Below are 46,028 nucleotides of genomic sequence, written 5' to 3'. Positions count from 1 at the left end.
AGGTGGTTGCCCTTGCCGGACTGGTCGTAGAGGACGGTGATGACGCAGCTGGTACCGGCACAGAAGGAGTCCTGCGCGGCGGCGTCGGCGTATCCGCCGGCGCTCAGCAGGCCGATGTCCCTGGTCGCGTTGTCGGAGGCACGCCTGACCTGGTACAGCGGGCCGTTGTACGCGCCGTACAGGGCCCGGGTGGTGCTGTGCGCGGCGACGCACGGCGTGCCACCGGCGCGGTAGAGGTCGCACGGCCCCTGGGTGGCCGCCTGCGAGGTCCCGGCCGTGGCGGTGAGCAGGCCGGCGGCAAGCACGGTGGTGGTGCCGGCCGCCAGGAACGCCCGTCGGAGGCGGTGCATCCACGGTTTGATCATGAGGAACTCCTTCACTGGGTGGGGTGTGGAGTGAGCGGTCCGGTTCGGCTCCGTCCGTCGCCACCGGACCCGGCTCGGACTGCCGCCTGTCAGGTCCAGGGGCGGCGCCTGAGTTTTGTTAGCGCTAACAATCCCGGCCGGGAAGGGGCGCGCGTGATGACGGCACGGACACCTCCCGTGCCGCAACGGGCATCACTATGGCCAGCCGCCAGGACACCGTCAAGACATCGCGCATGGACGGACCCTCCAGGAAGGGGTCGAGGTCACGCGCCACGGCTCGGTGGCGCGTGACCTCGCGTCAGGGCCGGGCTCAGGCCGGGTAGGGCAGTTCGGCTTCCCGGGTGCCCGCGGGGCTGCCGTGCAGCGCACCGTCCGGGCCGCCGATCCGCAGCTGCCAGGGGTGCGGGCTGTCGGTGGCCACCCGGATCCGGTCGCCGGTGCGGCGCACGTCGAAGCGGGCGGTCTCGCCGGGGCCGTCGCTGCGCGGGATCACCACGGTGCGCTCGGCACCGTCCGCGAAGGCGTGGACCCGCAGTTCGACGCCGTCGGCCCAGGCGGAGACCGGGCGCTGGTCGTCCGCCCCGAACGGGATGACGGAATCGGGCCGGGCGAGCAGCGGCAGGGTGTGGAAGCCGTGCCGCTCCCGCACCCAGCGCGGGCCGGTGACCTGATCGCCCGTGAGGACGTTGGTCCACGTCCCCTCGGGCACGTAGTACTCGACCGCGCCGTCCTCGGTGAAGACGGGCGCGACGAGCAGGTCGTCGCCGAGCAGGTACTGCCGGTCGAGCGTGGCGGCGGCCGGGTCGTCCGGGAACTCCAGCACCATCGCCCGCATCACCGGGACGCCGGTGGCGTGGGCCTGCTGCGCCGCGCGCTGGAGGTACGGCGCGAGCCGGTGCTTGAGCAGGGTGAACTCGCGGGTGACCTCGACCGCCTCGTCACCGAACTCCCACGGCACCCGGTACGACTTGCTGCCGTGCAGCCGGCTGTGCGAGGAGAGCAGGCCGAACTGGGTCCAGCGCTTGAAGACGGCGGGAGTCGGGGTGCCCTCGAAGCCGCCGATGTCGTGGCTCCAGAAGCCGAAGCCGGACAGGCCGAGGGACAGGCCCCCGCGCAGCGACTCCGCCATGGCGTTGAAGTGCGACTCGCAGTCCCCGCCCCAGTGAACCGGGTACTGCTGCCCGCCCGCGGTGGCGGACCGGGCGAACAGCATCACCTCCCCCTCTCCGCGCTCCTCGCGGAGCAGCTCGAACACCGCCCGGTTGTAGAGGTGGGTGTAGTAGTTGTGCATCCGCTCGGGGTCGGAGCCGTCGTGCCACACCACGTCGGTGGGGATGCGCTCGCCGAAGTCGGTCTTGAAGCAGTCGACACCGACGTCCAGCAGGGCGCGTAGCTTGTCGGTGTACCAGGCGGTGGCGGCGGGGTTGGTGAAGTCCACCAGGGCCATGCCCGGCTGCCAGAGGTCCCACTGCCAGACGCTGCCGTCCGGGCGCCGCACCAGGTAGCCCTCGCGCATGCCCTCGGCGAACAGCTCCGACTTCTGCGCGATGTACGGGTTGATCCACAGGCAGATGCGCAGCCCCTGCTCCTTGAGCCTGGCGAGTATGCCGGCCGGGTCCGGGAAGGTGTCCGGGTCCCAGCGGAAGTCGCTCCACTGGTACCCGCGCATCCAGAAGCAGTCGAAGTGGAACACGCTCAGCGGGATGCCGCGCTGGGCCATGCCGCCGACGAAGCGGTTGACGGTGGCCTCGTCGTACTCGGTGGTGAAGGAGGTGGTCAGCCACAGGCCGAGCGCCCAGGCCGGGGGCAGGGCCGGGCGACCGGTGAGCGCGGTGTAGCGCTCCAGGATCGCCTTGGGGCTCGGGCCGTGGACGACGAAGTACTCCAGCGACTGGTCCTCGACGCTGAACTGCACCTGGCCGACTGACTCGGAGCCGACCTCGTAGCTGACCTTGCCGGGGTGGTTGACGAAGACGCCGTAGCCCCGGTTGGTCAGGTGGAACGGGACGTTCTTGTAGGCCTGTTCGCTGCTGGTGCCGCCGTCCGCCTGCCAGATGTCCACCACCTGGCCGTTGCGGACGAACGGGGTGAACCGCTCCCCCAGGCCGTAGACCAGTTCGCCGACGCCCAGGGCGAGTTGTCCGAGCAGGTGGTGGCGGCCGTCGGCGTCGGTGACGAAGCCGGTGCCACGCTCCCCCACCGTGGTCAGGACCCGCCCTCCGGCGGTGAACTCCAGCTGCCACGGCGTGGAGGTGTCCACCCGCAGCGTCAGTTCGCCGGCGCAGAGCTCCACGACGTCGCCGTCGCGGCGCACCTTCCCGGCGCCCGCCTCGGCCCCGGGCAGCGCGAACTCGGGCCCGCTGCGCACCGACCCCGCGTGGTGGGTGGTGCGCACGCCGATCACGCCCTCGGCGGGGGACCAGCACTCCACGGTCAGCAGCGGGCTGTTGAGCGTGTCACCACGGCCGCGCACGTGCTTCACGGGCGCGTAGAGGGTCATCCGGTCCTCGCCGGTGCGGACGTCGGCGACCTCGGTGGCGTAGCGCGCGGTGACGCCCGGGCGCATCAGCCAGTAGCCGTCGGTGAACTTCATCGTGCGCGTTCCTCCGTCCGCGCGCGGTGCGCGGTGATCAGGCCCCGGTACCAGTGGTAGCTGTCCTTGGGCGTGCGGGTCAGGGTTGCGTAGCCGACGTGGACCAGGCCGAAGCGCTGCGCGCAGCCGCGGGCCCACTCGAAGTTGTCCAGCAGGGACCAGCGGTAGTAGCCACGCACGTCGACCCCGGCCGCGACGGCGTCGGCGACGGCGGCGAGGTGGCCGGCCAGGTAGTCGATCCGTTCCGCGTCGTGCACCCGGCCGTCGGGGGCGACGCTGTCGGCTTCGGCGGAGCCGTTCTCGGTGATCCAGATCGGCGGGAGCCTCGGATAGCGGGCGTGCAGCCCGGTGAGCAGCTCGGTGAACGCGGACGGGATGACCGGCCGGCCCATGGTGGTGAGCCGGGTGCCGTACGGGTTCGGTTCGCTGACGCCGATGTCCGTGGCGGTGCGCCGTTCCGGGTCGGCCTCGCGGTGCGGGGCGGCCGCGATGGTGACCGGCCGGTAGAAGTTGATGCCGACGAAGTCCAGCGGCTCGCCGATCAGTTCGAGGTCGCCGGGCCGTCGCCACGGGCCGTCCGCGAGCCCCGGCCAGGTCTCGTCCTCGTGCTCGGGGTAGCGGCCGGTGAACAGCGGCGCGGTCCAGACCTCGTTGTGCAGGACCTCGGCGCCGCGCAGTGCGGCGAGGTCCTCGGACCGGCCGGAGGCGGGGTGGAGGCGGTCGAGGTCGACGCCGGAGGGCACGGTGCTCACAGCTCCGGCGCCAGCCCGCGCTCGCGCAGCCAGGCCAGCTGGACGGGCGGGTTGGAGCCGCAGCCGCCGGCGTGGTCGGCGAACGGCCACACCGTCATGGTGCGGTCCTCGCCCGCGTAGTGGTTGAAGGCGGCGTAAACCGTCCGGGGCGGGCAGACCGGGTCCATCAGGCCGATGCTGAACAGGGCCGGAGCGGTGGCCCGCTGGGCGAAGTGGACACCGTCGAAGTACGCGAGGGTGGCGAAGGTCGGCTGCACGCGCTCCCGGCTGTGCCAGCGCAGGTAGCTGACGAGCTCCTGGTACGGGCCGTCCAGAGAGGTCTGCGCGCCCTCGCGGTAGTGGCACAGGAAGGGGACGTCCGGCATCACGGCGGCCACCCGGTCCCCGCTGAGCCCGGCGACGGCGAGGGACAGGCCGCCGCCCTGGCTGCCGCCGGCCACGACGATCCGGTCGGCGTCGAGACCGGGCAGCTGCGCGACGGCGTCGACGGCGCGCACGCAGTCGGTCATCAGCCGCCGGTAGTAGTGGTTCTCGGGGGAGTCGATGCCCTTGGTCATGAAGCCCCCGACCCACTGGGTGCCGTCGCCCGTACCCCGGTCCGGGGTGTCGTGGCCCTGGCCCCGGCTGTCGACGACGAGCTGGGCGTAGCCGGCGGCGGACCAGAACAGGTGCTCGGTGGGCAGCCCGCGACCACCGCTGTACCCCTGGTAACCGACGACCACGGGCAGCGGCCCGTCCACGCCGCGCGGGCGCAGCAACCAGGCGGCCACCGGCTCGCCGTTCCAGCCGGGGAAGCGCACGTCGTCGACCTCGACGGTGCGCAGTCCGGACTGCGCGGTGACGCGTTCGGCCTTGACCGCACCGCCGTGCGAGCGGGCCTCGGCGAGGGTGCGCTGCCAGAACTCGTCGAAGTCCTGCGGGGCGATCGACTCGGGCCGGTAGCCGGCGAGTTCGTCGGCACCGAAGTCGGTGACGGGCATGGGGGATTCCTCCGGGTGCTGCGAGTTCGAGGTCACGTGGTGGGGTGTGAGCAGGGACATCCGGGCCGCCTCCGGGCGGCTGGTGACTGCGGGTCGGGGCCCGTGTGGCGGGCGGGATCGCCCGGGCGGTGAGTCGGGCTGGAACGGGTGGCGGCCAGTCTCCCCTCCGGACGGACCGCCGGTCGGTGGGGCGCCGACGTCAGCCGGCTGCGGCGAAGCGGAAGACGGAGAGCCGGAAGTCGCCGTGCAGGGTCAGGCTCACGTCCTGCACGCCGTCGAGTGGGGCGGCGAGTTCGGCGGTGGTGCTCGTCCAGGCGTAGCGGTCGCCGGTCACGGGCACGTCGATGTCGGCCAGCAGCCGCCCGCCGGCCCGGACCTCCAGTCGGGCAGCGCCGTTCGCGTCGTCCGCGCGGGCGGTCTCGACCTCGACCCGGACCGCCCCCGTCACAGCGGAGGCGCGGAACAGGAGCGCGGCGGGCTGCCGGGGGTCGGTGGGAGTGACGGCGTCGCCGTCGGCGCGGGTGGCGTCGACGATGGTGATGTCCGTGTGGTCGTCGAAGTCGACGGCCCGGACGGTCCGTCCGACGACGGCGCGGGCAGCGGGCGCCGCCCCGGTCACGGTGAGCGGCGTGACGAGGACCTCGTTCTCGGCCGACCGCGCCACGACGACCTCGTAGTCGCCGGGGTCGACGGCGAAGGCGCCCGTGGCGACGTCCCAATGGGCGAACCGCTCGGCCGGCAGCCGGAACGTCAGTGCGCGGGTCTCCCCCGGCTCCAGGCGGACCTTGCGGAAGTCGGCCAGGCGCAGCCGGGGCGCCGCGTGGCGGGCGTCCAGGGCCCGGACGTAGACCTGGACGACGTCGCCACCGGATCGCCGGCCGCGGTTCTCCACGGTGACGGTGAGGTCGACCGCGCCGTCCGGGCCGATCGACGGCTGCGACAGGCGCGGGTCGCGGTAGGCGATGTCGGTGTAGGACAGCCCGTGGCCGAAGGGGTAGAGGGCGGCGCCCTGGTGGTACTGGTAGGTCCAGCCGGCCTTGATGATGTCGTAGTCGAGCGGGGCGGGCAGCGGGTCGTCGCCCCGGTACCAGGTCTGCGGCAGCCGACCGGTGGGCTCGGCCTCGCCGAGCAGCACGGCGGCCAGCGCGTGTCCTGTTTCCTGCCCGCCGTGGGAGGTCCACACCACCGCGGGCAGGTGCTCGTCGGCCCAGTCGACGGCGTAGGGGTAGCTGCTCATCACGATCAGTGCCGTCTGCGGGCGGGCTTCGGCGACGGCGCGCAGCAGGTCCTCCTGGCCCTCGGGCAGGCGGATGTCGGCGCGGTCCTCGGTCTCGCGGCCGTTGATCATCGGGTGGTTGCCCAGGACGACGACGGCGGCGTCCGCCGTCGCGGCGGCCTCGCGCGCCTCGGCGCGGCCGTCGCGCAGCAGCTCGCGCTGCCAGCGCTCGGCGGTGTCCGGCGTCTCGGCGGTGACCGTCACCCGGCCGTCGGTCGGATCCACGGCGGCGTAGCGGCCGGTGAACACGTTGCGCAGCACCACGGTGTCCTCGCCGGCCGGTTCGAACCGGAAGGTCTCCTTGACGAACCAGGCCTTGATGACGTCCTGGTCGGCGGCCAGGCCCTCGTCGTCCTGGAGGGTCAGATAGCGGCCGGTGTCGACGGCGCGCAGCGTGGAGGCGCCGCCGCCCCAGTCGGTCACGTCCAAGGAGGTCTTGCCGAGCAGGTCACCGGTGGTGCGCGAGCGCAGGGCGATCCGGTCGCAGCCCTCCACCCGGACGATCTCGCCGCCGTGCGGGGCGAGGGCCGCGGCGAGGCCGGTGGCCAGGCCGACCCGGTACGGCATGGTGCCGCTATACCAGTCCTCGAGGAGCACGTCGGCGAGCGGGCCGATGACGGCGATCCGCGGCGTGTGGGCGGGGTCGAGCGGCAGCAGGCCGTCGTTCTTGAGCAGGACGGCCGACTGGGTCGCGGCCTGCCGGGCCAGCGCGCGGTGCTCGGCGCAGTCGATCACCTCCGGGCCGATGGCGGCGTACGGGTCCAGCTCGGGGTCGAACTCGCCGAGGCGGAAGCGCACTTCGAGCTGGCGGCGGACGGCGCGGTCCACGTCGGCTTCCTCGATCAGGCCGCGTTCCAGCGCCTCGCGCAGCCGGCCGACCACGGTCTCCGTGTCCTCGCCGTGGTCGGTGAAGCTGTCGATGCCGGCCTTGAGCGCGGCCGCGTGGGACTCGGCGTGGTCGTCGAAGTAGTGCTCCGGGTCGACCAGGTTGGAGGGGGCCTCGGCGTCGCTGACCACGAACAGCTCGTGCCCGGTCGGCCGGGCCCAGCGGCGCAGCTCCGCCTCGATCAGCGGACTCACGTGGCAGGGGCGGCCGTTGACCAGGTTGTAAGCGGCCATCGCGCCGGTCGCGGCGCCCGAGGCGATGACGGGCCGGAAGGCGGCGAGGTCGTACTCCTGGAGCACGCGCGGACGCAGGGCGGAGGAGGTGGTGCAGCGGTCGTCCTCGTTGTTGTAGGCGAGGAAGTGCTTGAGCACCGGGGCGGCCCGCAGGTAGTCCGGGTGATCGCCGGTCAGACCGCGGCAGAACGCCTCTCCGATGCGCGCGGTGTGCACCGGGTCCTCGGAGTAGCCCTCCTCGTTGCGCCCCCAGCGCGGGTCGCGCAGCAGGTTGAGCACCGGAGCCCAGGACTGCAAGGAGTTCGGCCCGCGCTCGGTGCTGCCGACGGCCGGCGGGCGGTGGTGGTGGAAGGCCCGCAGCTCGGTGGAGACCGCCTCGGCGACCCGGCGCACCAACTCCTCGTCCCAGCTGGCGCCCAGGCCGACGGCCTGCGGGAACACCGTCGCCACACCGAGCCACGAGACGCCGTGAAGGCCCTCGCTGCCGGTACGGAAGGGGCCGACGCCCAGTCGCGGCACCGCCGGCGCGTACTGGTGCAGCATCGCGAGCCGCTCGTCGGGCGTGAGCCGCCGGAGCAGGTCGTCGACACGCTCCCGCAGGGCGAGCGTGGGATTGCGGAAGCCGGGCAGGCCGGCAGCGGACACGGAACTCACGTGGAACACCCTTCGGGCGGGCTCGGCTCGGCGACCGGATGATCGAAGCGTTTCGACGCTGGCATGCTCCGACAGGACTGTCAACTCCCCAGAGAACAAACGATTTTGGATTTGTTCAGCCTCTTGCCCAACTGGTAACGCGTCGTTAGTCTCGCCGAAACATCCAAGCGCTTCGACGCTTCGGCGCTTTGATGCTTCAACGCTTCGACGGAGAGGGCCACGCCATCATGAGATCCGGGTTGAACCGCAGGAGCTTCCTCACCACCGCCGCCACGGTCGCGGGAGCCGCCGCGATGGCACCCCTGCTGTCCGCCTGCGGCGGCGGCTCGGACAAGAAGGCCGGGGCGAACACCAGGGAGGGCCTCAAGGCCGCCCTGCCGACCTACGTGCCCAACGCCAACGCGGTCAAGCCGGACATAGCCCCTGTGCAGGGCATGGGCGACGCCGCGACCGACCCGGCCTACCTCTCCTACCCGGCCTCCCCGCCCACCAGCGTCTCCGGCGTCCCGGGCAAGGGCGGCAGCTACACGGCGATCACCCCGCTGTGGGGCACGGCCCCACCGGTCGGCAACTCCTTCTACCAGGCGATGAACAAGGCACTCGGAGTCGACCTGACCGTCAAGCCGACGGACGGGATCAACTACAACACCATCATCCCGACGATGACCGCCGCCAAGAAGCTCCCGGACTGGATCAACCTGCCGGCCTGGATGAGCAGCAACTTCAACACCGGTGGGCTGGCCGGCACCCAGCTCGCGGACCTGACCCCCTACCTGTCCGGCGACAACATCAAGAAGTACCCCAACCTGGCCGCCCTGCCCACCGGCGCCTGGCAGCACGGCGTCTGGAGCGACAGGCTCTACGGGATCCCCTGCTTCTCCACCAGCTTCGGCATCCCCGGCGCCACCTTCTACCGCCGGGACATCCTGGAGGCCCGGGGCATCACCGCCGACCAGGTGAAGTCCGCCGACGACCTGATGAACCTCGGCAAGGAACTGACCGAGGCCAAACGGGGCGTGTGGGCCTTCGACGACGTGTGGACCTACCTCCAGTTCTCCTGGAACGTCCCCATGAACTGGCGGATCGACAACGGCAAGCTGGTCCACCCGTTCGAGACCCAGGAGTTCCTGGAGGCCATCGACTGGCACTACCGCCTGGCCACCTCGGGCTCGATGCACCCGGACGCGCTCGCCGGTGACGTCGCCAACAGCTCAACCCGCTTCTACAGCGGCAAGACGCTCATCGGGGGCGGCGGACTGGGCGCGTGGAACCTGGCCGACCACCAGTCCGGCACCGCCGCCGACCCGAACTACCGCCGCGGCGCCTTCAACGCCATCACCGCCGACGGCAAGGGCGCGCCGGTGATCTACATGGGTGCCGCCGCCAGCATGATCAGCTACCTCAACGCCCGTCTGAAGCCGGAGCAGATCCAGGAACTGCTCGCCGTCGCGAACTACCTCGCCGCCCCCTACGGCACCGCGGAGTACACCATGGTCAACTTCGGTGTCGAGGGCCTCCACCACACCCGGGTGGACGGCATGCCGACCTTCACGGAGGAGGGGAAGAAGGACGTCCAGGTGACGACCTACCAGTTCCTGGCCGCTTCCGGCTCCGTGCTCAGCAACCCGGGCGGCGAGCAGATCACCAAGGACTTCGCGAGCTGGTCTGCCGCCAACGTCAAGTACCTCACCAAGCCGCCCTTCTGGGGCATGAACCTCAGCATGCCGCAGGCCATCGCCTCGGCATCGGCCGCGCAGAACGTCAACGACACCCTCAAGGACTGCTACCACGGCAAGAAGAAGGTCTCCGAGTTGCAGGACGCCATCGCCAGCTGGCGCAACGGCCCCGGGGAGCGGCTCAAGCAGTGGATGACCGACAACGTCCTCGACAAGTACGGCACCGGCCAGTGAGCACCGCGGCCCCGAAGCAGCCTGCCGGCCCCGCGCGGCTCAACTGGCGGACCAGGCTGCGGCGCGACAAGTCCCTCCTGCTGATGACGGTGCCAGCGGTCGTCCTGCTCCTGGTGTTCAACTACGTCCCGCTGTTCGGCATCGTCACCGCCTTCCAGGAGTACGACCCGCTGGTCGGGGTCTGGCACAGCGAATGGGTGGGCTTCGACCAGTTCCAGCAGCTGTTCGGCGACCCGGCCTTCTGGGCCTCGCTGCAGAACACGCTGTACCTCAGCTTCGTCCAGCTGATCCTCTTCTTCCCGGTCCCCATCGCCCTGGCTCTGCTGCTCAACTCGGTGATCAGCGAGCGGGTCCGCAACTTCTTCCAGTCCGTCGTCTACCTGCCGCACTTCTTCTCGTGGGTGCTGGCGGTCACGATCTTCCAGCAGATGCTCGGCGGCGCCGGCGTGCTCAATCAGTTCCTGCGCCAGCACGACATCGGCACCTGGGACATCATGACCAACCCGCACACCTTCGCCCTGCTGGTCACCTCGCAGGCGATCTGGAAGGAGGCGGGCTGGGGCATCATCGTCTTCCTCGCTGCGCTGAGCGCGATCAACAGCGAGCTGTACGAGGCCGCGGCCGCCGACGGCGCCGGGCGGCTGCGGCGGATGTGGCACATCACGCTGCCGGGCCTGCGCGGGGTGATCGTGCTCATGCTGGTCCTGCGGCTCGGCAACGCCCTGTCCGTCGGGTTCGAGCAGTTCCTGGTCCAGCGCGACGCCGTCGGCCACGAGGCCGCGGACGTCCTGGACTCCTTCTCCTTCTACTACGGCATCGCCACCGGCGGTTACAGCTACGGCGCGGCGGCCGGGCTCTTCAAGAGCGTGGTCTCGCTGCTGCTCATCTGGGGTGCCAACAAGCTGGCGCACGCCTTCGGCGAGGACGGGCTGTACCGCAATTGACATCCTCCCCCTCGTGAACGAGGGGGATTCCCCTCAGCCTCGCGGCTGAGCCGCTGCGCGTGTGCGCTGCGGTGGGACGACTTCCTGCTTCACTGACGACTGCCCGCCCGGAGTGCTCCGTTGAGGTCTTACACCGTCTCCACAGGCTGTAACCGCCAGCCCGGCGGCCAGAATGTTGCGAGCTGCGTTGACGTCCCGGTCGTGGGCCGTCCCGCAGTCACACGTCCACTCGCGGACGTTGAGCGGCATCCTGCCGTGCAGGGTGCCGCAGGCCGAGCACAGCCCAGAGGAGGGGAACCACCGGTCAACGGTGATCACCTCGCGCCCGTACCAGTCTGCCTTGTACTCCAGCATCGACCGCATCTCGGACCAGCTCGCGTCGCTGATCGCGCGGGCCAGCTTGCGGTTCTTGAGCATGTTGCGGACCGTCAGATCCTCGATCACGACCGTTTGGTTTTCACGGACGAGTCGGGTGGTGAGCTTGTGCAGGAAGTCCCTGCGCCGGTCGGCAATCTTCGCGTGGACGCGGGCGACCTTCCTGCGGGCCTTCTCCCGGTTGGCCGAGCCCTTGGCCTTGCGGGCATGTTCCCGCTGGGCCCTGGCCAGGCGTTCCCGGTCGGCGCGCTCGTGCTTCGGAGTGGTGACCTTCTCCCCGGTGGAGAGCGTCACCAGGCTGGTGATCCCGGCGTCGATGCCCACCGCCGCATGGATGGGCGCCGGCATCGACGGCCGGTCATCGCACAGAAGGGAGACGAACCACCGGCCCGCGCTGTCCTGCGACACGGTCACCGTGGACGGCGACCGCCCCTCGGGGAGCGGCCGGGACCACACGATGTCCAGAGGCTCCGTCATCTTGGCCAGCGTGAGCCGACCATCCCGGTAGCGGAACGCACTGGTGGTGTACTCGGCGGACTTGCGGGACTTCTTCTTCGACTTGAACGCCGGATACTTCGCCCGCTTCAGCCAGAAGTTGGAGAACGCCCCTTGCAGATGCCGAAGGGCCTGCTGCAACGGAACGGAGGAGACCTCGGAGAGGAACGACAGTTCCTCGGTCTTCTTCCACTCGGTCAGCATGGCCGACGTGGCGTTGTAGTTCACCCGCTCCTGACGCATCGTCCACGCCTCGGACCGGGCGGCCAGCGCTTTGTTGTACACGAGCCTCACGCACCCGAACGTGCGCGACAGTTCGGCCGCCTGCGCATCGGTCGGATAGAAGCGGAACTTGAAAGCCCGCTTCACGTGAGCGGTCGTCACGTATCACACACTAACACCCATCCTTGTGACGACCTGTGGGCAGTTGGTGGACAACGGTCCGCCTTGACGGAGAATCGCCGACCCTGCCCCGCTGCGCGGGCGGCCCAATTCCTCCCCGGCCTGAAGGCCGGCGTTCCTTGGAGGCATCCGATGACGAACGCACTCACCATGGGTTCGCGGGGCGAGAAGCGCCGCACCGCCACAGCAGCCGCCCGCCGCCGGGCCCGCTCCACGCGCCCGCCCTGGGACGAGCCGCCCACCGCCGTCGGCCAGGCCGCCAAGGGCCTCACGCTCGGCGGGACGCTCGCCGTCATCCTGGTCCCGCTCTGGATCATCGTCCTGACCAGCTTCTCCACCCCCGGCGCCATCAACCGGGCCGGCGGCCTGGTGATCTGGCCGGACGGCCTGACCACTGAGACGTACCGCCAGATGCTCGGCGATCCGACGATCGTCACCGCGCTGGGCGTGAGCCTGGGCATCACCGTGGTCGGCACCGCCGTGTCCATGGCCGTCTCCATCCTGTGTGCCTACGGCCTCTCCCGGCCCCGGTCGTTCGGGCAGCGCTTCGTCCTGCTGCTGCTGCTCACCACGATGTTCGTCGGCGGCGGCCTGATCCCGAGCTTCCTGGTCGTCACCGGCCTCGGTGGCTACGGCCAGTGGTGGGCGCTGATCCTGCCGAGCGCGGTCTCCGTCTTCAACATCCTGGTGCTGCGCGCCTTCTACCAGGAGACCTCCTCCGAACTGATCGACGCGGCCCGGATGGACGGAGCCGGGCACTGGCGGATCCTGTGGTCCGTCGTGCTGCCCACCTCACGCGCCGTCACCGCCGTCACCGCGCTGTTCTACGCCGTCGGGTACTGGAACTCCTTCTTCAACGTGATGCTCTACATGCCGACGGACAGTGAGAAGTGGCCGCTCCAGTACGTGTTGCTCACCTACGTCAACCGGGCGAACGGCCTGCCCGGTTCGGTCAATTCGGGCTTCGGGAACACCAGTGTGCAAACCGCCCCGCTGTCGCTGCAGATGGCGGTCGTGGTCCTCACCCTGGTACCACTGGTGATCGTGTACCCGTTCGTGCAGAAGCACCTGCGCACCGGTGTCCTCACCGGAGCGATCAAGGGCTGAGCCGCCCGCACCGGTCCGGCACGCCCCGGCCGGACCGGGGACCGGACCGGGAACACGCCCTCAACGGAACCGACACGAAGGAAGCAGCGCGATGGTGACACTCGCCGATGTGGCCAGGCACGCCGGCGTCTCGTCGAGCACGGTCAGCTACGCCCTCAGCGGCAAGCGCCCGATCTCCGACGAGACCAGGACCCGCATCGAACGGGCCGTCACGGACCTCGGCTACCACCCCAACGCGGGCGCCCGGGCCCTGGCCGGCAAGCGCTCGCACATCATCGCCCTCGTCGTGCCGCTCAACCCCGAGGTGCACGTGCCCACGATGATGGAGATCGCCATCGCCGTCACCGTCGCGGCCCGCGAACACGGCTACGACGTCCTGCTGCTCACCAACGACGAAGGCCCCGAAGGCGTCCGCCGCGTCGCCGCCACCGGACTCGCCGACGGCGTCATCCTCATGGACGTCCGCCTCGACGACGACCGCATACCGGTGCTGCGCGCCCAGGACATCCCGGCCGCCCTCATCGGCCTGCCCGACGACCCCAGCGGACTCTCCTGCGTCGACCACGACTTCGCCACCGCCGGCGCCCTGTGCGCCGACCACCTCGCCGACCTCGGACACCGCGACGTCGCCTTCATCGGCTACAGCAGCGGCGTCTACCGGCGGCACGCCGGCTACGCCGAGCGCACCCTGAACGGCTTCCGCGCCCGCGCCGAGCGGCGCGGCCTGCGATTCCTCCACCGGCCCTGCGAGGGCACGTACGAGAGCACCGCCGGCACCCTGGCCCGCATACTCGCGGACCGGCCCGACACCACGGGGTTCGTCGTGCAGAACGAGGCGGCGATCGGCCCGCTGCTCAGCCTGCTGCGCGCCAGCGGACGGACCGTCCCGGAGGACGCCTCCGTCGTCGCCATCTGCCCCGACACGATGGCCGAGCAGCACGCCCCCCGGCTCACCTCGGTGACCGGACCGAGGAAGGACCTCGGGCAGGTCGCCGTCGACCAGGTCATGGCGAGGATCGCCGCCGCGGCCGCCGGCCGGGAGCCGGAGCACCGGCTCGTCCTGATGCCGCCGGACCTGGTGGTCCGCGAAAGCACCGCCCCGGCCCCGCGCCGCAGTTGACACCCCTACCCGAAGGACGGTTCCCCGATGGACATCCGCCGGCTCACCGACCGCCTCGGCGGCCTCGCCTACGGCGGGGACTACAACCCCGAACAGTGGGACGCCGAGGTGTGGAAGGAGGACGACGAGCTGATGCGCCGGGCGCGCGTCAACCTCGCCACCCTGGGCGTCTTCTCCTGGGCCCTGATGGAGCCCGAGGAGGGCCGTTACGACTTCGACTGGCTCGACGCCCACCTCGACCGGCTGCACGCGGCCGGCGTCGCCGTCGACCTGGCCACCCCCACCGCCTCCCCGCCGCCCTGGTTCTCCCTGGCCCACCCGGACGCCCTGCCCGTCGGCCCCGACGGCACCCGCCTGACCCACGGCAGCCGGGACACCTACTGCCTCACCTCCCCCGCCTACCGCCAGGCCGCCCGCCGCATCGCCACCGCCCTCGCCGAACGCTACGGCGACCACCCCGCACTCGCCCTGTGGCACGTCCACAACGAGTACGTCACCCTCTGTTTCTGCGACCACACCGCCGCCGCCTTCCGCGTCTGGCTGCGTACCCGCCACGGCTCCCTGGACGCCCTCAACGAGGCCTGGGGAACGGCCTTCTGGAGCCAGCACTACACCTCGTGGGAGCAGATCCTCCCGCCCCGCACCAGCCAGTGGCACCACAACCCCGGCCAAGTCCTGGACTACAAGCGCTTCTGGTCCGACGAGACCCTCGCCGCCTACCGCGAGCAGCGCGACGCGATCCGCGCCCACAGCGACCGGCCGGTGACGACCAACCTCATGGCGCCCGACTACCAGAACCTGGACCTGTGGGCGTTCGGCCGCGAGGTCGACCTGGTCTCCATCGACCACTACCCCGGCGCACCCGGCGTCGACGCCGCCGCCCACGCCGCCTTCGACGCCGACCGGGCCCGTTCGTTCGCCGGCGGCGCCCCCTGGCTGCTGATGGAATCGGGCACCAACACCGTCTACGCGGGCGACCGCATCCTCCCCAAGGAGCCGGGCGACATCCTTCGCCATTCGCTCGCCCACATCGCCCGCGGCTCGGAGGGTGCCCTGTTCTTCCAGTGGCGCCAGTCCCGGGCCGGCGCCGAAACGTGGCACTCGGCGATGGTCCCGCACGCCGGGCCCGACAGCCGGACCTTCCGCGAGGTCACGGCGACCGGCGAGGCCGTCGCCCGGCTCGGCGGACTCGCCGGCTCCACCGTCCGGGCCGACGTCGCCGTGCTGCACGACTCCGACGCCTGGTGGGCGATGACCGTCGACGGCCTCCCGTCCGCCGAGCTCGGCTACCACCCCGCGCTGCGCCGCGCCCACCGGGCGCTGTGGGACGCCGGGCTGACGGTCGACTTCGCCCACCCCGAGCACGACCTGAGCCGCTACCGGGTCGTCCTCGCCCCCTCCCTGTTCCTGCTCACCGACGCGGGCGCCGGGAACCTGCGCCGCCACGTCGCCGACGGCGGCACCCTGCTCGTCCAGCACTTCGGCGGCATCGTCGACGAGCGCCTGCACGCCCGGCTCGGCGGCTACCCGGCCGCACCGCTGCGCGAGGCCCTGGGCATCCGCGTCGAGGAGCACCGCCCGCTGCGGCAGGGCGAGGAGGTCACGCTCTCCGACGGCTCGACGGGCTCCTCCTGGAGCGAGTCCCTGCGCACCGAAGGCGCCGAGGCGCTCGCCGCCTACACCCACGGCATGCTCGCCGGCAGCCCGGCGCTCACCCGGCACGCCTTCGGCTCCGGCCACGGCTGGTACCTCTCCACCCGCCTCGACGACGCGGCCTACACCGCCCTGGTCGGCCGGCTGCTCACGGAGGCCGGGGTCGGCCCCGACCTGCCCGGCCTGCCGGCCGGCGTCGAAGCCGTCACCCGGCACGCCCCGGACGGCCGCGCCTGGCACGTCCTGATCAACCACCGCACCGAGCCCGTCCCGCTGTCGCGGCCCGGCCACGACCTGCTCACCGGCGGCACCGTGAGCCGGCTGCCCGCCGGCGGCTGCGCCGTCCTGCGCGCATTGTGAACGCTCACTAAGTCTCTCCGCCTCATCGAGGAAGGCCACCATGAGCGACCCGCACGAGACGATTCGCTGGGGCCACGACGCCCTGGAGCTGGAGATCGCCCTGGGCGAGCACGACACCCCGCGCCTGACCCGTGTCGGTGCCCCCGGCGAGAAGACCACCGCCCCCCGCCCCGCCGCACCGCTGCCGCTGGTGGAGGTGACGACCGCCGATCTCGGCCGCTACTGGTCGGGCCGGCACCTCGTCAACACGGTTCTCGGCGGGCGCCTGCGCCACCGCGCGCACCGGGCGACCCGGGGCGGCGACTGGCACGCGCTCACCGTCGAACTCCATGACCCGGAGACCGGCCTGACCGCCGAGGCGGTCTACCGCTCCCCGGCCGGCCTGCCCGTGCTGCGCAGCGAGGTGCTGCTGCGCAATGAAGGGACGGCGACGCTGCACCTGGAATCGGTCGCCTCGCTCGTGGCGGGCTGCCTCACCGGGGGCGACCCGGTGGATCTGGACAACGCCGACCTGCTGTGGGCGGAGAACGAGTGGTTCGCCGAATGCCGCTGGCAGCGCCAGCCGCTGCGCGTGTCCTCGCCCGAACGGGGCGGCCGCTTCCCCACCACCTCCGGCCGCAGCAACCGCGTCGTGGCCGGACAGGGCGTGTGGTCCGGCTGCGGCCACCTGCCGATGGGCGGGCTGACGGACCGGGAGTCCGGCCGCACCTGGCTGTGGCAGATCGAGCACAACGGCGGCGGCTGGCGCTGGGAGTGCGGGGTCCGCGACGACACCGCCTACGCGGCGCTGCACGGGCCGACCGACGCCGACCACGGCTGGCGCCACCCCCTGGAGCCGGGCGCCGAGTTCCGTACCGTGCCCGTGGCGCTCGCCCTGGCCCCGAGCGGCGGCCCCGACGTCGCCTTCGCCGGCCTCACCCGTTACCGCCGCGCCACCCGCCGCCCGCACCCCGACCACCGGCGGCTGCCGGTGATCTTCAACGACTACATGAACTGCCTGATGGGCGACCCGACCACCGCGAAGCTGCTGCCCCTGGTCGACGCCGCCGCCGAGGCCGGCGCGGAGTACTTCGTCATCGACGCCGGCTGGTACGACGACGGCGGCAACTGGTGGAGCTCCGTCGGCGCCTGGGAGCCGTCGGCCTCCCGCTTCCCCGGGCCGAAGGGGATCCACGAGGTCCTGGACCGGATCCGGGAGCGGGGCATGGTCCCCGGCCTGTGGCTGGAGCCGGAGGCGGTCGGGGTGAACAGCCCGGTCTCCGGATCCCTGCCGGAAGAGGCGTTCTTCCGCCGCGACGGACGGCGCGTCGAGGAGGGCGGCGGCCGGTACCACCTGGACCTGCGGCACCCCGCCGCCCGCGCTCACCTGGACCGCGTGGTGGACCGCCTGGTCGGCGAGTGGGGCGTCGGCTACCTGAAGCTCGACCACAACACCGACCCGGGCTCCGGCACCAGCAGCCACCCGGGAGAGGCACCGGCGGCCGGCTTGCTCGGCCACAACCGGGCCCAACTCGACTGGCTCGACGGCATCCTGGACCGGCACCCGGACCTGGTGATCGAGAACTGCGCCTCCGGCGGCATGCGGATGGACCACGCCCTGCTCTCCCGGCTCCAGCTGCAGTCCACCAGCGACCAGCAGGACCTGCTGCGCTACGCGCCGATCGCGGCGTCGGCCCCCACCGCCGTCACGCCCGAGCAGGGCGCCGTCTGGGCCTACCCGCTGCCCGAGGACTCCCCCGACGAGGTCGCCCTGACCATGGCCAACGCGCTCCTCGGCCGCATCCACCTCTCCGGGCGGATCTCCGAACTCTCGCCGGAGACAAGGAACCTGGTCCGTGAAGCGGTGACCGTCCACAAGTCGATCCGCGCCGACCTGCCGCAGGCGCTGCCCGCCTGGCCGCTCGGGCTCCCGGGCTGGGAGGACCCGTGGATCGCCCTGGCCCTGCACACCCCCGCCACCACCTACCTCACCGTCTGGCGGCGCTCCGGCGAGCAGACCACCAGGGACCTCGGCCTGCCCCACCTGGCGGGCGCCGAGGTCCGCGTCGAGGTGCTCTACCCGGCGTCCAGCCAGGCCCGCGCCACCTGGCACCCGGACACCGCCGAACTCACTGTGATCCTGCCGGCGGCCCCGTCCGCCGTCCTGCTGCGCCTCACCAGGAGTCCGATCGAGAGGAGTTGACGATGCCCCAGGTCTCCGCGCGCGGCCCACCGCGCCGGCCCGCATCCGCACGGAACACGCTTCGCGTCCGGCCCGACCCAGGCAGCCGCACCGGGCCTCTGCCGTCCAGATCGCGGGAGTTCGTTTCCCCCACTCGAACACCACGCACCCTCACCCCACTGGAAGGACGCAATGAAATCGCCAGTCCGCTCGTGTCATGAACGCCTCATAGCCGCCGCGGCGGCCCTGGCGCTCGCGGCCACCGGCGCGATCGCCGCCGTGGCGCCGCACGCCGCCGCCGCACCGCCCGCCGTCACCGCGAGCACCGTGTCGGTGTCGGTCGACGCCGCCCTGCAGCTCGCCACCGTTCCCGCCACCGGCGTCGGCGTGAACATCCCGGTCTACGACGCCGCCATGAACGCCGCCGCCACCCCGGGCCTGCTCAGCACGGCCGGCATCAACACCGTCCGCTACCCCGGCGGCAGCCACTCCGACGCCTACCACTGGCAGACCGGCACCACCGACGACGGTTCGTACGTCGCTCCGAACACCGGCTTCGACGCCTTCATGGGCACCGTGCGCGCCGCCGGGGCGCAGCCGATCATCACCGCCAACTACGGCTCGGGCACCCCCCAGGAGGCCGCCGCCTGGGTCCGGTACGCCAACGTCACCAAGGGCTACGGCGTCAAGTACTGGGAGATCGGCAACGAGGTCTACGGCAACGGCGAGTACGGCGCCACGTGGGAGCACGACACCCACAGCAGCAAGAGCGCCACGACCTACGCGAACAACGTGCTCCAGTTCGTCTCGGCGATGAAGTCGGCCGACCCGAGCGTCAAGATCGGTGCCGTGCTGACCACCCCCGGCTACTGGCCGGACCGCATGGTCGGCCCGGGCGACACCATGGACTGGAACCACACCGTCCTGTCGATCGCCGGCTCGAAGATCGACTTCGCCATCGTGCACGCCTACCCCACCAGCACCAGCCCGGCCGACCTGCTCACCAAGCCGCAGGCCCAGAACGCCGGCATCGCCGGCGCCGTACGCTCGCTGATCAACCAGTACGCCGGATCCAACGCCCCCAACGTCGGCATCGCGGTGACCGAGGCGAACGCCCAGGCCTACCTCGACACCTCCCCCAACGGGCTGTTCGCCCCGGACAACTACCTCACCTGGCTGGAGAACGGCGCGTTCAACGTGGACTGGTGGGACCTGCGCAACGGCACCGACTGCACGAAGGTGACCACCGTCGAGGGCGCCACCGACTACAACGACGGCGGCATGGTCTCCAGCGGCTCCCCCTGCGAGCCCGCCGCCAACACGCCCTTCCCCGCCTACTACGGCATCCAGATGATCAGCAGGCTCGGCGCGCCCGGGGACACCCTGGTCAAGGCCGCCAGCTCGTCCTCGCTGCTCACCGCGCACGCCGTCCGCCGCGCCGACGGCGACGTGGCCGTCATGCTGATCAACAAGGACCCGAACAACGACGCCACGGTGAACCTCTCCTACACCGGGTTCACCCCGTCCTCCGCCACCCCGACCGTCCACTCCTACCTCAAGAACGCCCACGGGATCGGCACGGCCCAGTCCGGCAGTCCGACCACCCAGACCGTGCCCGCCTACGGCATCACGGTCGTCCGGATGCACCCGACCAGCGCCGCCTGCCGGGTCGTCTACGACAAGAACGAGTGGCAGGGCGTCATGGTCGGCTCCGTCACCGTCGTCAACAACGGCCTGGGCCAGGTCAACGGCTGGTCCCTCGGCTTCGACTTCCCCGGCGACAACGGCATCACCGACACCTGGAACGCCTCGGTGTCGCAGGGCGGCCGGAGCGTCAACGCCGGGAACGTGTCCTACAACGCCACCGTCCCGCAGGGCGGCAGCGTCCAGTGGGGCTTCAAGGCCACCTGGTCCAGCAGTGACGCCAACCCCTCCGCCTTCCGGTTCAACGGCGCCTCCTGCGCGATCGGCTGACTCCAGATCATCACCGAGTGATGAGCCGGTGGTGCCCCGGGCTCTCCAGGGCCCGGGGCACCACCACCCCGACATGCACCTTCGAAAGGAACCGACCACGTGTCAGACCAGACCCAGCCGACCGGCACCCTCCCCAACCCGGTGATCCCCGGATTCCACCCGGACCCGAGCGTCTGCCGCGTGGGCGACGACTACTACCTCGTCTGCTCCAGCTTCGAGTACTTCCCCGGCATCCCCGTCTTCCACAGCCGCGACCTGTTCAACTGGACGCAGATCGGCAACGCCCTCGACCGGCCGAGCCAGCTGCGCCTGCCGCGCGAGTCCCCGTCCTCCGGTGGGATCTACGCCCCGACGCTGCGCCACCACGACGGCCGCTTCCTGCTGATCGTCACCAACGTCAGCGGCGACGGCAACATGCTCTTCACCGCCACCGACCCGGCCGGCCCCTGGTCCGACCCGGTCCGGCTGCCCGGGGTCCCCGGGATCGACCCGGACCTCGCCTGGGACGAGGACGGCACCTGCTGGTGCACCGTCGCCGGCGTCTCCCAGGTCCGCCTCGACCCGGCGACCGGCGAAACCCTCGGCGAGCCGCAGCGGATCTGGTCCGGCGCGCCCGACGCCACGGCCCCCGAGGCCCCGCACCTGTACCGGATCGGCGAGTACTGGTACCTGATGATCGCCGAGGGCGGCACCGAGCGCGGCCACGCCGTCTCCATCGCCCGCGCCACCTCGCCCTCCGGCCCCTTCGAGCCGTGCCCGGCCAACCCGGTGCTGACCCACCGCGGCATCAACAGTCCCATCCAGAACACCGGGCACGCCGACCTCGTCCAGGCGCCCGACGGCTCCTGGTGGATGGTGCTGCTCGCCGTCCGGCCGCGCGGCGGCACCCCCGCCTGGTACGTGCTCGGCCGGGAGACCTTCCTCGCCCCGGTCGAGTGGGTGGACGGCTGGCCGGTGGTCGGCCGGGTCAGCCCCGAACTGCCCACCCCGGCCTGGCCGCTGCACCCCGTGCCCGCAGTCCCCGCCCGGGACGACTTCGACCAGGCCGAGCTGCACCCCCAGTGGATCTCGGTGCGCGAGCGCCCCGAGCACCTGTGCACCACGAAGGAGCGTTCCGGCTGGCTCACCCTGCGCGCCGCGGGCGCCTCCCTGGACGAGTACGACGTGGTGTTCGTCGGCCGCCGACAGCAGCACCTCGGCTGCCGGGCCCGCACCCTGATCGACCCCACCGGGGGCCGCGGCGGCCTCGCCGTCCGCATGGACGAGGAGCACCACTACGAGATCGAGGCGGCCGGCGGCGAGGTGAAGGTCCTCGCCCGGATCGGCTCGCTGCGCACCGAGGTCGCCTCCCGTCCGGTGCCCACCGGAGCCGTGGTGCTCGGTGTCGACGTCGTCCCGCGGCCGACGCGCGGCCCGCGCACCGGCCCCGACGACGTCGTCCTCGGCATCGAGGAGCCCGACGGCACCTTCACCGGGCTCGCCACCCTCGACGGCCGCTACCTGTCCACCGAGGTGGCCGGCGGCTTCACCGGCCGGGTCATCGGCATGTACGCCGCCGAAGGCACCGTCCACTTCGACCGGTTCGACTACGAGCCCCTCGCGCTCCCCTGACCACCCGCCAGGGGATCCTCCGCCCATTCACCCGAAGGGATGACCCGTGAACGACGCACAGCAGACCGCACGCCCCCGCAGCCGCCGCCTCCACCGGACGGCCGGCCTCGTGGTGGCCCTGGTCACCACCGGAGCCCTCTGCGGCGGCACGGCGATCGCCGCCCCCGCCGACCGGGCCCCGTCCGCGGCCGAGGCGGCCGGGGCGAAGGCCCCGCACGACCCGATGGCCGCGGTGGCCGCGATGCAGCCCAGCTGGAACCTCGGCAACACCCTCGACGCCATCCCCGACGAGACGTCCTGGGGCAATCCGCTCACCACCAAGGCCACCTTCGACGGCCTCAAGGCCCAGGGGTTCCGCAGCGTCCGGATCCCGGTCACCTGGTACCCGCACCAGTCCGACACCGCGCCCTACACCATCGACCCGGTGTGGATGAACCGGGTGAAGCAGGTGGTCGACTGGGCCCTGGAGGACGGCCTCTACGTCGAGATCAACGTCCACCACGACTCGTGGCAGTGGATCAAGAACATGTCCACCGACCACGACGCCATCGTGGCCCGGTTCAACTCCACCTGGCAGCAGATCGCCACCGCCTTCAAGGACGAGCCGCGCACGCTGCTCATGGAGAGCATCAACGAACCGCAGTTCTCCGACGCCACCGACGCCCAGAAGACTCAGTACCTGCGCGAGCTCAACACCTCGTTCCACAGCATCGTGCGCAACTCCGGTGGCAGGAACAAGGACCGCCTGCTCGTCCTGCCCTCGGAGGAGACCAACAACGCCCAGCACTGGCTGGACGACCTGTCCACCACGATCAACTCGCTGCACGACCGCAACCTGGTCGCCACCGTGCACTACTACAGCTGGTACCCGTTCAGCGTGAACATCGCCAACGGAACCACCTACGACGCCACGGCCCGGAAGGACCTCACCGAGGGCTTCGCCCGGGTGCACGACACCTTGGTCGCCAAGGGCGTCCCCGTCTACCTGGGCGAGTACGGCCTGCTCACCTCGCCCTACTCCGGCGTGGTCGAGCGCGGCGAGATGCTGAAGTACTTCGAGCACGTCAACTACGAGGCGCGGCGCAACGGCATGACCTCCGCCGTGTGGGACGCCTTCAACGACTTCCTGAACCGCTCCACCATGCAGTGGCAGGTCCCCGAGATGAAGGCCCTGATCCAGAGCTCCTGGCGGACCCGCTCGGGCACCGCCTCCACCGACAACCTCTTCGTGCCGAAGTCCGGCCCGATCGCGGCGCAGACCATCACCCTGAACCGCAACGGCCTCTGGTTCGCCGGCCTCTGGCAGGGCGACCGCCCGCTGATCCCCTTCATGGACTACACCCTCGACGGCGACAAGCTCACCCTGACCGCCGGCGCCCTCACCCGCCTCGCGGGCGACCGCGCCGCCGGGGTCAACGCCACCCTCGAAGTCCGCTACTCCGACGGCGTCCCGTGGAAGCTCTTCGTGCGCTCGTACGACAAGCCCACGATGGCCAACGCCACCGGGACGATCGACGGGCTCACCATCCCCACCCGGTTCAACGGCTCCCTGATGGCCAACGTCCAGTCCACCTACGCCGACGGCACCGCCGCCGGCCCCGCCTCCTGGACCACCTACCAGACCTTCGACAACTACCGCGCCGACTACGGCGCCAACACCACGACCGTCAAGGCCGACTTCCTGAAGTCGCTCAAGGACGGCGCCCCCGCGACGCTCACCTTCCGCTTCTGGACCGGCGACACCGTCACCTACACCGTCACCAAGTCCGGCGACACCGTGACCGGCACCGTCTCCTGATCCCTGTCCCACCGGGACGTGCCCGGACGGACGCCGTGTCCACGTGGTCCACAACTGGAACTGGCAGCCCGTCGAGGTGCCGGCACCCGTGGCGCTGACCGACGTCCTGAACGGCACCGCCCGTCACGGCCGGCGAGCCGCTCTCCCTCCACGCCTGGGACGTCCGGGTCCTCGTCGCGCACTGAACGGTGCGGTGTGGTGGAACCCTGCCGGGGCCCACCGCCTGAGGAGCCGTCCGGGCCGGGTACCGCGCGCTCAGCGCCGCCTTCGACCGTCCCGGTGCGAGGTGCGCCCGGTGGGCCGGCGTCGGTGGCCGCGCGCGCGGTGGCGGTCGACGGGCCAGCGCCTGCGCCGGACCCTGAGGGCGAGGAGGACGAGCCCGGCCGCCGCCGCCAGGGCGGCGACGACCACAGGGAGCGTCTCCCGGGCCGTACCGCCGGCGGCCCGGGCGGCGGGCGTGCTGTCGGTGGCCCCCGCCTGGGGCGAAGGGTCGGTCTGGACGGGGGCCGCGTTCGTGGGGCTTGCCGACGGGGAGGCGGGTTCGGTCGCCGCCGTCGTGGCCGTCAGCTCGATGCGACCGGCCGTACGGGCGACCGAGAAGGTCGTCCCTCCCACGCTGAGGGTGTCGCCGGAGAGCGCGGCGTCCTGCGAGCCCACCGTGAAGCTCTGGGCCCCGCCGGGAAGGACGATCTTCGCGCCCGTGACGACCTTCAGTGTGCGCAGCGTCGTCGATGTCGCCGCGCCGAGGTCGAGGACCGCGGACGCACCGGTGAGGGCGACTCCGCTGGAGGAGGCGAGCGAGGCACCGGCCACCGCGAGCGTCCCCTTGGCCACGGTGGTGGCGCCCGTGTAGGAGGCGGCGGTCAGCGTCGTCGTCGCGGTGCCGTTCTGCGTGACCGATCCGGAGCCGGACACCGCCGGGAGGGTGACGGGCGTCCGGACGTTCTGGATGATCAGCGAGCCCTCGTCGCTGACCGCGTCGAGAGCGCCCTTCGTGTGGAGACTCCCGTCCGCTCCTGCCGTCCCGGATCCGAGGCGCAGCGTGGCACCCCGCTGGATGGTGGTGGAGCCGTCGTAGAACTGCGCGGCGGCGAAGGTGACGTCGTTCCCGGACGTCCCGGCGATGACGATGTCGCCCGCCCCGGGAGCGGCGAGGGTGTCGTGGTACTTCCCGCCGCCGATGGGCAGGCCGAGGGTGACCGGGCCGTTGTAGTCGAAGGTCAGCCGCGAGCGCTGGGAGTTGGCGTGCAGGTTGATGTACGCGGTTTCGGCCGTGCCCGGCAGGAAGATCTGGTGGGTGGTGCCGTCTCCCCAGTGGACGTCCGCACCCTCGATGTTGGTGCCGCGCTTGTTCAAGTGGTGCGCGACCGGTACCAGGTTGAGGTTGCCGTTGCTCAGCGCCGGTGAGGCCGTGCCGGTGTTGTCGCTGTAGCTGTAGGTGCCCGTCAGGACCACTGTGCTGCCGGGCCGGGAGTGGACGTTGACGTCGTTGCCGTATTCGCGGCTGTAGAAGTTCTGGCGCTGGACGACCGTCTGGTTCAGCGGGGTGTCGATGATCCACGAGCCGCGGTTGAGGACGGCCTTGGCGTTCGGCAGGTCGGCCGCGCAGGTGGTGGCGGCGTAGTTGGCGCCGGTGCCGATGTCGAACACCCCGGAGAAGGGACTGCTTCCGCACAGCTGGAGCGTGCCCCACGTGTTGCGGGGCTGGAAGATCGTCCCGGAGCCGCTGATGGTGCCCAGGTTGAACAGCCGCGTGAGCGACAGGTTGAGCGTGCCGTCGACCCGGATGTTGTCCTGGTTCTGTTGGTAGCCGGGCGAGTTGTAGGGGAAGGCGCCGATCAGGCCGGTGGTTCCGCCGTTGCCGTACTGCAGGGTGGCGCCGGCGTCGACGGTGATCGCGGGCCGGTCGGGGCTGGTGACGACCACGTAGGGGTGGTTCCCGCCGGGGATGCTGACGGACTGGCCCTGCTGGGAGCCGGGCAGGGTGAAGGTGCTGTCCTTGGTGAGGATCAAGGTGCCCGTGCCGGAGACCCGCAGGGACCCCTGCCCGCTGATCACCCCCGAGTAGGTGTGCGACCCGGGCGGCACGTTCACGACGGCGTTTCCGCCGAGGACCACGTCGCTGTTGGCGAGGATCGACGAGGTGATGTCACCGTCGACCGCGACCGCGACCGCGACGGCGTCGGCCGGAGCCAGGGCCACGGGCACGGTCGTCGCGGCCACGATCGCGGACACCAGCAGTGCGTGCCGTGAACGTTTCATCGGGGGTGCTTCCTGGGTGCGGGCAGAGGTGGAAGGCGGTGCCGTGCGCTCCTCGGAGGCGCGGGCACCCGGTCGGGCCGACTGGTCGGGTCAGTGCCGGCTGGACCGGACCGGAGGCGGCGTCGCCGTTTCGCCCTGGGGAGAGTGTTAACGCTCACAATTCAGCGGGACAAGAAGCCGGGGCGGCCGTTACCCAATCTTGACCGGTCTCGTACAAGTCTTCCGAATCCGCCGGCCCGGGCCCCGAACGGCCCCACCGGGGCCCGCCGGGCCGCACGCCCGACGGGCCGGCACCTGAGAACTTCGCCCCCTCCTCGGAGAGCGTCCCGGACTTCACCGTCATGAACCAGGACGACGACGAGGACGTCAGACCGGGCGTGTTCTCCTTACGGGGCACCGGCTGCGGGTGCACCGGCCGGTGCTCGTCCGGTCAGCCCAGCGATGCGCTCGCGGCACGCAGTTCGTCCAGGGCCGCCAGGGTGTACCCGGCGAGCCCGTCCTCGGCGCCGCGGTCGTCCTCGGACCATGCGGAGTACCCCCGCTTGAAAGCGAGCACGCCCAGCTCGCCCGCGAGAGCCGCCGTCGGATCCGGTACGCCGCGGGCAACCAGAGCGGTCGTCATGGCGGCCGCGAGACTGACGGTCTTGAGGGCGTCGCGCTCTTGAAGCTCGGCGCTGGCGGCGACGGCCGCCTTCAGACGGGGGGCGAGCTCGCGACTCCCGGGGCCCATCGCGGCCGAGGCGCGTTCGAGACCGGCGGCGACCGCCTCGAGCGGGCTGGCGTCGCCGGGCGCGTCGGCGATCCCCTCGGCCAGCAGCCGGCTCAGCGTCTCCTGCCCGGCGACCAGCAGCTCGCGCTTGTCGGGGAAGTGCCGGAAGAAGGTGCTCTTGGTGACCCCGGCACGCTCGGCGATCTGCGCGACCGTCGTGGCGTCGTACCCCTGCTCCGTGAACAGGTCGACCGCCGCCACGACGAGGCGTTCACGCGCACCCGGTTCCCATCGACTCATGGGTTCAGCATATGTGATGGGACTCTTGTCCCATCACTCTGCTACGGTGATGGGACAAGAGTCCCATCACTTCGTGGAGGGTTTCCATGCGCGTCTTCGTCACCGGCGGCACCGGTCTGATCGGTTCCGCCGTCGTCGCCGAACTCCTCGGCAAGGGCCACACCGTCCTCGCGCTCGCCCGCTCCGACGCCTCCGCACAGGCCGCCGAGGCGGCCGGCGCCGAGCCGCTGCGGGGAGGCCTCGCCGATCTGGCCGTCCTGCGCTCCGGCGCCGCCCGGACCGACGGGGTGATCCACCTGGCCTTCGGCAACGACTTCAGCAGCCCCGAGGCCCTGGCCCGGAACATCGCCGAGGAGACCGCCGCCCTCACCGCCCTCGGCGAGGAACTCGTCGGCAGCGGCCGCCCCTTGGTCACCGTCTCGGGTACGCCCTGGGTGCCGGGCCGAGCCTCCACCGAGGCCGACCCGGTGCCGACCGACGGGCCGGTCGGCGGCCGCGGTCGCACGGTCACGGCGATCCTGGGCCTGGCCTCGCGCGGGGTCCGGAGCACGTCCGTACGCCTGCCGCGCACGGTTCACACCGAGGGCACCGGCGGGTTCGCCGGTCTGCTGACCGACCTCGCACGCCGGAGCGGGATCTCCGGCTACCCCGGCGACGGCACGCAGCGCTGGCCCGCCGTCCACGCGCTCGATGCGGCCGTCCTCTTCCGGCTCGCCCTGGAGCGCGCGGAGGCCGGCACCACCTGGCACGCCGTGGCCGACGAGGGGGACGAGGTACGGGACATCGCGGCCGTGATCGGCCGACGGCTGGGCCTGCCGGTCGCGTCGGTGCCGGAGGAGACCTACGGCCCGCTCGGCCCGATCTTCAGGGCCGATCAGCCCTCGTCCAGCACCCGCACCCGGCAGGCCCTCGGCTGGGAGCCGAAGCACCCCGGCCTCCTGGAGGACCTGGAGAACATCCGGCCCTGACCGACGGCCGACGACCGGGGCGGACCCGCCGCCGGCGCTCCCGTCGACAGCGGAGCCCCCGTCTCGCACCACCCGCGTCGCCGCGGCACTTCACGTCCACGACCAGCAGGAGTTTCCCCAACGACCGGACGTTCCTCAGGCGGGGACGTTCGCGACCAACACCCGTACCTGGTGGGCGGATTCGATCCGCACCGACGACGTCGTCCGCCTCCCCATCTGCTCCCGGCCGTCACACCCGGGTCGAACACGCCTCCGCCGCGCCGGCTCGCGCGGACGTCGCCAGAACGATGCATCCGGTCGTGGCCGAGGCGATCGTAGGCCAGCGGGCCGCCGCCGACGGCGTCGTGGCCGTGACCTCCGTCATCGCCGAAAGGATCCCCGGCGCTGCGGCACACACCCACGCCCAGTGGGCCGCCGACCACGCCGACGACTTCCGCCGAGCTCCCGTACCGGCCGGCCGGGCCGTGTGAGTGGCCCGGCCGGCTGGGGCGTGGAGGCGCCGGTGCGCAGCGGGTCGGCGGCTCGCGTCAGACGAGGGCGTAGGCCTCGGCCTGGCGGTCGATGAGGTGGGGGGTGATGCCGGCGAGGACCAGTCGCCGGTAGGGCGCGCTCTCCCGATGGGCGGCCAGCGCGTTCTCGTCCTCGTACTCGGCGAAGACGACGAAGGCGCCCTGGTCGCGCAGGGAGCGGACCACCCGGAAGGAGAGCACGCCGGGCTCGGTGAGCGCAGCCTCGGTGACGGCGGGGAGCAGGTCGGCGACGTGCTGCTCGGCGCCGGTGTCGGCGAGCCAGTCGGTGATCACGACGAGGGACACGGCGGGTCCTTCCGGGTGGTGCGGGACGGTCCTGGTGAGGGGGGTCCGGGCGGTGGGTCAGGGGACGGTGACGACGATCTTGCCGCGGGTGTGGCCGGCGGTGCTGAGGCGCTGGGCGTCGGCCGCCTGCTCCAGGGGGAACGTCGCCGCGACCTCGACGGTGAGCCGGCCGCTCTCGGCGAGGTCGGTCAGGGCGGTGAGGTCGGCCACGTCGGGGCGCACGAAGACGTAGCGCCCGCCGAGGGCGAGGACGGCACCGTCGGCGACGGAGGCGAGGCGGCCGCCTTCGGCGAGCAGCGCCGGCGAGACCTGGAGGGCTTCGCCGCCGACCAGGTCGAGTACGGCGTCGACGCCCTCCGGCGCCAGCGCGCGGACGCGGTCGGCCAGGCCGTCGCCGTAGGCCACCGGCTCGGCGCCGAGACCGCGCAGGTAGTCGTGGTTGCGGTCGCTGGCGGTGCCGATCACCCGGGCACCGAGGGCGACGGCGATCTGGACGGCGAGTGAGCCGACCCCGCCGGCGGCCGCGTGGACCAGCACGGTCTCGCCCGGCTTGACCTCCAGGGCGCGGGTCAGCGCCTGGTAGGCGGTGAGACCCGCCAGCGGCAGGCCGGCGGCCTGGGCGAAGTCCAGGTTGGCGGGCTTGCGGGCCAGGGTGCGCACGGGCGCGGCGACGTACTCCGCGAAGGTGCCGCGGCGCACCATGTCCTCGCGGACGTAGCCGATCACCTCGTCGCCCGGGGTGAACTCGGTGACTCCGACGCCGACCTGCTCCACGACACCCGCGACGTCCCAGCCCGGGATCACGGGGAAGACCACGTCCATGGCGCCGTCGAGGTACCCGGCCTGGATCTTCCAGTCGACCGGGTTGACCGACGCCGCCGCCACGCGGACCAGGACGGAGTCCGGGCCGAGCTTGGGCTCGCGCACGTCCCCGTACTCCAGCACGTCGGGTCCGCCGTAGCTGCGGTAGGTGATGGCCTTCATGGGGTGGCGCTCCTCGCAAGAAGTATTGAGTCACTCGATGGTTCATGCCCTTAAGTAACGAGTAAACGGTAGGGCTGGATAGTTGAGGCTGTCAAGTAACTCTCTGCTCCTGGCCGCCCGGCGGCCTCGGCGGCGGTCCCGGCACGGCGCGGCGCCCGTCGGAGGGCGGCACCGGTCAGAGGGCGGAACGCGAGGCGATTCATCTGGCCTCTCAGGAGCACACATGGGATGAGTGGCGCACCGCCGTGATCAGCGCGACGATGACGATCGCGCCGTCGGGGAACTCGTTCCCCGACGGCGGGACGCCGGCCAGGGTCACGACGTCGACCGCCCTGGTGCTGTTGTGGCGGTTCGACGGGCAGGGCTAGGCTGGTGGTTCCGGATCTCTGTGAGTGATCATGCCGTGACGAGACACGATGGGCGCCCTCCAGAGGGCCGGCCGACCCGGTGGGGCGGCAGCGAAGCAGGCACGGCGGTGGCGATCGTCGATGGTCACGGATGCGTGACGGGCTGGAACCCCGGTGCCGAGCGGTTGCTGGGCTATCCCGCTCACGAGGTCGTGGGTCGGCCCGCGGCGGGCCTGCTGGCCGAGCCCGTCCCGGACGACGAGGTGCGACGGGTTCTGGCCGGGAACCCGGAACGGTGCAGTGGCCCGCTCGCCCTGCGGCACCGCGACGGGCGGCGGGTGGACGTGACCGTGGTCGCCCACCACGGCGTGCCGCGCGGCGAAGCGCCGGACGACGCGCCGGACAGCTGGCGGGTCGTGTGCGCGCTGACCGGGTCGGACCCCCGGCCCGAGGACGAGGACCTCGCCCGGTGGGCCTTCGAGCAGTTGCCGCGCTGCTCGGTCTCCCTGTACGACGCGCAGCTCAGGTACCGCGGCTCCAACCGGGCCATGGTCCCCGTCCTCGGTCTCCCGGACAGCGCGGTGCGTGGCCTGGGCATTCTCGACATCACCACCCAGCCGCAGTCCGTCCACCTCGCCGACGGACTGCGCCGCGCGCTGGAGGGCGGCGAGCCGGTACACCTGGAGACCTTCCAGCGCACCGGCGGCGAGCGACGGATCCATGCGTGGTCCGTCGACCTCGCTCCCCTGAAGGACCCCGCCGGCACGGTGCACGGTGTCGCCCTCGTCGCCCACGACACGACCGAGCAGTACTGGGCCCGCAAGCGGCTGGTCCTGCTCAACGAGGCCGCCGGCAGGATCGGCAGCACGCTGGACCTCGCCCGAACCGCGCGTGAGCTGCTGGAGGTGACCGTCCCCGAGCTCGCCGACTTCGCCAGCGTCGACCTGCTCACCGCCCTCGAAGCCGACGTCGAACCGGGTGAGGGCGAGCTGTCCGGCGGGGTGATGCTCCGGCGGATCGCGCACCGCTTCGCCCCGGGCACCCGACTGCCCACCGTGCTGGAGATCGGTACCACCGACAGCTATCCGGAGTTCTCTCCCCCGGCGCGCGCGCTCGCCACCGGCCGAGGCGTGCTCTGCCACGCCGAGGACCCCGAATTCGTCCACTGGATGGAGACGGACAGCCGCCGCGCCGCGATCATCCGGGACCAGGGCTACCACTCGATCCTGGCGGTGCCGTTGCGTGCCCGCGGGGTGACGCTCGGCGTCTCCGTGTTCTACCGTCGCAGCCGCCCCGACCGCATGGAACGGTTCGGACGGGACGACCTCCTGCTGGCCGAGGAGCTGGCCGCCAGAGCCGCCGTCGCGATCGACAACGCCCGCAGGTACACCCGTGAGCGCGAGGCCGCGCTCGCCCTGCAACACAGCCTCCTGCCGCAGCGCATGCCGGAGCAGGCCGCGATGGAGGCGGCCACCCGGTACGTCCCGGCGTCGACACGCTCCGGGATCGGCGGTGACTGGTTCGACCTGATCCCGCTCTCCGGTGCCCGCATCGCCCTGGTCGTCGGCGACGTCGTGGGCCACGGCATCCGCGCCACCGCCACCATGGGCAGGCTGCGCACCGCCGTGCGCACGCTGTCGGACGTGGACCTGCCGCCGGACGAGCTGCTGACCAGTCTGGACGACCTCGTGGCGCGGCTGTCCTCGGAGGCCGGAGCCACGGGGGAGGTCGGCGAGATCGGAGCGACCTGCTGCTACGCCGTCTACGACCCGGTGTCCCGGACCTGCACGATGGCCAGTGCGGGGCATCCGCCACCGGTGATCGTGCCGCCGGAGGGCGCACCGGGCGCGGCCCGGATGTCGATCGGCCCGCCGCTCGGCGTCGGCGGACTGCCCTTCGAGGCGACCACGGTGGAACTGGCCGAAGGCAGCCTGGTGGCGCTGTTCTCCGACGGGCTGATCGAGACCCGCGAGCGCGACGTCGACGAGGGATACCGACGCCTGTGCCGGCTGCTCGCACACGCCGGACCATCGCTGGAGGACGCCTGCGACGCGGTCCTCGACGACCTGGTGGTGGGTCGGCCCCGTGACGACGTGGCCCTGGTCCTCGCACGCACCAGCGCCTTGGACGACGACCACGTCGGCACCTGGGAGGTCCCGTCCGACCCGTCCGCGGTCGCGACGGCCCGCAAGGCGGTCTCGCAACGGCTCTCCGAGTGGGGCGCGAGCGAGCAGATCTACTCGGCGGAACTGATCGTCAGCGAGCTGGTCACCAACGCGATCCGCTACGCGGCCCCGCCGATCACCGTGCGCCTGATCCGCGACCGGATCCTGATCTGCGAGGTCTCGGACGCCAGCAGCACCGCCCCGCACCTGCGCCGCGCCCGGGACTGGGAGGAGGGCGGCCGCGGCCTGCTGCTCGTCGCCCAGATGGCGCACCGCTGGGGCACCCGCCACAGTCTCACCGGCAAGACCATCTGGGCCGAGCTGCCTCTCCGCTGAGGTTCCCGTCGAGGCCGCGGAGCGCTTCACCTCACGGCTCGGATCGGAGCTCCTCGATACGCTCGAAGAAGAACTCGTGCTTGAGGAAGGAGACGTCGTACTCGTGGCCCGGGTAGGGCGGGACGAGCGGGGAGGCCTGGATCAGCCGCCAGCCGTCCTTGAGCGCGTCGACTCCGGTGCCGTAGGGCGGCTCCGCGCCGTCTCCCGTGGTCGGCGAGGTGCGGCCGGTGCCGTCGTACCGCGACCAGCCGACCACCTCCGAATCCAGCGCGGAGGTGAGCAGGTACAGCACGAGCACCCGCTGACGGAGCACCGGAGCGGTGGCCGCCGGCGTAGGCGTGGACGTTGGTGAGTCGGCCGTCATGCCGTCGCCTCCTGGGGGCGGTTGGAGACCCTGGTCACCCAGTGGTCGAGGTCGAAGCGGGGATCGCCGGTCAGTTCGCGCCACAGCAGGGTGCGGTTGTAGCGCTCCAGGCGCCCGGTGGCGGCTTCGTACCAGGGGAACCAGACGTCCAGTTCGGAGGCCACGCGCGGGTCGTGCAGGTCCGACGTGTCCCACAGGAGTCGCTGGCGGACCGTCGGGTTGAAGCGGATCTTGAACATGTAGCGGGTCGTGTCGCTGTCGTTGCGGCGGCCGCCGTGCCAGATGCCGTGGTGCACGAAGACCACCGTCCCGGCCGGGCAGACCAGTCGGTCCTGGCCACGGAGGTTCTGGTAGCGGCCGGTGTCCGACTCGTTGATCCGGCGCAGGTGGCTGCCGGGGATGCTCAGGGTTCCGCCCATCTCCAGCGTCACCTGCTGCGGGTAGTACATCAGTTGCACATCGAAGGCATCCGGCCGGACGTCGATGATGGCGTCCGCGTGCAAGGGCTGTGCCTCTCCGCCGTGGGGTTCGCGCACATGGACGGCGTGGTGGTCCACGAGCGGCCCGGGGCCGACCAGGCTGCGCACCGCGCCATCGACCTGCGGCACGGCCAGCAGCCTGGCGGTGAAGGAGTCCGGGGCGTAGGCCTGCGACAGCGGCGTGCCGTAGGGCACCGGCGGCACCCCCTGCGGCAGCACCGCCAGCGCCTCGGCGTTCAGGTCCGCGGGCACGACCGCGTCCAGTCGAAGAGATCCGCGAGCCACGAAGCGGGCCATCCGGATCGAGTTGAGCAGGAACGGTTCGTTGTCCATGGCGCAAGACGCTAGACCCGCGGGCCCGCTGTCCGAGTGGGCCCGGTTCGCCATCCACTGGTCGGTTTTCACCCTGGGCGGACTCGTCGGAGCTCGCGGCCCGGACACCGGACGCGGGCGCGGGAGCGGGCGCGGCCGTGGTAGAACTCGGCCATGGACACGGCCCTCGCCCATCTCGACGAGCCCCCCGGCCTGGCCGCCGTCGGCATCGGTGTGCACGGCTGCGCCGGCCCGGTGGACGTGTTCTCGCTGCCGAACCTGTGGCAGCTGCATCTCTACGGCTACGCGGCCGACCTGTCGGTGGACGACACCGCCCACACGATCCGCCCGGGCCGGGTCAGCCTCATTCCGCCCGGCACCACGGTGACGTACCGCTACCGGGGCCGCTCCGAGCACCTGTACGTCCACCTGCGCCTCGGAACGGCCGGCGCACCGCTCAGCATCCCGGTGATCCAGGACGCCGGAGCCGAACTCGCCCCGCTCGCCGCGCAGTTGCACCGCGCGCTTTCGGCCTGGCCGCACTCCCCGGCACGGGCGACGGCCGAGGTCTGGGCCGCGCTGTGGCGGGTGGCCCAGCTGGCCCCGCCACGCACGGGCGGCGCCTCCCCGACCCATCCGGCGGTCGCGACCGCCGTGGCGATGATCGAGTCACGCCTGGCCGAGCCGCTGAGCGTGGCGGAGATCGCGAAGGCGGCGGGCGTCTCGCACAACCACCTGACCAGGCTCTTCCGTGCCGCCACCGGGACCACCGTGGTCGGCTACCTCCGCGCCCGACGGATGGAGCGGGCCCGCCACTTCCTGCGGGACACCACCCTGTCCATCCCCGCCATCGCGGCATCGGTCGGAATACCCGACCTCCAGGCCTTCAACAAGGCGTGCCGCCGTGCCCTCGGGGCCTCCCCGCGCGGCATCCGCGACGGCCTGAACGGCGTCCCCCGCGGATCGCGCGGGAGCGTGCCGATCGGGGGCGGCGGCAGCCGGCCGGCGCCGGGCGAGGAGGGATCGGCGCGGTTCCTCGGCGCCGACTGACCGCCGCGCCGTTACTCGCTGCCGCACCCGCCGGCCGGCCTGAGCCCGCCCTCCCCGGCTGCCGCCGCACCGTGAGGGTGCGGCGGGCAGGCCGGTTGCGGGAGCCCGCCCCGGGGACGGGAACGAGCGGCGGCGGGACTCCGTCACGATCGGGCGGTCGCAGCCGGGAGCGCAGGGAGTCGCGCGCCCGGTGTCATCCCAGCTTCCACTGCTGGTTGCTGCCGCCACTGCAGGTCCACAGCTGGACCGGCGTGCCGTCGCCGGTGGCCAGCCCGGCCACGTCCAGGCAGAGCCCCGACTGCACCCCGGTGACCGTGCCGTTCGGGTTCAGCTGCCACTGCTGGTTGGCCTGGCCGTTACAGGACCAGACGATCGCCTTGGTGCCGGGGCTGGTGCCGTGCGCCTCGGCGTCCAGGCACAGCGTGCTGCCGCTCACGGTCACGGTCAGCTGGTTCGACGCCGTACGGGTCCAGGTCTGGTTCGCACCGCCGTTGCAGGCGCGGATCTGCTGCTGCGTGCCGAGCGTCGTGCCGTTCGCGTCGGTGAGGCACTTGCCCGCGGCCACCGCCTTCAGCGCGCCGGTCGTGCCGCCGCCGGACGTCCCCCCGTCCAGGCCCATGAAGTGGACGGCAGTGGCCGCCATGGCCGTCCCCTGCACCGGCAGTTGATGCCCGGCCCCGGCGATGCTGTACGCCTCGACCTGGGTGACGCCGGCGCTGTTGTCGTACCGGGTGCGGTTCCAGTTCGCGGCGGGGGTGTCGGTGGCCGACGGGATCTGGCTCACGCCGAGGACGTCGGTCCACTCCTTGATCTCCTCACCGAGGTTGTTGTGGCTGAGGATGGAGTCGGCGGTCCCGTGCCACAGCTGCACCCGGGGACGCGGACCGGTGTAGCCGCGATCGGCACCGCGCACCAGATTGCCCCACTGCTGCGGGGTCATGGAGACCTGGCCCTGGGCACAGGGGCCGTTCCAGCCGCGGACGGTGCCGGTGTGGAAGCAGTGGTACGGCACGCCCATGAACGCCGCGCCCGCCTTGAACACGTCGGGGTAGTCGGCGAGCATCACGTTCGTCATCATCCCGCCCGACGACTGCCCGGTCACGTACACGGCGTCGGCGTTGCCGCCGTAGTGCTGCTCCGTGTAGGTGATCATCGACATCAGGCCGACCGGGTCGCTGCCGCCGTTGCGGGTCAGCGCCTGGTCGGAGGAGACGTCCCAGCAGCTCCCGCCGGGGTTCGTCGAGGGGTAGATGACGAGGAACCCGTACCGGTCGGCCAGCGCCCCGAAGTCGGTGCTGGAGTACAGGTAGGGCCCGGTGCCCTGGCACCCGTGCAGGGCCAGCAGGATCGGCGGGTTGGGCCTGACGTTGTTCGGCACGTACAGGTGCATCAGCAGCCCGGTCGGGTTGGTGCCGAAGTTCGTGATCTGGGTCAGCGACGCGGCGGCGGCCTGCGGGGCCGCCTGCAGGCTCAGGCCGACCGCGAGGCCGACCGCGGCGAGCAGGCCCGGTAAGCGGGACGTGAACGAGCGGAAGCGGAACATGGGACCTCTCCGTTCGAGTGTGTCGTGGGTGGGAGGGAGGTCGTGGTGCCACCACCGGCGTGCCACCGCCTGCGGGACGAACCGGGGACCTCCACCGGTACTCGGGTCAAGCGGAGTGGAACGTCGGGTGCAGGCGCCGGGTGTGGTCCAGGACGCGGACCGGCCCGTCCAGCCGGACGGTCGCGGTGAGCCGGATGTCGGTGCTGGAGGCGGCGACGCGCAGCTCCAACTCCCCCGGCTCCACGATGCGCCGCCCGTCGCGCCCGGTGAAGGACGCGAGGTCCGCCGGGACGCCGACCCGGAGCCGCGTCTGCGTGCCCGCGGCGAGGGTGATCCGCCGGTAGCCGATCAGCCGCTGCACCGGCTGGACCACGCTGGCGACGGGGTCGTGCAGGTAGAGCTGGACGGTCTCGCTGCCGGTCCGGTCGCCGGTGTTGCGCAGGGTGAAGGCGAGGCCGACCGCCCCGTCGGTCGCGGTGGTGGCCTGCTCCACCTCGAGGTCGGTCCAGGCGAACGTCGTGTAGCCGATGCCGTGCCCGAACCCGAACGCAGGGGTGGGGTCGGTGCTGGAGACCTCGCTCGGACCGGCCAGCCGGGCGGCGAGGTAGGTGGAGGGCTGGACGCCCGGGCGGGCCGGGATGCTGACGGGCAGTCGGCCCGAGGGGTCGGTCCGGCCGCTGAGCACGGCGGCGATCGCCTCGGTGCCGGCCTCGCCGGGGAAGAAGGTCTGCACCAGGGCCGCCGCCTCGGTCACCGCACGCCCCAGCGCGTAGGGTCGGCCGGCCAGCAGCACCGGCACGACCGGCGTGCCGGTGTCCAGCAGCGCGTCGAGCAACTGCTGCTGCACGCCCGGAAGCCGCAGGGACTCGGCGTCGCAGCCCTCGCCGCTGGTGCCGCGCCCGAACAGACCGGCCCGGTCGCCCAGGGTGACGATCACGACATCGGCGCGCCGGGCCGCCTCGACGGCCTCGGCGAAGCCGGAGGTGTCGGACCCGTCGATGCTCGCCCCGGCCACCGTCCGGATCTCGCTGCCGGGGAACTCCGCCGCCAAGGCCTGCCGCAGCGTGGGCAGTTCGATGCCGATCGGCACGTCGGGGTGCTGGCCGCCGACGTGCACGGGGAAGGCGTAGCAGCCGAGCACCGAGGTCGGGGTGTCGGCGTTGGGGCCGATCAGCGCGATCCGGTGGGGGTGGCGCAGCGGCAGGGTGCCGTCGTTGCGCAGCAGCACCACGGCCCGCTCGGCGATCTCCCGGGCCAGGGCGCGGTTCTCCGGGCCGTCCAGGTCGACCGAGCCCCGCAGCCTTCCCGGATCGTCGAGCGGGCGGCCGGAGAGCGCCGCCGGGACGGCGTCCCAGTCCTCGTCCAGCAGGCCGAGTCGGGCCTTCTGCACCAGCACCCGGCGCAGTGCCCGGTCGACCAGCGCCTCGGGCACCGTCCCGTCCTCGACGGCGAGCAGCAGCGGCTCGCCGAAGGTCTTGACGGTCGGCAGCTCGACGTCCACGCCACTGGCGAGGGCGAGGGCCGCCGCCTCGGCCCAGTCCCCGGCGACGCCGTGCAGCAGCTTGAGGAAGGCGATGCCGAAGTAGTCGGCGACCACCGTCCCCTCGAAGCCCCAGGTGTCCCGGAGCAGTCCGGTCAGCAGCGCCTCGTCGGCGGCGGACGGGATGCCGTCGGTGTCGGTGTAGGCGTGCATGACCGACCGGGGGCGGCCCTCGCGCACCGCCATCTCGAACGGCGGGAGGATGACGTCGGCACGTTCGCGGGCGCCCATGCCCACGGGGGCGAGGTTGCGTCCGGCGCGCGAGGCGGAGTAGCCGGCGAAGTGCTTGAGCGTGGCCACGATGCCCTCGGACTCCAGGCCCTGGACGTAGGCGGTGGCCACCGTGCCGACCAGGTAGGGGTCCTCGCCGATGGTCTCCTCGACCCGGCCCCAGCGGGCGTCGCGGACCACGTCGAGGACCGGGGCCAGGCCCTGGTGGACACCGACCGCGCGCAGGTCGCGACCGATCGCGGCGGCCATCCGCCGGATCAGCTCCGGGTCGAAGGTTGCGCCCCAGGAGAGCGGCACGGGGTAGGCGGTGGCACCCCAGGCGGCGAACCCGGCCAGGCACTCCTCGTGCGCGAGGGCGGGGATGCCGAACCGGTTGGCGGCGGCGATGCGCTGCTGGCTGCGGGCGAGCGAGAGCGCGCCCAGCGCCGGGTCGACCGGTGCCGTGCCGAATGGCCGGGTCAACTGGCCCAGCCCGGACGGGAGCAGGTCGTCGAGGTCGGGTGCCTCCTCCATGTCGTGCTGGTGCGGGGCGACCTCGCCGCCCTCGTCGGAGGCGCCGACCCAGACGCCGACGAGCTGGGCCAGTTTCTCCGGCAGCGTCATCTCGGCGATCAGGGCGTGCGCGCGTTCCTCGGGGCTGAGCGCGCGGTCGCGCCAGCGGTCGGTCGGGTCAGCGGACGGGGCGGCGAGGTTCATGTTGCCGGTCACTTTCCTCCGACGCCCATGAGGCCCTGGACCAAGGCACGTCGGGCGAACAGGTAGACGATGAAGATCGGGAGCATCGACAGCACGACGGCGCTGAGCAGGCCGGGCACGTCGACGCCGTGCTCGGTCTGGAAGTCGTACAGGCCGAGGGTGATGACCTTGGTGCTGTCCGACTGGGTGAGGATCAGCGGGAACAGGAAGCCGTTCCACGCCTGCAGGGCGGCGAAGACCACGACGGACGACAGGCCGCCCCTGGACAGCGGCAGCACCAGCTGCCAGAACACCCGCCACGGCGAGGCGCCGTCCATGGCCATGGCTTCGTAGAGCTCGCCGGAGATGTCCCGCATGGCCCCGGTGAGGACCAGCGTGCACACCGGCAGGCAGAAGGCCGCGGTGGGCAGGATGACGCCGAGCAGGTTGTCGTAGAGGCCGGCCTTGCTGATGACGTAGAACATCGGCACGATCACGGCCTGCGCCGGGATCGCCAACCCCAGCAGGAAGATCCGGAAGACCGTGCCGATGGTCCTGCCCCGGGCCCGCACGATGGCGTAGGCGAGCGGGGGCACCACGAGCAGCACGATGGCGACCACGCTCACGGTGACCAGGAGGGTGTTGAGGAAGTCCCGGCCGAAGCCGTTGGAGAAGTCGTCGACGTAGTTCTGCAGGGTCAGCTCGGAGGGGAAGGTGAGCGGCCCCTGCGAGGAGTAGTCGGCACGGGTGCGGAACGTGGAGATCAGCAGGACGTACAGGGGGAAGCCGACCAGCACGAGCCACAGCGACGAGCCGAGCCCGGCGAGGTGGTTGGGGCGCGGGCGCATCACAGTCCCTCCGTGGTGCTGCGCATCCTGTCGTAGCCGGACAGGCGCACGACGGCGAGCGAGATCAGCGTGGCTGCCACCACGAGGACCAGGGCGATCGCCGAGCCCGCGCCGAAGTCGAAGCTCTTGAAGGCCTGTCGGTACATGTAGTAGGCGCTGTTGGTGGTGTCGGTGCCGGGACCGCCCTGGGTGAGGATGAGGACGGTGTCGAAGGTGGTGAGTCCGCCGACCACCATCAGGATCATCGAGGTGATGGCGGTGTTGCGCAGCTGCGGCAGGGTGATGTGGAGGAACTGCCGCACCTTGCCCGCGCCGTCGATCGACGCGGCCTGGTAGAGCACCTGCGGGATCGCCCGGGCGCCGCCCTGGTAGAGCAGGGCGTGCATGGGCGTCCACTGCCACATGCCGACGAAGGTGAGCACCGCGATGGCGCTGCCCTGACTGCCCATCAGGTTGCCGTCGCCGAAGAGCCATTCCAGCTCCGAGGGCACGCCGAAGTTGGGATCCAGGATGGCGCGCCAGACCACCGAGACCGCGGTGGCGGACAGCAGCAGCGGGACGAAGAAGATCGCGGACAGCACAGCGCGGTTGCGCTGGTGGCCGGCCGCCCACACGCCCAGCAGGATGCTCACCGGGGTCTGCACGACCACGCCGGCCGCGGTCAGCAGCAGGGTCAGCCAGATGCTCTGTGTCATCACCGGGTCGTGCAGCAGTTTGGTCCAGTTGGCGAGGCCGTTGAACGTCGGGGCGTCGACGCCGTTCCAGCTGGTGAAGGAGAGCACCGCCACCAGCACCAGCGGCACGATCGCGAACAGCAGGAAGAACACCGTCGCGGGCACCGCCCAGACGAGGCCCGGACGGGTCACCCCGACGCCGGTCCGACCCGCCGCCCGTGGGCGGGGAACCGGACCGGCGCCCCGCGGGCGGCGGCCGGAGGCGGACACGAAGGAGGAAGCACTCATGGCGGTTCCCCTCAGGAGGCGGGCAGGGCCTGCATGGCCTTGACGAAGCCGTCCACGTCGAGCTTGCCGTCGAAGAACTGCTGGACGGCGGTGTGGATCGGCGTGTTGGCGGCCGGCGGGTACGCCTGGTCCCAGGACAGCTGGAACGAGGGGGCAGCCTTGACCAGGTCGTACTGGTACTTCGAGTAGTCGGGGTTGGCCGCGGTGCCGAGGAACTGCTCGGTGTTGGTGGTGGTCGGCAGGTTGCCGATCGCCAGCTGCGCCTTCACGAACTCCTCGGAGTACATCAGCTTCAGGAAGGCGGCCGCCGCCTCGGGGTGCTTGCTCTTCTTCAGCACCGAGTAGAAGTTGTTCGTGTTGCCGACCACGTTGGCCGGGTCGCCCTTGCCGCCGGGGATGCCGGGGAACGCGCCGTACCCGAGGTTGCCCTTGGCGAAGTCGGGGTTGGCGTCCTGCTGGGTGGCGTACTCCCAGGAACCCATCAGCTCGAAGGCCGCCTTGCCCTTGGCGAGCAGCGCCGGGGAGCCGCCGTCGGTGAACTTGACCGAGTCGAAGTTCGAGCCGAACGCGCCGGCGTCGACCAGCTGCTTGAGCATGCCCAGGGCCTTCTTCGCGTCCTCGCTCTCCCAGGCGCTCTTGTCGCCGGACAGCGCCTTCTGGAACAGCTCGGGGCCCGCGACGCGGTCGAAGACGTACTCGAACCACATCAGCGTCGGCCACTGGTCGCCGCCGCCGAGGGCGAAGGGGGTGACGCCCTTGGCCTTGAGCGTCTGGACAGCGCCCAGCAGCTCGTCCCAGGTCTTCGGGACACTCAGGCCGGTGTCGGCCAGCACCTTCTTGTTGTGGAAGAGCAGCACGGGCTGGGTGCCGCGCATCGGGATGCCGTAGGACTTGCCGTCGATCACCGCGGTGTTGAACACCGACGGCAGGAAGTTGCTCTTCAGCCCCGGGTCCGCGGCGATCATGTCGTCCAGCGGGAGCAGGAGGTCGGACTTCACGTAGGGCTGGATGCTGCCGCCGCCCCAGTTGAAGAAGACGTCCGGCGCCTGGGGCGTGTTGATGACGGTGTTGAGCTTGGCCTGGTAGTCCGCGCCGGGGATGGTGTCCAGGACGGCCTTGACCTTCGACGTCTTGTTGAAGGTCTCGACGATCTGCTTCTCGACCTTGTTGCTGGCGTCCCCGTAGACCAGCACGTGGATCGTGCCGGAGTCCCCGCCGGCGGAGGACCCTCCACTGCCGCAGGCGGTCATCCCCACCACGGCCACGGCCAGACCGAGCGCACCGACTAACGCGCGTCGCTTCATCAGCAGTCTCCTAAAGTTTCGATCCGCTTCTCGAAATCCACGCTGCGCCGGACGCTAGGTTGCGGAGACGTTTCGGGTCAATCCCTCGTACCGACGGTTACTGAAGCGTGATGCGTCAACTGCCCTGCGCCGCCCGTGGCCTATGCTGCGTCCATGGAAAAGGGCGATGAACTGGGGCGGGTGACGCTGGCCGACATCGCGCGCGAGGCCGGGGTCTCCGTTTCGACGGTTTCGAAGGTGCTCAACGGCCGCACCGATGTCTCGGCGCCCACCCGCGTCCGCGTCGAGCGGATCCTGCGCGCCCACGACTACCGGCGCGCCGCGCGCAGCAGCGCCGAGGCGCCCCTCGTCGAGATCGTCTTCCACGAGCTCGACAGCCTCTGGGCGATGGAACTCCTGCGCGGCGTCGAGGCCGTGGCGAGCGAGCACGGCGCGGCGATGGTGGTCACCCGCAGCGGTTCACGCCACGCACCGGGACCGGAGTGGATCGAGGCGGTGCTGCGACGTCGTCCCCTCGGGGTGGTCCTGGTCTTCTCCAGCCTGCCGCCCGAGCTGAAGCGCCAACTGCGGGCGCGGTCCATCCCGTTCGTGATCATCGACCCGGCCGGCAACCCCGATCCGGACGTGCCCTCGGTGGGCTCGGCGAACTGGGCCGGCGGTCTCGCCGCCACCCGGCACCTGATCGAACTCGGCCACCGGCGCATCGCCATCGTCACCGGCCCCGCGGACGCCCTCTGCTCGCTGGCCCGACTGGACGGCTACCGCTCCGCGATGTCCATGGCCGGGCTGGGGGTCGACCCCGCCCTGACCGCCTTCGGCGACTTCCACGCCGAGGGCGGATTCGCCCGCGCCAAGCGGTTGTTGGAGCTCCCGAAGCCGCCCACCGCGATCTTCGCCGGCAGCGACCTGCAGGCGCTCGGCGTCATGGAGGCCGCCCGGGTCCGTGGCCTGCGCGTGCCCGAGGACCTGTCCGTCGTCGGCTACGACGACCTGGACATCGCCCAGTGGAGCAGCCCCGCGCTCACCACCGTCCGCCAACCCCTGCGCGAGATGGGCGAACAGGCCACCCGTCTGATCCTCGCCCTGCGCACCGGGGAGGCCCCGGCCACCCCCACCAGGCTCGAACTCTCGACCACCCTGGTGGTGCGTTCCAGCACCGTGCCGCCCGGCCGGCGCTGACCCGGGCACGGTCCGACCGGCCGAGCCGGTGCGGCCCGCCCGCGGTCACGGCTTCCGAAACTTTCGAAAGGCGGTCCTTGCCGCAGGACCTGCCGCTGGACCGCCCGCGCTCGCCGCCACCAGGGCCGACACCGCCCGATGGCCCGATTCGCCGGTGCGAGAGCACGCCGAACATGTCGAAGTTTTGACCGAAAGCGTTGACAGCCTCTCTGAGCCGGGCCAACACTGTCGCCGTCGACAAGTCCGAACTGCGGCCTCGGTTCCGGGTCGTGTTCGTCAACCACCGTCGGGGTCAGCGGCGTTGGTGACAGGTCGATTCCGTGCACCGCCTCCGCGACGCCGTCAGGCACCTGCTGACGACGCGCATCGCCTTGCCTGAGGGCCGCCTGGGCATGTCGGTCAGAGCGCGCCTTCGCGTGAATTGTTAACGCTCACAGGCGTATCGACACGTCTGGACGATCCCTCCCGTCGGGACGAAGCGCCGGCCACACCGGCGCGGAGGCCATCCCCCACCCAAAGGAGCACGATCCGTCATGTCATGGCTCACTCAAAAGAAACGTCCCCGCAAGGTCCTGACGGCCGCCGTGTGCCTCGCCGTCAGCTCGGTCACGGTCATCACCGCGGGCTCCGCCGCCCACGGCGCCGGGGCGAGCACGCTGGGTGCGGCGGCGGCCGGCAGCGGCCGCTACTTCGGCACCGCCGTGGCCGCGGGCCGGCTCGGCGACTCGACGTACTCCACCATCCTCGACCGGGAGTTCAGCACGATCACCCCGGAGAACGAGATGAAGTGGGACACGACCGAGCCCTCCCGGGGGTCGTTCAACTTCGGCCCCGCCGACACGATCGTCAACCACGCCGCCGCACACGGCCAGAAGATGCGCGGCCACACCCTGGTCTGGCACTCCCAACTGCCCGGCTGGGTCCGCTCCATCAACGACGCCACCACCCTGCGCAACGTGATGAACAACCACATCACCCAGGAAGCCACCCACTACAAGGGCAAGATCTACGCCTGGGACGTGGTCAACGAGGCCTTCGCCGACGACGGCAGCGGCCGCCACCGCAGCTCGGTCTTCCAGGACGTCCTCGGCGACGGCTTCATCGAGGAGGCCTTCCGCACCGCGCGCACCGCCGACCCCTCGGCCAAGCTCTGCTACAACGACTACAGCATCGAGAACTGGTCCGACGCCAAGACCCAGGGCGTCTACCGCATGGTCAAGGACTTCAAGTCCCGCGGCGTCCCAATCGACTGCGTCGGCTTCCAGAGCCACTTCGGTGCCGGCGGCCCCCCGGCCAGCCTGCGCACCACCCTGGCCAACTTCGCCGCCCTCGGCGTGGACGTCCAGCTCACCGAACTCGACATCGCCCAGGCCCCCGCCACCGCCTACGCCGACACCGTCCGGGCCTGCCTCGACACCCCCCGCTGCACCGGCATCACCGTCTGGGGCATCCGCGACAGCGACTCCTGGCGCACCGGTGAGAACCCGCTGCTGTTCGACGGCAACGGCAACAAGAAGGCCGCCTACGGCGCGGTGCTCACCACCCTCAACGGCGCCGGCGGCGGCACCCCGAGCGGGGACATCGTCTCCGGCGCCGTCTACACGCTCTCCGCCGCCGCTGCCGGGCGCGTCCTCGACGAGCCCGCCGGCCAGAACGGCAACGGCACCCCGCTCCAGGTCTGGGACGCCAGCGGCGCCGCCAACCAGCAGTGGCGGGCCGACCGCAACGGCGACGGCACCTACACCCTGACCAACCTCGCCAGCGGCCGGGTCCTGGACCAGCCGGGCAGCCAGACGGGCAACGGGACGAGGATGCAGGTCTGGGACGCCAACGGCGGTGCCAACCAGCACTGGAAGGCCGCCCGCAACGGCGACGGCACCTACACCCTGACCAACGTCGCCAGCGGCCGCGCCCTGGAGACCCCCGGCGGCCAGACCGGCAACGGCACCCCCGTCCAGATCTGGGACGCCACCGGCGGCGCCAACCAGCACTGGAGCTTCAAGTGAGCCGCCCGCGGGTGTCCCGCCCGCGTTCGTCCGTGGTGCTCACCGCCGTGGTGGCGGCCGTGGCGGCCTTGGCGGCGATGCTCGTCGCCGGTCCGGCGGCCCAGGCGGCCACCAGCGGTGCCCTGCGCGGTGTCGGGTCCGGCCGGTGTCTCGACGTGCAGAACGCCGGCCAGAGCGACGGCGCGTCCGTGCAGATCTGGGACTGCTCGAACGGGACCAACCAGCTGTGGACGGCCACGTCAGGCAACCAGCTCACCGTCTACGGCAACAAGTGCCTCGACGTCCCCGGCCACGCCACCACGGCCGGCACCCGGGTGCAGATCTGGACCTGCAGCGGCGGCGCCAACCAGCAGTGGCGGATGAACGCCGACGGCACGGTGGTCGGCGTGGAGTCCGGGCTGTGCCTGGACGTCAGCGGTGCCGGCACCGCCAACGGCACGGCGGTGCAGATCTGGACGTGCAACGGCGGCAGCAACCAGAACTGGACCGGCCTGTCCTCCACCCCGCCGGGCGGGTCCTGTGCGCTGCCGTCGACGTACCGCTGGTCCTCGACCGGTGCGCTGGCGCAGCCGGCGAACGGCTGGGTCTCGCTGAAGGACTTCACGGACGTGGTGTACCAGGGCAAGCACCTGGTCTACGCGTCGAAGGTGTCGGGTTCCTCGTACGGTTCGATGGCGTTCGCCCCGTTCACCAACTGGTCGGACATGGCCTCGGCCCCCCAGACCGGGATGAACCAGAACGCGGTGGCGCCCACGCTGTTCTACTTCGCGCCGAAGAAGATCTGGGTGCTCGCCTACCAGTGGGGTCAGTGGCCGTTCATCTACCGCACCTCGAGTGACCCGACCAACCCCAACGGCTGGTCCGCGCCGCAGCCGCTGTTCACCGGCGGCCTCCCGGGCGGTGCGGCCCCGATCGACCAGACCCTGATCGGCGACGACCAGAACATGTACCTGTTCTTCGCCGGCGACAACGGCAGCATCTACCGGGCGAGCATGCCGAT

Annotated in this window: 32 protein-coding genes and 1 pseudogene; 16 read left to right on the top strand and 17 right to left on the bottom strand. The window is 71.7% G+C overall.

Annotated features, from left to right (window positions below; genetic code table 11):
* The 5 genes from ACZ3YO_RS37745 to ACZ3YO_RS37725 form a co-directional block, all read right to left on the bottom strand.
* On the bottom strand, nucleotides 1-365 hold a 365-nt coding region (locus ACZ3YO_RS37745; RefSeq protein WP_465578526.1), incomplete at its 3' end, for an arabinofuranosidase catalytic domain-containing protein.
* Nucleotides 366-675: 310 nt separating this feature from the next.
* Nucleotides 676-2,958 (bottom strand): alpha-xylosidase, encoded by a 2,283-nt coding sequence (gene yicI / locus ACZ3YO_RS37740; RefSeq protein WP_465578525.1) that lies wholly within the window; start codon nucleotides 2,956-2,958, stop codon nucleotides 676-678.
* Nucleotides 2,955-3,710, bottom strand: coding sequence for a family 1 glycosylhydrolase (locus ACZ3YO_RS37735; protein ID WP_465578523.1), 756 nt, complete (start codon nucleotides 3,708-3,710; stop codon nucleotides 2,955-2,957). Before ACZ3YO_RS37735 ends, yicI begins: the two co-directional genes overlap by 4 nt.
* Nucleotides 3,707-4,690, bottom strand: a complete 984-nt coding sequence (locus tag ACZ3YO_RS37730; RefSeq protein ID WP_465578521.1) for an acetylxylan esterase — start codon at nucleotides 4,688-4,690, stop codon at nucleotides 3,707-3,709. The genes ACZ3YO_RS37735 and ACZ3YO_RS37730 overlap by 4 nt, the downstream gene beginning before the upstream one ends.
* Nucleotides 4,691-4,889: 199 nt before the next feature.
* Nucleotides 4,890-7,739, bottom strand: coding sequence for a glycoside hydrolase family 3 C-terminal domain-containing protein (locus ACZ3YO_RS37725; protein WP_465578519.1), 2,850 nt, complete (start codon nucleotides 7,737-7,739; stop codon nucleotides 4,890-4,892).
* Nucleotides 7,740-7,978: 239 nt separating this feature from the next.
* Here ACZ3YO_RS37725 and ACZ3YO_RS37720 point away from each other — a divergent pair, with 239 nt between their 5' ends.
* Nucleotides 7,979-9,649 (top strand): ABC transporter substrate-binding protein, encoded by a 1,671-nt coding sequence (locus tag ACZ3YO_RS37720; RefSeq protein ID WP_465578517.1) that lies wholly within the window; start codon nucleotides 7,979-7,981, stop codon nucleotides 9,647-9,649.
* Nucleotides 9,646-10,593, top strand: coding sequence for an ABC transporter permease (locus ACZ3YO_RS37715; protein ID WP_465578515.1), 948 nt, complete (start codon nucleotides 9,646-9,648; stop codon nucleotides 10,591-10,593). Before ACZ3YO_RS37720 ends, ACZ3YO_RS37715 begins: the two co-directional genes overlap by 4 nt.
* A gap of 33 nt (nucleotides 10,594-10,626) precedes the next feature.
* On the opposite strand, the gene ACZ3YO_RS37710 is transcribed toward ACZ3YO_RS37715, so the two are convergent.
* Nucleotides 10,627-11,847: an RNA-guided endonuclease InsQ/TnpB family protein gene (locus ACZ3YO_RS37710; protein WP_465578513.1), complete on the bottom strand. Its 1,221-nt coding sequence runs from the start codon at nucleotides 11,845-11,847 to the stop codon at nucleotides 10,627-10,629.
* Between the two features lie 150 nt (nucleotides 11,848-11,997).
* On the opposite strand from ACZ3YO_RS37710, the gene ACZ3YO_RS37705 reads away from it, so the two are divergent.
* The 7 genes from ACZ3YO_RS37705 (at nucleotide 11,998) to ACZ3YO_RS37675 (ending at nucleotide 23,649) form a co-directional block, all read left to right on the top strand.
* The gene (locus ACZ3YO_RS37705; protein ID WP_465578511.1) at nucleotides 11,998-12,972 is read left to right on the top strand and encodes a carbohydrate ABC transporter permease; all 975 of its coding nucleotides are present in this window, start codon (nucleotides 11,998-12,000) and stop codon (nucleotides 12,970-12,972) included.
* Nucleotides 12,973-13,063: 91 nt separating this feature from the next.
* Nucleotides 13,064-14,092, top strand: coding sequence for a LacI family DNA-binding transcriptional regulator (locus ACZ3YO_RS37700; protein WP_465578509.1), 1,029 nt, complete (start codon nucleotides 13,064-13,066; stop codon nucleotides 14,090-14,092).
* 27 nt (nucleotides 14,093-14,119) lie between these two features.
* Nucleotides 14,120-16,105, top strand: coding sequence for a beta-galactosidase (locus tag ACZ3YO_RS37695; RefSeq protein WP_465578507.1), 1,986 nt, complete (start codon nucleotides 14,120-14,122; stop codon nucleotides 16,103-16,105).
* Nucleotides 16,106-16,145: 40 nt separating this feature from the next.
* Nucleotides 16,146-18,287 carry an alpha-galactosidase gene (locus tag ACZ3YO_RS37690; protein WP_465578505.1) on the top strand — a complete coding sequence of 714 codons (2,142 nt, stop codon included), beginning with the start codon at nucleotides 16,146-16,148 and terminating at the stop codon, nucleotides 18,285-18,287.
* A 171-nt stretch (nucleotides 18,288-18,458) separates the two neighbouring features.
* The gene (locus tag ACZ3YO_RS37685) at nucleotides 18,459-20,240 is read left to right on the top strand and encodes a cellulose binding domain-containing protein (protein ID WP_465578503.1); all 1,782 of its coding nucleotides are present in this window, start codon (nucleotides 18,459-18,461) and stop codon (nucleotides 20,238-20,240) included.
* A gap of 99 nt (nucleotides 20,241-20,339) precedes the next feature.
* Nucleotides 20,340-21,851, top strand: a complete 1,512-nt coding sequence (locus ACZ3YO_RS37680) for a glycoside hydrolase family 43 protein (RefSeq protein WP_465578501.1) — start codon at nucleotides 20,340-20,342, stop codon at nucleotides 21,849-21,851.
* A 46-nt stretch (nucleotides 21,852-21,897) separates the two neighbouring features.
* Nucleotides 21,898-23,649, top strand: a complete 1,752-nt coding sequence (locus tag ACZ3YO_RS37675) for a cellulase family glycosylhydrolase (protein ID WP_465578499.1) — start codon at nucleotides 21,898-21,900, stop codon at nucleotides 23,647-23,649.
* Between the two features lie 255 nt (nucleotides 23,650-23,904).
* On the opposite strand, the gene ACZ3YO_RS37670 is transcribed toward ACZ3YO_RS37675, so the two are convergent.
* Both ACZ3YO_RS37670 and ACZ3YO_RS37665 read right to left on the bottom strand, forming a co-directional pair.
* On the bottom strand, nucleotides 23,905-25,911 hold the full coding sequence (locus ACZ3YO_RS37670) for an autotransporter (protein WP_465578497.1): 2,007 nt from the start codon (nucleotides 25,909-25,911) through the stop codon (nucleotides 23,905-23,907).
* Between the two features lie 430 nt (nucleotides 25,912-26,341).
* On the bottom strand, nucleotides 26,342-26,920 hold the full coding sequence (locus ACZ3YO_RS37665; RefSeq protein WP_465578495.1) for a TetR/AcrR family transcriptional regulator: 579 nt from the start codon (nucleotides 26,918-26,920) through the stop codon (nucleotides 26,342-26,344).
* A gap of 86 nt (nucleotides 26,921-27,006) precedes the next feature.
* Between ACZ3YO_RS37665 and ACZ3YO_RS37660 the strand changes: the two genes are divergently transcribed.
* Complete coding sequence (locus ACZ3YO_RS37660) at nucleotides 27,007-27,888, top strand: SDR family oxidoreductase (protein WP_465578493.1); 882 nt, start codon at nucleotides 27,007-27,009, stop codon at nucleotides 27,886-27,888.
* Between the two features lie 299 nt (nucleotides 27,889-28,187).
* Nucleotides 28,188-28,358, top strand: coding sequence for a hypothetical protein (locus ACZ3YO_RS37655; RefSeq protein WP_465578491.1), 171 nt, complete (start codon nucleotides 28,188-28,190; stop codon nucleotides 28,356-28,358).
* Nucleotides 28,359-28,415: 57 nt separating this feature from the next.
* Here ACZ3YO_RS37655 and ACZ3YO_RS37650 read toward each other — a convergent pair whose 3' ends face one another.
* Entirely contained in the window at nucleotides 28,416-28,703 is a 288-nt protein-coding gene (locus ACZ3YO_RS37650; RefSeq protein WP_465578489.1) for an antibiotic biosynthesis monooxygenase family protein, read from the bottom strand.
* A gap of 57 nt (nucleotides 28,704-28,760) precedes the next feature.
* Nucleotides 28,761-29,687, bottom strand: a complete 927-nt coding sequence (locus ACZ3YO_RS37645; RefSeq protein WP_465578487.1) for an NADP-dependent oxidoreductase — start codon at nucleotides 29,685-29,687, stop codon at nucleotides 28,761-28,763.
* 343 nt (nucleotides 29,688-30,030) lie between these two features.
* Here ACZ3YO_RS37645 and ACZ3YO_RS37640 point away from each other — a divergent pair, with 343 nt between their 5' ends.
* Nucleotides 30,031-32,535, top strand: a complete 2,505-nt coding sequence (locus ACZ3YO_RS37640; RefSeq protein WP_465578485.1) for a SpoIIE family protein phosphatase — start codon at nucleotides 30,031-30,033, stop codon at nucleotides 32,533-32,535.
* Nucleotides 32,536-32,566: 31 nt separating this feature from the next.
* On the opposite strand, the gene ACZ3YO_RS37635 is transcribed toward ACZ3YO_RS37640, so the two are convergent.
* The gene (locus ACZ3YO_RS37635; RefSeq protein ID WP_465578483.1) at nucleotides 32,567-32,899 is read right to left on the bottom strand and encodes a hypothetical protein; all 333 of its coding nucleotides are present in this window, start codon (nucleotides 32,897-32,899) and stop codon (nucleotides 32,567-32,569) included.
* Entirely contained in the window at nucleotides 32,896-33,711 is an 816-nt protein-coding gene (locus ACZ3YO_RS37630) for a phytanoyl-CoA dioxygenase family protein (RefSeq protein WP_465578481.1), read from the bottom strand. Before ACZ3YO_RS37630 ends, ACZ3YO_RS37635 begins: the two co-directional genes overlap by 4 nt.
* 153 nt (nucleotides 33,712-33,864) lie before the next feature.
* Between ACZ3YO_RS37630 and ACZ3YO_RS37625 the strand changes: the two genes are divergently transcribed.
* Nucleotides 33,865-34,740, top strand: coding sequence for a helix-turn-helix domain-containing protein (locus tag ACZ3YO_RS37625; RefSeq protein WP_465578479.1), 876 nt, complete (start codon nucleotides 33,865-33,867; stop codon nucleotides 34,738-34,740).
* Nucleotides 34,741-34,933: 193 nt separating this feature from the next.
* On the opposite strand, the gene ACZ3YO_RS37620 is transcribed toward ACZ3YO_RS37625, so the two are convergent.
* From ACZ3YO_RS37620 to ACZ3YO_RS37600, 5 genes are all read right to left on the bottom strand, one after another.
* Nucleotides 34,934-36,283: an extracellular catalytic domain type 1 short-chain-length polyhydroxyalkanoate depolymerase gene (locus ACZ3YO_RS37620; RefSeq protein WP_465578476.1), complete on the bottom strand. Its 1,350-nt coding sequence runs from the start codon at nucleotides 36,281-36,283 to the stop codon at nucleotides 34,934-34,936.
* Nucleotides 36,284-36,389: 106 nt separating this feature from the next.
* On the bottom strand, nucleotides 36,390-38,750 hold the full coding sequence (locus ACZ3YO_RS37615; protein ID WP_465578528.1) for a beta-xylosidase/alpha-l-arabinosidase: 2,361 nt from the start codon (nucleotides 38,748-38,750) through the stop codon (nucleotides 36,390-36,392).
* An 8-nt stretch (nucleotides 38,751-38,758) separates the two neighbouring features.
* The gene (locus ACZ3YO_RS37610) at nucleotides 38,759-39,577 is read right to left on the bottom strand and encodes a carbohydrate ABC transporter permease (protein ID WP_465578474.1); all 819 of its coding nucleotides are present in this window, start codon (nucleotides 39,575-39,577) and stop codon (nucleotides 38,759-38,761) included.
* Nucleotides 39,577-40,539 carry a carbohydrate ABC transporter permease gene (locus ACZ3YO_RS37605; RefSeq protein ID WP_465578472.1) on the bottom strand — a complete coding sequence of 321 codons (963 nt, stop codon included), beginning with the start codon at nucleotides 40,537-40,539 and terminating at the stop codon, nucleotides 39,577-39,579. Before ACZ3YO_RS37605 ends, ACZ3YO_RS37610 begins: the two co-directional genes overlap by 1 nt.
* 11 nt (nucleotides 40,540-40,550) lie before the next feature.
* Nucleotides 40,551-41,843, bottom strand: a complete 1,293-nt coding sequence (locus ACZ3YO_RS37600) for an ABC transporter substrate-binding protein (protein ID WP_465578470.1) — start codon at nucleotides 41,841-41,843, stop codon at nucleotides 40,551-40,553.
* A gap of 153 nt (nucleotides 41,844-41,996) precedes the next feature.
* Between ACZ3YO_RS37600 and ACZ3YO_RS37595 the strand changes: the two genes are divergently transcribed.
* The 3 genes and pseudogenes from ACZ3YO_RS37595 to ACZ3YO_RS37585 form a co-directional block, all read left to right on the top strand.
* A complete protein-coding gene (locus tag ACZ3YO_RS37595; protein ID WP_465578468.1) occupies nucleotides 41,997-43,022 on the top strand; it encodes a LacI family DNA-binding transcriptional regulator in 1,026 nt (341 codons plus the stop codon).
* A gap of 533 nt (nucleotides 43,023-43,555) precedes the next feature.
* Nucleotides 43,556-45,025: pseudogene (locus ACZ3YO_RS37590) on the top strand (glycoside hydrolase family 10 protein); the annotation flags it as partial.
* 35 nt (nucleotides 45,026-45,060) lie between these two features.
* A partial coding sequence (locus ACZ3YO_RS37585; protein WP_465578527.1) for a non-reducing end alpha-L-arabinofuranosidase family hydrolase occupies nucleotides 45,061-46,028 on the top strand: 968 nt, incomplete at its 3' end.

The organism is Kitasatospora sp. NPDC022785 (assembly GCF_055561295.1).
The sequence above is the reverse complement of the archived record's forward strand: the minus strand, read 5'-3'. Positions and strand labels throughout refer to the sequence as shown.

Coding starts and splice junctions, on each gene's coding strand:
- yicI (WP_465578525.1), bottom strand. CDS start 2,958: ATGAAGTTCACCGACGGCTACTGGCTGATGCGCCCGGGCGTCACCGCG.
- ACZ3YO_RS37610 (WP_465578474.1), bottom strand. CDS start 39,577: ATGCGCCCGCGCCCCAACCACCTCGCCGGGCTCGGCTCGTCGCTGTGG.
- ACZ3YO_RS37700 (WP_465578509.1), top strand. CDS start 13,064: ATGGTGACACTCGCCGATGTGGCCAGGCACGCCGGCGTCTCGTCGAGC.
- ACZ3YO_RS37705 (WP_465578511.1), top strand. CDS start 11,998: ATGACGAACGCACTCACCATGGGTTCGCGGGGCGAGAAGCGCCGCACC.
- ACZ3YO_RS37605 (WP_465578472.1), bottom strand. CDS start 40,539: ATGAGTGCTTCCTCCTTCGTGTCCGCCTCCGGCCGCCGCCCGCGGGGC.
- ACZ3YO_RS37600 (WP_465578470.1), bottom strand. CDS start 41,843: ATGAAGCGACGCGCGTTAGTCGGTGCGCTCGGTCTGGCCGTGGCCGTG.
- ACZ3YO_RS37730 (WP_465578521.1), bottom strand. CDS start 4,690: ATGCCCGTCACCGACTTCGGTGCCGACGAACTCGCCGGCTACCGGCCC.
- ACZ3YO_RS37665 (WP_465578495.1), bottom strand. CDS start 26,920: ATGAGTCGATGGGAACCGGGTGCGCGTGAACGCCTCGTCGTGGCGGCG.
- ACZ3YO_RS37690 (WP_465578505.1), top strand. CDS start 16,146: ATGAGCGACCCGCACGAGACGATTCGCTGGGGCCACGACGCCCTGGAG.
- ACZ3YO_RS37620 (WP_465578476.1), bottom strand. CDS start 36,283: ATGTTCCGCTTCCGCTCGTTCACGTCCCGCTTACCGGGCCTGCTCGCC.
- ACZ3YO_RS37660 (WP_465578493.1), top strand. CDS start 27,007: ATGCGCGTCTTCGTCACCGGCGGCACCGGTCTGATCGGTTCCGCCGTC.
- ACZ3YO_RS37615 (WP_465578528.1), bottom strand. CDS start 38,750: ATGAACCTCGCCGCCCCGTCCGCTGACCCGACCGACCGCTGGCGCGAC.
- ACZ3YO_RS37630 (WP_465578481.1), bottom strand. CDS start 33,711: ATGGACAACGAACCGTTCCTGCTCAACTCGATCCGGATGGCCCGCTTC.
- ACZ3YO_RS37625 (WP_465578479.1), top strand. CDS start 33,865: ATGGACACGGCCCTCGCCCATCTCGACGAGCCCCCCGGCCTGGCCGCC.
- ACZ3YO_RS37645 (WP_465578487.1), bottom strand. CDS start 29,687: ATGAAGGCCATCACCTACCGCAGCTACGGCGGACCCGACGTGCTGGAG.
- ACZ3YO_RS37670 (WP_465578497.1), bottom strand. CDS start 25,911: ATGAAACGTTCACGGCACGCACTGCTGGTGTCCGCGATCGTGGCCGCG.
- ACZ3YO_RS37595 (WP_465578468.1), top strand. CDS start 41,997: ATGGAAAAGGGCGATGAACTGGGGCGGGTGACGCTGGCCGACATCGCG.
- ACZ3YO_RS37685 (WP_465578503.1), top strand. CDS start 18,459: ATGAAATCGCCAGTCCGCTCGTGTCATGAACGCCTCATAGCCGCCGCG.
- ACZ3YO_RS37695 (WP_465578507.1), top strand. CDS start 14,120: ATGGACATCCGCCGGCTCACCGACCGCCTCGGCGGCCTCGCCTACGGC.
- ACZ3YO_RS37635 (WP_465578483.1), bottom strand. CDS start 32,899: ATGACGGCCGACTCACCAACGTCCACGCCTACGCCGGCGGCCACCGCT.